51 protein-coding genes, 1 other RNA gene and 1 riboswitch (1 of these 53 only partly in view) are annotated in these 52,238 nt (G+C 47.5%); of the genes, 25 read left to right on the top strand and 27 right to left on the bottom strand.

Going from position 1 to position 52,238, the window contains the following annotated elements:
- The 5 genes from rfaQ to EDC63_RS12005 all read right to left on the bottom strand — a co-directional run.
- Positions 1-1,048, bottom strand: the 5' portion of a protein-coding gene (gene rfaQ, locus EDC63_RS11985; RefSeq protein ID WP_124945469.1) for a putative lipopolysaccharide heptosyltransferase III. It extends 35 nt beyond the left edge of the window; the window shows 1,048 of its 1,083 coding nt (coding positions 1-1,048); the start codon lies at positions 1,046-1,048; its stop codon lies beyond the left edge, outside the window.
- Between the two features lie 69 nt (positions 1,049-1,117).
- Entirely contained in the window at positions 1,118-1,999 is an 882-nt protein-coding gene (locus EDC63_RS11990; RefSeq protein ID WP_124945470.1) for a cobalamin-binding protein, read from the bottom strand.
- Between the two features lie 9 nt (positions 2,000-2,008).
- Positions 2,009-3,826 carry a TonB-dependent receptor domain-containing protein gene (locus tag EDC63_RS11995; protein WP_165922993.1) on the bottom strand — a complete coding sequence of 606 codons (1,818 nt, stop codon included), beginning with the start codon at positions 3,824-3,826 and terminating at the stop codon, positions 2,009-2,011.
- A gap of 115 nt (positions 3,827-3,941) precedes the next feature.
- Positions 3,942-4,156, bottom strand: a riboswitch (cobalamin riboswitch).
- A gap of 20 nt (positions 4,157-4,176) precedes the next feature.
- The gene (locus tag EDC63_RS12000) at positions 4,177-4,722 is read right to left on the bottom strand and encodes a hypothetical protein (RefSeq protein WP_124945472.1); all 546 of its coding nucleotides are present in this window, start codon (positions 4,720-4,722) and stop codon (positions 4,177-4,179) included.
- Between the two features lie 2 nt (positions 4,723-4,724).
- Positions 4,725-5,054 carry a hypothetical protein gene (locus EDC63_RS12005; protein WP_223248184.1) on the bottom strand — a complete coding sequence of 110 codons (330 nt, stop codon included), beginning with the start codon at positions 5,052-5,054 and terminating at the stop codon, positions 4,725-4,727.
- Between the two features lie 100 nt (positions 5,055-5,154).
- Between EDC63_RS12005 and EDC63_RS12010 the strand changes: the two genes are divergently transcribed.
- From EDC63_RS12010 to EDC63_RS12025, 4 genes are all read left to right on the top strand, one after another.
- On the top strand, positions 5,155-5,355 hold the full coding sequence (locus EDC63_RS12010) for a hypothetical protein (RefSeq protein WP_124945473.1): 201 nt from the start codon (positions 5,155-5,157) through the stop codon (positions 5,353-5,355).
- Positions 5,352-5,663 (top strand): cell division protein ZapA, encoded by a 312-nt coding sequence (locus EDC63_RS12015; protein ID WP_124945474.1) that lies wholly within the window; start codon positions 5,352-5,354, stop codon positions 5,661-5,663. The genes EDC63_RS12010 and EDC63_RS12015 overlap by 4 nt, the downstream gene beginning before the upstream one ends.
- 56 nt (positions 5,664-5,719) lie before the next feature.
- Positions 5,720-5,899: non-coding RNA, 6S RNA (gene ssrS / locus EDC63_RS12020), on the top strand.
- A gap of 56 nt (positions 5,900-5,955) precedes the next feature.
- Complete coding sequence (locus EDC63_RS12025; protein ID WP_124945475.1) at positions 5,956-6,558, top strand: 5-formyltetrahydrofolate cyclo-ligase; 603 nt, start codon at positions 5,956-5,958, stop codon at positions 6,556-6,558.
- Here EDC63_RS12025 and EDC63_RS12030 read toward each other — a convergent pair.
- Positions 6,530-6,844, bottom strand: coding sequence for a hypothetical protein (locus EDC63_RS12030; protein ID WP_124945476.1), 315 nt, complete (start codon positions 6,842-6,844; stop codon positions 6,530-6,532). The two genes, EDC63_RS12025 and EDC63_RS12030, sit on opposite strands and share 29 nt — an antisense overlap.
- A 64-nt stretch (positions 6,845-6,908) precedes the next feature.
- Here EDC63_RS12030 and EDC63_RS12035 point away from each other — a divergent pair, with 64 nt between their 5' ends.
- Genes EDC63_RS12035 through EDC63_RS12050 form a run of 4 tightly spaced genes read left to right on the top strand, consistent with a single transcriptional unit; the run spans position 6,909 to position 9,188 of the window.
- Positions 6,909-7,364, top strand: coding sequence for an EVE domain-containing protein (locus tag EDC63_RS12035; RefSeq protein WP_124945477.1), 456 nt, complete (start codon positions 6,909-6,911; stop codon positions 7,362-7,364).
- Positions 7,337-8,041 carry a glutathione S-transferase family protein gene (locus EDC63_RS12040; protein WP_124945478.1) on the top strand — a complete coding sequence of 235 codons (705 nt, stop codon included), beginning with the start codon at positions 7,337-7,339 and terminating at the stop codon, positions 8,039-8,041. Before EDC63_RS12035 ends, EDC63_RS12040 begins: the two co-directional genes overlap by 28 nt.
- Before the next feature lie 9 nt (positions 8,042-8,050).
- Complete coding sequence (locus EDC63_RS12045; RefSeq protein ID WP_124945479.1) at positions 8,051-8,386, top strand: hypothetical protein; 336 nt, start codon at positions 8,051-8,053, stop codon at positions 8,384-8,386.
- Positions 8,387-8,390: 4 nt separating this feature from the next.
- On the top strand, positions 8,391-9,188 hold the full coding sequence (locus tag EDC63_RS12050; RefSeq protein ID WP_124945480.1) for a sulfite exporter TauE/SafE family protein: 798 nt from the start codon (positions 8,391-8,393) through the stop codon (positions 9,186-9,188).
- Between the two features lie 71 nt (positions 9,189-9,259).
- Here the strand turns inward: EDC63_RS12050 and EDC63_RS12055 are convergent, their stop codons facing one another.
- From EDC63_RS12055 to EDC63_RS12065, 3 genes are all read right to left on the bottom strand, one after another.
- Positions 9,260-11,275 (bottom strand): diguanylate cyclase, encoded by a 2,016-nt coding sequence (locus EDC63_RS12055; RefSeq protein WP_124945481.1) that lies wholly within the window; start codon positions 11,273-11,275, stop codon positions 9,260-9,262.
- A gap of 95 nt (positions 11,276-11,370) precedes the next feature.
- Positions 11,371-12,006: a carbonic anhydrase gene (locus EDC63_RS12060; RefSeq protein WP_124945482.1), complete on the bottom strand. Its 636-nt coding sequence runs from the start codon at positions 12,004-12,006 to the stop codon at positions 11,371-11,373.
- Positions 12,007-12,024: 18 nt separating this feature from the next.
- Positions 12,025-12,909 (bottom strand): phosphoribosylaminoimidazolesuccinocarboxamide synthase, encoded by an 885-nt coding sequence (locus tag EDC63_RS12065; protein ID WP_124945483.1) that lies wholly within the window; start codon positions 12,907-12,909, stop codon positions 12,025-12,027.
- 107 nt (positions 12,910-13,016) lie between these two features.
- On the opposite strand from EDC63_RS12065, the gene EDC63_RS12070 reads away from it, so the two are divergent.
- Positions 13,017-13,421 (top strand): hypothetical protein, encoded by a 405-nt coding sequence (locus EDC63_RS12070; protein WP_124945484.1) that lies wholly within the window; start codon positions 13,017-13,019, stop codon positions 13,419-13,421.
- A 35-nt stretch (positions 13,422-13,456) separates the two neighbouring features.
- Here the strand turns inward: EDC63_RS12070 and EDC63_RS12075 are convergent, their stop codons facing one another.
- From EDC63_RS12075 to EDC63_RS12100, 6 genes are all read right to left on the bottom strand, one after another.
- Positions 13,457-13,759 (bottom strand): hypothetical protein, encoded by a 303-nt coding sequence (locus tag EDC63_RS12075; RefSeq protein ID WP_124945485.1) that lies wholly within the window; start codon positions 13,757-13,759, stop codon positions 13,457-13,459.
- Between the two features lie 20 nt (positions 13,760-13,779).
- Positions 13,780-14,187 carry a phosphate-starvation-inducible protein PsiE gene (locus EDC63_RS12080; RefSeq protein WP_124945486.1) on the bottom strand — a complete coding sequence of 136 codons (408 nt, stop codon included), beginning with the start codon at positions 14,185-14,187 and terminating at the stop codon, positions 13,780-13,782.
- 178 nt (positions 14,188-14,365) lie between these two features.
- Positions 14,366-16,693 carry a nitric oxide reductase activation protein NorD gene (locus EDC63_RS12085; protein ID WP_124945487.1) on the bottom strand — a complete coding sequence of 776 codons (2,328 nt, stop codon included), beginning with the start codon at positions 16,691-16,693 and terminating at the stop codon, positions 14,366-14,368.
- A gap of 203 nt (positions 16,694-16,896) precedes the next feature.
- Positions 16,897-17,700 (bottom strand): CbbQ/NirQ/NorQ/GpvN family protein, encoded by an 804-nt coding sequence (locus EDC63_RS12090; protein WP_124945488.1) that lies wholly within the window; start codon positions 17,698-17,700, stop codon positions 16,897-16,899.
- A gap of 163 nt (positions 17,701-17,863) precedes the next feature.
- On the bottom strand, positions 17,864-18,220 hold the full coding sequence (locus tag EDC63_RS12095; RefSeq protein WP_124945489.1) for a ribulose bisphosphate carboxylase small subunit: 357 nt from the start codon (positions 18,218-18,220) through the stop codon (positions 17,864-17,866).
- A 72-nt stretch (positions 18,221-18,292) separates the two neighbouring features.
- On the bottom strand, positions 18,293-19,714 hold the full coding sequence (locus tag EDC63_RS12100; protein WP_124945490.1) for a form I ribulose bisphosphate carboxylase large subunit: 1,422 nt from the start codon (positions 19,712-19,714) through the stop codon (positions 18,293-18,295).
- A gap of 182 nt (positions 19,715-19,896) precedes the next feature.
- Here EDC63_RS12100 and EDC63_RS12105 point away from each other — a divergent pair, with 182 nt between their 5' ends.
- On the top strand, positions 19,897-20,808 hold the full coding sequence (locus EDC63_RS12105; RefSeq protein WP_124945491.1) for a LysR family transcriptional regulator: 912 nt from the start codon (positions 19,897-19,899) through the stop codon (positions 20,806-20,808).
- Between the two features lie 219 nt (positions 20,809-21,027).
- On the top strand, positions 21,028-21,222 hold the full coding sequence (locus EDC63_RS12110; protein ID WP_124945492.1) for a hypothetical protein: 195 nt from the start codon (positions 21,028-21,030) through the stop codon (positions 21,220-21,222).
- 84 nt (positions 21,223-21,306) lie between these two features.
- On the opposite strand, the gene fba is transcribed toward EDC63_RS12110, so the two are convergent.
- The 7 genes from fba to EDC63_RS12145 all read right to left on the bottom strand — a co-directional run bounded on the left by fba (position 21,307) and on the right by EDC63_RS12145 (position 30,268).
- Complete coding sequence (gene fba, locus EDC63_RS12115) at positions 21,307-22,371, bottom strand: class II fructose-bisphosphate aldolase (protein WP_124945493.1); 1,065 nt, start codon at positions 22,369-22,371, stop codon at positions 21,307-21,309.
- 108 nt (positions 22,372-22,479) lie between these two features.
- Positions 22,480-23,913: a pyruvate kinase gene (gene pyk, locus EDC63_RS12120; RefSeq protein ID WP_124945494.1), complete on the bottom strand. Its 1,434-nt coding sequence runs from the start codon at positions 23,911-23,913 to the stop codon at positions 22,480-22,482.
- A gap of 172 nt (positions 23,914-24,085) precedes the next feature.
- Positions 24,086-25,267: a phosphoglycerate kinase gene (locus EDC63_RS12125; RefSeq protein WP_124945495.1), complete on the bottom strand. Its 1,182-nt coding sequence runs from the start codon at positions 25,265-25,267 to the stop codon at positions 24,086-24,088.
- Between the two features lie 165 nt (positions 25,268-25,432).
- Complete coding sequence (gene gap, locus EDC63_RS12130; protein ID WP_124945496.1) at positions 25,433-26,431, bottom strand: type I glyceraldehyde-3-phosphate dehydrogenase; 999 nt, start codon at positions 26,429-26,431, stop codon at positions 25,433-25,435.
- Between the two features lie 123 nt (positions 26,432-26,554).
- Positions 26,555-28,537, bottom strand: a complete 1,983-nt coding sequence (gene tkt, locus EDC63_RS12135; protein WP_124945497.1) for a transketolase — start codon at positions 28,535-28,537, stop codon at positions 26,555-26,557.
- A 370-nt stretch (positions 28,538-28,907) separates the two neighbouring features.
- Positions 28,908-29,726, bottom strand: coding sequence for an inositol monophosphatase family protein (locus EDC63_RS12140; RefSeq protein ID WP_124945498.1), 819 nt, complete (start codon positions 29,724-29,726; stop codon positions 28,908-28,910).
- The gene (locus EDC63_RS12145) at positions 29,708-30,268 is read right to left on the bottom strand and encodes a thioredoxin family protein (protein ID WP_124945499.1); all 561 of its coding nucleotides are present in this window, start codon (positions 30,266-30,268) and stop codon (positions 29,708-29,710) included. Before EDC63_RS12145 ends, EDC63_RS12140 begins: the two co-directional genes overlap by 19 nt.
- Before the next feature lie 98 nt (positions 30,269-30,366).
- Between EDC63_RS12145 and EDC63_RS12150 the strand changes: the two genes are divergently transcribed.
- The 7 genes from EDC63_RS12150 to EDC63_RS12180 all read left to right on the top strand — a co-directional run bounded on the left by EDC63_RS12150 (position 30,367) and on the right by EDC63_RS12180 (position 38,835).
- The gene (locus tag EDC63_RS12150; RefSeq protein WP_124945500.1) at positions 30,367-31,098 is read left to right on the top strand and encodes a 16S rRNA (uracil(1498)-N(3))-methyltransferase; all 732 of its coding nucleotides are present in this window, start codon (positions 30,367-30,369) and stop codon (positions 31,096-31,098) included.
- A gap of 254 nt (positions 31,099-31,352) precedes the next feature.
- Complete coding sequence (argA, locus tag EDC63_RS12155; RefSeq protein ID WP_223248186.1) at positions 31,353-32,681, top strand: amino-acid N-acetyltransferase; 1,329 nt, start codon at positions 31,353-31,355, stop codon at positions 32,679-32,681.
- Positions 32,682-32,707: 26 nt separating this feature from the next.
- Positions 32,708-33,577 carry a phosphate/phosphite/phosphonate ABC transporter substrate-binding protein gene (locus EDC63_RS12160; protein ID WP_124945502.1) on the top strand — a complete coding sequence of 290 codons (870 nt, stop codon included), beginning with the start codon at positions 32,708-32,710 and terminating at the stop codon, positions 33,575-33,577.
- Between the two features lie 112 nt (positions 33,578-33,689).
- Positions 33,690-34,550, top strand: a complete 861-nt coding sequence (locus tag EDC63_RS12165) for a phosphate/phosphite/phosphonate ABC transporter substrate-binding protein (protein ID WP_124945503.1) — start codon at positions 33,690-33,692, stop codon at positions 34,548-34,550.
- Complete coding sequence (locus EDC63_RS12170) at positions 34,547-37,372, top strand: EAL domain-containing protein (RefSeq protein WP_124945504.1); 2,826 nt, start codon at positions 34,547-34,549, stop codon at positions 37,370-37,372. Before EDC63_RS12165 ends, EDC63_RS12170 begins: the two co-directional genes overlap by 4 nt.
- Before the next feature lie 270 nt (positions 37,373-37,642).
- The gene (locus EDC63_RS12175) at positions 37,643-38,482 is read left to right on the top strand and encodes a Tim44 domain-containing protein (RefSeq protein WP_124945505.1); all 840 of its coding nucleotides are present in this window, start codon (positions 37,643-37,645) and stop codon (positions 38,480-38,482) included.
- A gap of 83 nt (positions 38,483-38,565) precedes the next feature.
- Positions 38,566-38,835 carry an oxidative damage protection protein gene (locus EDC63_RS12180; RefSeq protein ID WP_124945506.1) on the top strand — a complete coding sequence of 90 codons (270 nt, stop codon included), beginning with the start codon at positions 38,566-38,568 and terminating at the stop codon, positions 38,833-38,835.
- 79 nt (positions 38,836-38,914) lie between these two features.
- On the opposite strand, the gene phoU is transcribed toward EDC63_RS12180, so the two are convergent.
- Entirely contained in the window at positions 38,915-39,616 is a 702-nt protein-coding gene (phoU, locus tag EDC63_RS12185; protein WP_124945507.1) for a phosphate signaling complex protein PhoU, read from the bottom strand.
- 79 nt (positions 39,617-39,695) lie between these two features.
- Positions 39,696-40,352: a ribose-5-phosphate isomerase RpiA gene (rpiA, locus tag EDC63_RS12190; protein ID WP_124945508.1), complete on the bottom strand. Its 657-nt coding sequence runs from the start codon at positions 40,350-40,352 to the stop codon at positions 39,696-39,698.
- Between the two features lie 282 nt (positions 40,353-40,634).
- Here rpiA and ilvA point away from each other — a divergent pair, with 282 nt between their 5' ends.
- Together ilvA and EDC63_RS12200 are read left to right on the top strand one after the other, a co-directional pair.
- On the top strand, positions 40,635-42,161 hold the full coding sequence (ilvA, locus tag EDC63_RS12195) for a threonine ammonia-lyase, biosynthetic (RefSeq protein ID WP_124945509.1): 1,527 nt from the start codon (positions 40,635-40,637) through the stop codon (positions 42,159-42,161).
- A gap of 30 nt (positions 42,162-42,191) precedes the next feature.
- Positions 42,192-42,491: a PilZ domain-containing protein gene (locus tag EDC63_RS12200; protein WP_165922994.1), complete on the top strand. Its 300-nt coding sequence runs from the start codon at positions 42,192-42,194 to the stop codon at positions 42,489-42,491.
- A 161-nt stretch (positions 42,492-42,652) separates the two neighbouring features.
- On the opposite strand, the gene yjjJ is transcribed toward EDC63_RS12200, so the two are convergent.
- Positions 42,653-44,017, bottom strand: a complete 1,365-nt coding sequence (gene yjjJ, locus EDC63_RS12205; RefSeq protein ID WP_124945511.1) for a type II toxin-antitoxin system HipA family toxin YjjJ — start codon at positions 44,015-44,017, stop codon at positions 42,653-42,655.
- Positions 44,018-44,201: 184 nt separating this feature from the next.
- Here yjjJ and EDC63_RS12210 point away from each other — a divergent pair, with 184 nt between their 5' ends.
- Positions 44,202-44,420 carry a hypothetical protein gene (locus EDC63_RS12210; protein WP_124945512.1) on the top strand — a complete coding sequence of 73 codons (219 nt, stop codon included), beginning with the start codon at positions 44,202-44,204 and terminating at the stop codon, positions 44,418-44,420.
- A 203-nt stretch (positions 44,421-44,623) separates the two neighbouring features.
- Here EDC63_RS12210 and EDC63_RS12215 read toward each other — a convergent pair whose 3' ends face one another.
- Together EDC63_RS12215 and EDC63_RS12220 are read right to left on the bottom strand one after the other, a co-directional pair.
- Positions 44,624-45,187, bottom strand: a complete 564-nt coding sequence (locus EDC63_RS12215) for a hypothetical protein (RefSeq protein WP_124945513.1) — start codon at positions 45,185-45,187, stop codon at positions 44,624-44,626.
- 50 nt (positions 45,188-45,237) lie between these two features.
- Positions 45,238-46,602 carry an NAD-dependent succinate-semialdehyde dehydrogenase gene (locus EDC63_RS12220; protein ID WP_124945514.1) on the bottom strand — a complete coding sequence of 455 codons (1,365 nt, stop codon included), beginning with the start codon at positions 46,600-46,602 and terminating at the stop codon, positions 45,238-45,240.
- 50 nt (positions 46,603-46,652) lie between these two features.
- On the opposite strand from EDC63_RS12220, the gene EDC63_RS12225 reads away from it, so the two are divergent.
- The 4 genes from EDC63_RS12225 to EDC63_RS12240 all read left to right on the top strand — a co-directional run bounded on the left by EDC63_RS12225 (position 46,653) and on the right by EDC63_RS12240 (position 51,832).
- A complete protein-coding gene (locus EDC63_RS12225) occupies positions 46,653-48,677 on the top strand; it encodes a transglycosylase SLT domain-containing protein (RefSeq protein WP_124945515.1) in 2,025 nt (674 codons plus the stop codon).
- Between the two features lie 92 nt (positions 48,678-48,769).
- Complete coding sequence (locus EDC63_RS12230) at positions 48,770-49,807, top strand: complex I NDUFA9 subunit family protein (RefSeq protein ID WP_124945516.1); 1,038 nt, start codon at positions 48,770-48,772, stop codon at positions 49,805-49,807.
- Between the two features lie 185 nt (positions 49,808-49,992).
- Positions 49,993-51,231 (top strand): multifunctional CCA addition/repair protein, encoded by a 1,239-nt coding sequence (locus EDC63_RS12235; RefSeq protein WP_124945517.1) that lies wholly within the window; start codon positions 49,993-49,995, stop codon positions 51,229-51,231.
- Positions 51,224-51,832, top strand: coding sequence for a glutathione S-transferase N-terminal domain-containing protein (locus tag EDC63_RS12240; RefSeq protein ID WP_124945518.1), 609 nt, complete (start codon positions 51,224-51,226; stop codon positions 51,830-51,832). Before EDC63_RS12235 ends, EDC63_RS12240 begins: the two co-directional genes overlap by 8 nt.
- Positions 51,833-52,238 lie beyond the last annotated feature (406 nt).

The raw sequence follows: 52,238 nt of genomic DNA on the forward strand, positions 1-52,238 counted from the left end.
AAACCCGTTCAACAGGTATCGATGTCAGGCATTCACTTACTTTGCTTCCTCCACACCCGTCATTCCCACAGGGGCGGCAGGTGTGGTTTGAGGTGATGATGCGATGAGGTGCCATCCAGGGCCCCCATTCTTTTTCACCGCTAGGGCCAAATAAGGCCACCAAGGGCGTTTGCATGGCGGCAGCAATATGCATAGGGGCTGAATCCACCCCAATGAAACATTTTGCGGCGCCAGTTAAAGCGGCAAGTTGCTTTAAAGAAAGTTGGCCGGACAAATCAACAACAGGTTGCTTCAAGGGATTTAAAATTGCTCGCAGCATATCGCGTTCTCTGGTGTCCGGAGCCGCAGTAACAACAATAGCGTGTCCTTGTATCTGCAATGCCTCAATCAACTGAGACATTTTTTCAACCGGCCAGCACTTAAACAACCAGCGTGAAGTCGGGTGAAGGTGGATGAATTCACCGGCTTTCAGGCTATGCTGGGCAAGCAGATTTGCCATTGACGCGGAAGCTTCATTTCCGGGTGCGAGCACTAACTTACGCTCATCTTCTTCAGGAAAAAGGCCAATACGTCGCAGTGCATCCAGATTAAGTTCGACAGTATGCCGTGGTGTGTTTCTGGGGAACGAATAAAGATGGGAAAAGCTGTCACCCCAGGAACGTCCCTTTTCCGGTAGTTTACGTGCCACACCATAACGTGCACCACATAGCCGTTTGATCCAGGCACCACGTGGGTGTTCTGTGAGATGAATGACGAGATCGTAGTTTCTGTTCCGCAAAGTGGAAAACAGCTTCCATTCTGCAGCGGCCTGTGTGAGCAGGCCCATTTTTTTCCATTTTCGGTCGACGCAGAGTACTTGGCTGATCGCAGGATGAAAAGTTAGCATTTCTGCTGTATCTTGATAAACCAGTGCATCAATTTCCAGATGGGGTGCATGATTTTTTAAGACACTAAAAACCGGTGAAGAAAGCAAGACGTCGCCATGATGACGAAGTTTGATCACCAAAACACGGCGCAGGGAATTTAAGTCGATTGCATCATTAACCATGACGCGGACGATAGCAAAATTAGGCGAAAAAAGAAATGATTACTGCAAGAAATCAGGTGTAGATAGTGGTTATTTTTGTTGCTCTCTTGCCTGTTCAATCATGGTGCACATTTGCTCAATGCCTTTCAGAATGCGTGGGCTGGGGCGATTGATATAGTCAGCAGGAATAAAAAATAAAGTTTTGTGCTGCGTGGCTTGCAGTTTGGGCCAGCGCTGCCATTCATTGAGCCAGTCCGGCCGGGATTCTCCAATTCCACTGGTAATAATGGCTTCTGGGTTTGCTATTAAGACGGCTTCCGTGCTGACATTGGGAGTCAGTGTAGGCAACTTGCCAAATATATTGCGGCCGCCACATAAACTGATGGCATCGCTGATAAAGTGCTGGTCGTTAATGGTAATCAGTGGATGGTCCCAGATTTGGTAAAACACGCTGACGGGTTTTCTGTTCGAGAAATTATTGCGCAACTTATTTAATTGATTGCGGAATGCAGTTGCGGCAGTCCGCGAGAAAGATTCTGTGCCAGCTAATCGGCCAAAATGTTCGATCGTAGACGGAATATCGGAAATTTTTTGAGGTTCGCTGTAAAAAATAGGGATATGTAATTGCCGCAATTTTTCCAGTTGCGCATCGGGATTGCCGCTTTTCCAGGCAATAATCAGATCAGGATGGAGTGCGGCAATTGTTTCCAGGTCCAATGAGTTGGAAGTGCCGATTTTGGGTAGTCTTAGAGCGGCAGCTGGATAATCACTGTAATTTGCTACCCCCACCACACGCTCCCCGGCACCGGCTGCAAATAACAATTCGGTAGCGTGGGGGGCGAGGCTGATGATGCGGGTTGCTAGGCTAGCAAGTCTTACTTCGTTGGAAGTGTCGTCATGCACAATGATATCTGCAATAGCTGTACTCGTGACGAGAAGCAGACATATTGCTGATATCAGCTTAACTAGCATTTATTAATTTCAACGTGGTTGATATTGCAAGCCAACAAATAAGTTGATACCCGGTGTGTTATATCCTTTCACCAGTTCATACCCTTTGTTAAACACGTTGTTGATACGGGCATTGAAGGTTAATTCTTTGCTCGCTTTATAGCTTGTTGTTAAATTGATTAATCCATAACCACCCATCCGGCTACTGGAGGATTCAGTTCGTGAGTCGAAACGTGCATCACTTCCTGTTAATTCGCTCCCAATAGTCCAAGCACCAAATCCTTTGCTGAGGGTTATTGAACCGAATTGGGTGGCTCTATTTTGAAGTCTTTTGCCTGTTATTTCATCAATTGGTTTTTGCAACGTCAAATTTGCATGAAGAAGTACTCCTGCCAACTTCGTCTCAAACATGGCTTCCATCCCTGTAATACGCGCTTTGCTGATGTTGATAGGATAACCAAGCGTACTATCATACTGGATCAAGTCGTCAATTTTGTTTTCAAAATAGGTGGCGTCAAAGCGATTGTGTCCATTCGCATAGTGCATGCCTGCTTCTGTACCTAGAGAGCGTTCTGGCTGAAGGTTCGGGTTGCTGAAGCCAGGGTAATAAAGGTCTTGGAAATTAGGTGCTTTGAACGCGGTTCCAGCTCCAGCAGTCATGCGCCAATTTGGGTTGAAACGATATCCATAGCCCAGGTTCCCCGTATCATGCACGCCGAATTGGCTATTGTTGTCCCGGCGAGCACTAGCCTGGATGCTATGGTCCCCCAAGTCGTTTTGGTAGACTGCAAAGGCAGAGCGCACGTTGCGATCTGTTTTATTATATGTAGTAGTACTGTCAACGTGTTGTTTGAGGTATTCCAGTCCGACTGAAACCTTTCCGATATCCAATGATAAATCATTTTGCCAGGTAATTTGATCTTGATCGCTTCGGGTATGTGAAGGGTAGGCTGTATTTACGAAGGTGTAATCATCTTGTCCTCGGTTTAGTTTCAGTAAACTCTGCCATATCGAGGTAAACTGATTCTGGCTGTAAACAGAATAGGTGCGAAGCTTTTGGATTTTTGTATCGTCCAATTTTGAATTGTAACCATCAAAATGTGCTGTGCCATCAACTAAAAAGATGTTGGCACCGATTTCGTGATCAGCATTTAAAGTATGTGCAATCTTTGCTGAAAGATTGGTGTTGCGATATGGGTCACGGTCAGGATTGTAATAATTGCCGGCACCTGCATTTGTCGTCGAAAAAGTGTTGTTATAAAGATAACCTGTTTGCAGGTAGAAATTTGTGTTGCCAAAAGTGCTTCCAAAACCTGCATTCAGGTTTTGAGTCTGGTTAGAGCCAACGCCAGCGCTAATTGAAACACCTGGAGCATTTTTACCATTTTTGGTGAAAATCTGGATCACCCCGCCGATGGCATCAGAGCCATATAAGCTACTGGCAGGAGCGCGTACAATTTCAATTCGTTCAATCTGACTCAGCGGGATATGTTCCAATGCGGTTGTTCCAGCAGTCACATTATCGAGACGAACGCCGTCTACTAGGATCAGGGTGTGAGTGCTATTTGCGCCTCGCATGAAAATGGCGCTTTGCTGGCCAAGCCCGCCGGTAGTTTTGATCTCCACATTACCTTTGATCTGTAATAGCTCTGGCAAGGATTGTTGTCCTGCTTTAGTAATATCATCCGAGGTGATTACTGTAGTGCTTTGGAGCGAGGTGCTGAGTTTTTGAGGTATGCGGCTGGCCGTGACAATAATGTCCCCGCCTTGAAAAGTGGTGATGTCATCTGCAAAAGCGGTTCCAGTGAGAGCCAAGCTTATTAGAGTAAGTTTAAAAGGGTATTTCATGTTCATTTCCTTGTAACAGCAAGCGACCCCGCGAGCTGTGGGTTTGGGCAAGGAAATGCAGGGAAGGCGATGGCTAGAGCAAAACAGTCTCCTGGCCTGCTGCCTCCCGCAGCATTTCCACATATGTCTCCAGGCCGGTATCCGGGCTCGCAAGTTTTGACACATCGCCTTCCCAAGCTGATTGCTCAGTGGCTTTTTTGATGTGTCCGCACTTGCTGACCGTTGCGGGGGCAGCACAGGCTTTATTCGCCAATTGGCAAATGCACCTGTTTCCCGTTTAACCCAACTTGCCAGATCGGCAAGTCGAGCACCTGAAGGGGGCGTATTCTACTGGAATTGCTTGAAGCTGACTACTTTGCAGGAGAATCGGCTGTAGCCACGCGCACATAAAATCCGCAACGCTGGCCGGGAGTGGGGTTCTCCGGTACGCTATCAAAAGGGTAAATGCCTTTGCCCAGGCCATGGCTATCCTGTTCCACCAATTGGCGAATTGCGTCAATGGGGGTGGGGCTTTCAGAAAAAAGGCGGATGCCGATAGCGCCTTCTTTCTGGCGGGCTGAGTCGATATACATGCGGCGCGTAATTTCGTTAGTCAGTACATTCAGCAGTTGTACCAGCTTTTCCAGATCGGCAACGATTTTACCCTGTTGAATCAACTTTCTAGCGAGATCGCGCGCGCCTGTCTGTATGAAAAACGGGTCGCTTAATGCCTCAAATAGCGTATTGAGTGCTTCGGCATCCTGAGGTAAATGAGGGCTGCCTGCCAAATGCAGCGCGATTAATTCCCGGGTAACGGGAACCTGGTCTGGGCGAGCTTCCGGTGGGACGCCTGCATTGACAACGGGACCTTTGGGCGCCCAGCGCTGTTTTATATAATCAAGTAAGAACATGGCCATAATTAAAAGTTTTCGATTCTTGCAACATAACGGAATACGATGAGCCGGTAGAGATTTTCACCTACCTGAATATGTGAAGACTCTTTGCGATCAAGATTGATCGTTTCACCGCCATTTGCGGACAGAGATTTAAATCCAAACGCGTCATTTTCTATTAGCGCATCCAGAATTTCCTGTAATTCGTTTTGAGGAAGACTATCTCCCGTGTTGTTGATTAGCGAGCATGGCTTCCCTTTTTTTGTGGCGCCTTGTAGATGAATTGCATTCGCTCGCAGCGGATTATTTTCATCAAAATCTGCGTTTGGATCAACAAATTCCGAAATGTTGCTCATGATTAAGTGCCTAAATAATATGTCAAAATGGTAGTAAAATACTTTTAAAAGATTCTGTTACCAGTTGACTTAACAAGATTTTTCCAATTATAGTGTGCGAATGGAATCTGAACTCATAGCGCTTGAAGAGAAAATAAACCAATTTGTCCAATTGTGCCAGCGTTTGCGCACAGAAAATGTGCAACTGCGACAGCAATTGGTGACGGTGGTTAATGAAAACAGGCAGTTATCCGAAAAAGTGAACGGGGCTAAGATTCGCCTTGAAACATTATTGAATCAAATTCCTGAAGGTAACGAATGAGCGCCGAATTTAAGGGTCTGGATGTGACGATCATGGGTCGCGAGTTTCGTGTGGCCTGTCCAGAAAATGAACAACATTCACTGCTGGCTTCTGTCGATTACCTGGACAAAAAAATGCGAGAAATTCGTGATACCGGTAAGGTGATCGGTATTGAACGTATTGCCATTATGGCAGCGCTGAATATTACGAATGATCTCCTGTCTTCACGGGTTCCCAGTGATTTTGACGTAGGGGATTTTAAGCGTAGAATAGATGCATTGCAGGCGCAGATTGATCAAGCAATGTCTGAGCAGGACGAGTTGTTTTAATTATCTGCAAAAGTAAGTGCTAATAAGCGGCTTACATCTCTCAAGATTTTTCGAGTTGTCCCCTGCGGTGTTTGTTAAAGGCTTCAATTCTTTGAACCAATATGCATAGCATAAGGTTACGACCAATTGTAGTGCGGTGTGATCGTCCTATGCGGACGAACCTGAAGCACTCGGGAAGTGACCATCTTGAACCCTAGGTTCAAGAATGAATCCTTGACGGCATTTGCGGGGGCCTTATCCCTTTTTTATTCTTGCGTGGCAAGATCTTCTTTTTTAGCTCTTGGATTTACCAGTGAATAAGCGCCAGTTACGCAGCCACTTACGCAAAACCAGAAATGCGGTGCCAGCGCTTGAACGCAGAGTTGCCGGCCAAAGTATGCTGCGTGTGGCAAAGCAGGAAAAGCTGCTGATTCACCGCCGAAATATCGGGTTTTATCTCCCGTTTGAGGGTGAAATCGATTTATTGCCTCTACTGAACTATGCCTTGTTGCTCGGTAAAGTAGGTTACTTGCCGATTGTCCCGAAAAAATTCCAGAAATTACTCAAATTTAGCCGTTTGACCAACCGGAAAACCTGGTACCTCAACCGATTTGGCATTCATGAACACTGGTCGCCCAGACAAATCCGAGCGCGCCAGCTGGATTTACTGTTTGTGCCTTTGGTCGGGTTTGATGATCATGGTTATCGGCTCGGTATGGGTGGCGGGTTTTATGATTCCAGTCTGGCGTACCTGCGGCGTCGAAAAGTGTGGCGCAAACCCATACTGGTAGGAGTGGGCTATGAATGCCAGAAAGTACCTAATGTTCCGCGGGACCCTTGGGATATGCCGCTGGATGCAGTAATCACCGAAAAGCAGCTGTACCGTTTCAGTCGGCAACATCTTCCCGGCGCGTAAGTAGAGGCAATTCGTGTCGTTTTACGTTAACGGCGATAAAGTCGGCTCTGCCCATGGCAGGCTGGTTGCTACCCGAGCGGGGGCGCTGATTCAGCATATCGAAGCACTCAGATGGTTCGCCAAGCGCTGTAGCAAACAGCACTTCCAGCTCCCAGGGGTCTATTTTCAATTTTCCAAAAGGGTTGGAATCGCTTTCCGGATACCAGAAAAGTGCCGGACTCCAGTTGCGCGCAAGTATACCGGGTCGTTTAAACCATTCCTTCAGTTTTTCGTTTAGGTTTTGCATTTTGTGGTCTCGCGGTAGAATAGTTGACTGCAGTAGTGGGGAATTGTACCAAACAGGAGCGATAATGCGTTATTGGTTAATGAAGTCGGAACCTTCGGATGTGAGTGTGGATGATTTGGCGGCGATGCCAAATCAGTCAGTTGCCTGGTATGGCATACGAAATTATCAGGCACGTAATTTCATGCGTGACCAGATGAAAGTGGGGGATAAAGTCTTTTTTTATCATTCCAGCTGTGATGAGCCGGGAATTGCTGGTTTAGCCGTTGTAGGCAAGCTTGCTTATCCGGATGAAACCCAGTTTGACGTAAACAATAAATATTTTGATCCCAAAGCAACACCGGAAAACCCGCGTTGGATGAATGTTGATGTGCAGCTGGTGAAGAAAACCCGGCTGGTGAGCATTAAAGAGTTACGTAGCTACCCGGAGCTGGAGCATATGCGTATTCTGCAAAAAGGGAACCGCTTGTCCATTACCCCCGTGGACCCTAAAGAATGGGATTTCATCACGAGCATTCTGTGATTCGGCTTTATCATTTCTGGTCGTCAATGCCATCGCAGCGCATTCGTCTGGCATTGGCCTTTAAAGCAGTGGCCCATGAATGTGTGGCTTTGGCACAGGACGATGATGCTACTTTTTTTGAGCTAGGCATCGCCCGCGCACCTTTGGTATTGCAATTGGAAGATGGGTCACTGCAAACAGATTCTTTGGCTATTCTGAAAAATCTGGATGGCTGGATTGGCGGAGAACCGTTGTTTGAAGGAATACTTGATGAAACGGCATGGCAAGCATTATTAAACTGGCGTATGTCGGTTGATAATGTGCTGCAGCGACTGTATGCGCCGGTTCTGCCTGCTTTTCAGGATATCAGTGCCAGTGAATTGACGTTAACAGCATACAAAGAGGCCGTGCAGCAACGTTTTGGAATGAGTGTGGAGGCCATGTCGAATGACCGATATGATGGTTTTCAGCAGTTGTCCGGATTATCCCGCTTGCCGGAATTGGCAAAACATCTGGGGAAAAACAAGTTTTATACGGGTGGCCGGCTTTCTGCGGCAGATTTGGTTATTGCCTGTGATTTATTTCCACTGCAATTGCTGGATGGAGTGACGGTACCAATGGATTTGATGTACTACATTCAACGCGTTGAACAAACCTGTGGCGCAAGCTTGCGCGACGGATTAATCTTACAGCATTAAGGAGAAAAAATGACTTTCGCAGAATTATTAGGCTATTTGGGGTCAAACTGTAAAAATGACATCATGGATGGTGACCCTGCAGAAACCTTATCCAAAGCCCAAAATAAAACCCATAAAAATGAGTTGGCGGGACAAGTGATTGCAGACATGTTTGCAAAAAGTGGTCTGGCAGATATCAATGGGGAAATTACCCGAGCTGTAGCGATTACTTCGATTGGTCCCATTCGCCTGTTTTTTATGAAAGATGATGCGCCGGTAGAGGGCTTTCGTCTGGTGGAAGATATTGTGCACAAGATCGATGGCGCTTTTAATGCAGAAGCCCTGCGCATGAAAGCACAAGGCTAACGCATTGGAATTTTTTTGGGTGCTATATCTGTTGCTGGGACTCTTTGCAGGATTTTTGGCAGGCTTGCTGGGAGTGGGTGGCGGACTGATTATTGTACCTGTGCTGGTATTTATTTTTACAGCGCAGCATTTTCCTGAAGCTTCAATGCTACACCTGGCGTTGGGTACTTCTCTTGGCAGCATCATGTTCACTTCTGTGGCCAGTTTACGTGCCCACCATGCCCATGCTGCAGTCAATTGGCAAGTTGTGCGAACCATTACGCCCGGGATTGTGACCGGCACTTTGTTAGGGAGTGTGTTAGCGGCACACCTCTCTACCCATTTTCTGAAAGTGTTTTTTGTGATTTTTCTGTTTTATGTGGGCACGCAGATGCTGCTCAATATCAAGCCAAAACCAACGCATCAATTGCCGGGTTTGGGAGGGATGTTTGCAGCTGGTAATGTAATTGGCGGTGTTTCCAGTCTGGTAGGAATCGGTGGTGGGACATTGTCGGTGCCCTTCATGACATGGTGCAACGTGAAAATGCATCAGGCTATAGGGACCTCTGCTGCCATTGGTTTTCCCATAGCGGTTGCGGGGGCCGTAGGGTATGTCGCGAATGGTCTGGCAGTAAAAGATTTGCCGCAATACAGTCTGGGGTTTGTGTATTTGCCCGCACTGGCAGGCGTCGTGCTAGCCAGTATGATGACAGCACCTTGGGGTGCCAGATTGGCGCATAAGTTACCGGTTACAAAACTGAAAAAGATTTTTGCTGTTTTGTTGTATACGCTTGGCGTGAAAATGGCGTGGAGCTTATTCTAACAGTATAAATAATGCTGCCTTATTTGTTACCTGATAAGTTTTAACTTATTGTGGATGTTCTCATGGGCAGCCTACTCAACTTCTACGCGATTACGACCCATCTGCTTTGCTCTGTACAAACTATGATCAGCACGTTTAACAAGCGTAGACTGATCGTCATTTTCACGATATTCGGTTACACCAAAACTGCAAGTTACCTTACTCACATCCGTGAATTCGTAAGTTTCAATGGTCATACGTAATTTTTCAGCAAATCTACGGCCGCATTGGAGGTCGCAGTTTGGCGCTAAAATGGTAAACTCTTCTCCTCCCCAACGTGCCAGGACGTCTGCCTCTCTAAGGGTATTTGATATGAGTGCTGAAAGCTGGATTAATACCTGATCCCCGATGGGATGGCCAAATTGATCATTAATCTGTTTAAAGTGGTCGATGTCGAAAATAATGAGTGATAGCGGTGTAGCGTAGCGCTTTGCCCGGGCAAGCTCGGCATACAAGACTTCATTGAAGCGTCGTCTGTTAAAGAGACCTGTCAAGGGGTCTGTTGTGGCCAATTGTTTAAGCTGTTCTTCAGCTAACTTTCTAGCGGTTATATCTCGGACGATAGCGACTGCATGCCAATTATTTTTCAGGTTTACGCTGGATACGGAAATTTCAATGGGAAATTCTGAACAATCCCGTCTAAGCGCATGCAATTCGGTTGTAGCACCACTTAAAGCTTGAGCCTCATTTTTGGGCATAGTGGTAAAAGCAGCCTTATATGCATCAAGGTATTTGGGCGGGGTAATCAAATTATATAAATTGCTGCCCGTTGCTTCTTCAGGTGTGTAGCCAAACATGATTACGGCGGCTGGATTCCAGAAAGTAATGTTTTGCTGATTGTCGATCATGATGACCGCATCCTGCGCTGCATTGGTAATGCTCTGCAATACTTCATCTCGTTCCTCCAGTTCAAGGGTTCGAGCATGGACCATATTTTCAAGATCATTTTTACTGCGTAAAAGTACCTGTTGCGCCTCTTTAATGCTTGAAATGTCGGTGCGAACTGAAATGTATTGGTACGGGAGACCAGAGTTATCCAACATAGGCAAAATGGTGGTTGCCACCCAGTAAAGCCCCCCGTGTTTTTTTCGGTTGCAGATTTCCCCTTGCCAAATTTTGCCTGTGGAAATAGTTTGCCAGAGTTCTTCAAAAATTGCGTCGGGCTGCATTCCAGATTTTAGGAGGCGATGGTTATTGCCAATCAGTTCCTGCTTTGAGTATTGGCTGATCTGGCAAAACAGATCGTTTACAAATGTAATGTTACCGTTTACGTCTGCAATACTGACGATGTTGTGGTGATCCACTGCCTGTTGCATAAACTCGAGGTGCTTATTGGTTTCATTCAGCTCTTGCGCCGTATCGGAGAGGTTGGATATCAGCATGTGTACGCGGCTATTGACGAAATAGGCGATAAATCCTACGAATAGGGCAGCCAGAATACCACCTGTGATCATAAAAATACGGGTCTTTCCCTGTTGTTTTTGGAGCAATAGCGTATTCTTGTGTGATTTCTTGATCTCAAAATCAAGCAGATTATTGATGGAATCCAGAATTTTGTTTTGTGCCGGAATGGCCTGCATGCTTAATAAGTTTTGAGCAGCCTGAATCTGGCCATCCGTGACCATTTCTATGGCTTGTTTCTGGATTTTTTGTGTGGCTAGAGCATATTCCCATTGCTGGTTGAGTAAAGCCTTCTCAGATTCATTGAACTGCAGCTCTTTTAATTTACGATGAGCTTCCCCGAACTGTGCCCCCAAATTTCTATAATTGAGAATTTGTTCGTCGCGTTCAAATGCATCTTGAGTGGAGGCAATACGGTACAACAATAGGGATCGGTCGCGGGAAGCCTGTTGCATGCGAAAAAGCATTTCAATGGCAACTTGCTCATTGTTTACAATTTCTGCCAGGGATTCATGAACCTTAGTTAGTCTGTTGAGACCAAAAATAACGATGAACGCTATAATCAGCAACACCAGCGAAAAACCAGCCCGGAGTACCTGTCTTGATCTGACTTCAGCCAAATTTGCAGCAAACTGGGAGAGTTTCATCTAGGCAGTTTTTTATCCTGTATAAAACAGTTGGTTGTAATCAAGTATCAGGTGATTAAAGTATAACTGGTTGTCTCCCTATTCGTCACGCCCACTCAGGAAAATGTTTCAAAGTTGTTGGTATTTGAATTGTAATGTAAAAGCTCTCCTTGTTCGATATCGAAGTACCAGCCATGCAGGGTGAGCTTTTTTTGCGCAACCCGTTCTAATATCCACGGAAAAGTTAACAAGTTATCGAGAGAAACCAGTATGGCTTCTTTTTCGCATGCTTGTACCTGCTTGTAAACAGGTTCTCCTGGCAAACGTGAGAGTACCCGGTTACGAGCATGGCTGGCTACTTTCATCCACCCAGCCACAAAACTGCTCTGATCTTCTGATGGTGCGGCATTTTCCATCAATGTGCGGATGCCGCCGCATTTGGCATGTCCCAGGATAATGATATTTTCTACACCGAGATTGCGCACGCCAAATTCCAGTGCTGCGCTGGTTCCATGAAAATTGCCTGTGGTTTCGTATGGTGGGACAAGGTTGGCCACGTTGCGAATGATAAATAAATCGCCAGGGTCGCAATCAGTGATAATGGCTGGATCGACCCTTGAATCGCAACAACCAACGATCATGGTTTTCGGTTGTTGGCCTTGAGCTAGCTGATCAAAAAGAGCCCGGTTTTCAGTAAAGCGACTTTCCTTGAAGCGTTTGAAGCCATCGACAAGCTTATCAATGTGATTCATAAATTCTTCTTTCCCTGTTTAATTGGCGGTGAGCCTGGTCAGGGCTTCGCGATATTTTTTGGTGGTTTTTGCAATGACTTCAGCAGGTAAAACTGGGGCAGGAGGCTGTTTGTTCCATTTGATGCTTTCCAGATAGTCACGTACATACTGTTTGTCGTAACTGGGCGGATTAGAGCCGGGAGCATATTGGTCTGCTGGCCAGAAGCGGGATGAATCCGGTGTCAATGCCTCGTCGATCAAATACAGGGTGCCAGCATTATCCAATCCGAATTCAAACTTGGTGTCGGCAATTATAATACCTTTGGTGGCAGCAAAGTCGGCTGCCTCTTTGTAAAGGGCAATAGCTATCTCGCTGACTTTCATCGCCAGTTCCTTACCCATGAGTTTTTCTGCTTCGGCCAGGCTGATGTTCTCATCGTGAGCGCCCATTTCAGCTTTTGTGGAAGGGGTAAATAGCGGTTGCGGCAATTTGTCGGCTTCTTTCAGGCCAGCAGGCAGCGGGATGCTGCATACACTGCTGGATTTTTGGTATTCCTTCCATCCTGAACCAACCAGGTAGCCCCGTACAATCGCTTCAATAGGGAGCGGCTTGAGCTTCTTCACGACGGTAGCGCGGCCTTTTACCTGATCACGTTCTTCCGGTGAAACCACTGATTCTGGATCGATTCCAGTCAATTGGTTGGGCACAATATGTTTGAGTCTTTCAAACCAGAAATTGGCCACTGAAGTGAGCACTTCGCCTTTCCCGGGAATGGGGTCAGGCAGAATGACATCAAAAGCGGAAAGCCGATCAGTGGTGACGATCAGGAGATGATCTGCGTCAACATCATAAATGTCGCGCACTTTGCCGCGATTAAGCAAAGGCAGGCTCATGATGCTTGATTGGTACATGGGTTTACTCATGTTACAACTCCGTTGGATGTCCAAATGTTAAAAATTTCATGCCTGGCTATTTTCCGTGCCAAACAGGCGTTATAATAAAATACGCGTTTCAACAACACAGAATTACTATGGATATTACCTGCTACCGCGATACTGAGTTGCTGCGGGAAAGTAATCAAATCCCTGCAGCTTCGTATAATCTGGCAAAAACCCTGGTAGCCAGAAGCTCCACAGGTGTTGTGTTTCTACCCATTCGCTCCATGCAATATCTGGCTATTCTGGATGCCACAGAATTTGTGTTCATTGACGGGGAACGCAAAAGCCTGATCGATATTGCCTGGCAGCATTTCTCACCACAGGATCGTGCATCTTTGGATGACCCCGTTGCGTATGAAGCGGTCTACTATTACTCGCACAGCAAATCTCTGATGCCTCGCTTGCAGAGCGAATTTCATAAAGTACTGGTTGCTGCAGCATCAAAAGAAAAAGCTGCAACGCCAGCCAAAGTGCTTAAATTCGAGATAAAACGGTAACTGCAAAAATCACACTGTGCGGCCCATCTAAATTGTTAGTCGTCATCACCTAGTTCAGGGTTCCAGCCATGCTGGCGACCGCGTTCTATCGCTTCACCCTGAATTTTGGTGTAGCGCTCACGTAGCTCATCTGGCATGCGGCTGGGAAGGTGGCCATAGGGTTCCCATGCTGCATAAACTTTTTCATACAATACCTGAATCTGGGCAGGTAACCATCCTTCGCAAGTTTCTGTTTCAGGTAGCAAGCCAAATACCCAGGCATCCTTGATCACTTTCCCAATATGGGTCATGCCACCTTGTACATCTTTGTGAATTCCGACATAGACAGTTTTGTTCATTTCAATTCTCCAGTTGCCTATTAGCCGTGACCTTCGTCTTCGTTATAGGGGAAGCGTGTATGTCCATAGCGAATGACCAGAACAGCCACCGCCAGTAATAAAATTGCACCGGTCACCGCCAGCATGCGCCATTCATCCATTTCCTTCATGTCCAGTACCATATATCTAGCCAGTGCCACCATGCCGATATACAGCGGGAAACGCACTGGCAATTTACCTGAACGGTAATAAAGGCCAACCATGGACAATACTTCCAGAAACAGGAAAAGCATCAACAGGTCTACCAGTTTGACTTCACCCGCTCTGAACATCGTGCCAATTTCAGTGATTGTGGCTATCACGGTGGCAATGACGATGACGAGCAAACCAAGGTGTTCGACCAGCGCCAGCGACTTGCGATTGAAATCACGAAAATTATTAATGGCCATGCGAGCTCCTGTTTCAATTTGGCTGAGGTCGCTGCTTCTAAATGCGGCTCTGCGAAGATGTGATTTTACTGGAATGCCCTGATCAACGCCATAAAACAGTTTAGCTGTATTTGGTGTTGATCGGGCTTGAATCAAAGGCTGTTTTTCTTGTCATCAATCTTGCACAGGGAGTGCTGACTTAACGTGTTAGTCCAGCATAAAGCAACGGAAGTTTTTCCGGTAACCGTTCCACGTGATCCACCACCATAAAATTCTTGGCTCCGAAAATACGTGATACATACTGGTCTGCACGTGGGTCGAGGCTCATACAGTACGTCACAATTCCGGATCGCCCCGCTTCTTCAACGGCCTTTTTGGTGTCGTGGCGCAGGTATTGTGGATCACGCACATCCACGTCAGCAGGTTCTCCATCAGTGATCACCAGCATCAATTTCTTGGTTGAACGCTGCATTTTGAGATAATGACTCGCATGGCGAATTGCGCTACCCATACGGGTAGAGAGTTGGCCGGTCATGCCTGCCAGTTTGGCTTTAGGTTCGTCATTGTATGGCTGATCGAAATCTTTGAAGCGGAAGTATTCGACATTGTGCCTGCCATCTGAACAGAAACCATGAATAGCAAAGGGGTCGCCGATCTTGCTAATCGCATCGGAAAGCAATACACAAGCCTGGCGGGTTAGTTCAAGCACGGAAAATTCCTGGCCTGCTACTTTGTCGTTAGTGGATTCTGAGAGATCCAGCAATACCATCACTGAAATATCCCTTACTTTGCGTACAGAGCGCATCATGATACGTGGGTCTGGTTGTTGTCCCATACGGATGTCGATCATGGAGCGGATAGCGGCATTGATATCCACCTCATCACCGTCTTCCAGCTTGCGTATGCGTTGCACGCCCTGGGGCTGCATTGCATCCAGCAAAAATTTCATGCGCGAAATAACGCGCTTGTGTTGCGCAGTAATGTCGTTAATGATTTGCAAGTCACCTGACTTGGCCCGCTTTTCCAGCACGGTAGCCCAACTTGGGCGCTCCAGCTGAATCTGGTAATCCCACTCAGAGTAGTGGAAAGGCTCAGAAACGGGTTCCTTGCCTTCCATCTGATTATAAGACAATCCCATATCCTCATAAGGAAACAGCTCGGTACCGAGTGTCCAGATTTCCTGTGCATCATCTCCTGCAAGCTCGGTGTCGATCTCGTTGACCATTTCCATCAAGGTGACGCGTTTGCGCAACTGCTTGGGCGAATCAAATCCGGCAGCGAGGGATTTATTGAAATCGAACTCCTCAAACTCCCAGAAGTAACGGTTGTCGTCAAGGTAAGGTGCAGTCAAAATATCAGTGCGAGGGTTAAACGGGATACGTTTTTCCATAAAAGCATGGGCAAGTGTGACGCCAATATCCCATGAAATCTGATTGCTTTGAAATTGGTCCGCGCCTTCCTTGAACAGCGTACGACCTTGCGCTATCCAGGGGTCATTGTCTTCGTACTTGTCGTCGAGTAATGCCCGGGAAAGACGGTTAAGGTAGTCGCCAGCGGAGGCTGACTGGGCAGGGTTTGCAGAGTGAAACTGCGACCAGATTTGCTTAAGACCCGGGAAACCTTGAATTGATAAAGCTTGAACCCGCGCATCTTCAATCACGGAGATCACTGCCATTTGCCATGGGTTGATAGATTCAGCTGAGATAGGATCGCGTGTGTAAACCAGATGCGCTGCACAATGGGCGCTGGCTGCCCGATAAAGCTCAAGACCTGGGATACCTTCATAATCGTCAAAGGCATCCGGTACGTGAATGAAATATCCCTCGATGAATGGTTTGTAGCCATCGCGTTTCTCAAAGTCGCCGGAAGTAGGGCGCATGAAGAAGTCGCGGGCCCAAAGTGCACGCAGGTACATGTTAATCCGACGCTGAACGTCTATGAACAACGTGCCTTTGCGCTCATTTTGCAAAACAGCCAGAGACTCTTTGCTCTGGAGGCCAAAGTATAGGACTTGTTCAGGATAGTCTGTGCGGTGTGCCTGGGCACCCCACAGTGCCCAACGACGCAGTCCACCGAGGGTGAGCTGGTTAAATAATACTTCCAGATTGTCCAGCATGGGACGGACACCACGGGGAGCCTGGGCTACCAGCAGGCTAAGAAACTGCAGGTATTTGACAAATAATTGACCATCGCCCAAGCGTTTAGCCGCCGTAGGCGCGGTAGCCAGCATCAACTCAATTACAGCACCGGAGGTCTTGGAAGACAAGTTCATGGCTGTTTGTATCAAGTCGGCGACGACATCTTCACCCACTTCTTTGGCGACCTGAGGCGCTTCGTCCAGCCAGGTTGCAACCAGTTCGCAGCCGCGACCAAGTCGCCGCAATGCAAGCGCACCTTTCAGATAATGGTCGAGCCCTTGTGGCGAGAATATCTTGGCGGCCTCTACCCAGGCTGAACGCAGTGTTTCCTGCGATTCCGGTGTGAGTTCGTCGAGAATTTCTTTGTAATCGTCGAGATTAATGCTCATGGATCATTCCAATTCCAAATATAAACGATAACTGCTGTGGCTTCGTCTTCGGCTCTTAGCCGGGCTATTTGTACTGTTTTCGTTGCCTCAGCTTGGCAGACCTTTCTATTTCCCCGGGAAATAGAATCAAGTCATTAAGGAAGAGGCATGGAGGCGCAGAGAGTTTTACAGTGAAGCCTCCCCGCGCCTTTGCGGTTAATCACTTAGAAAAAGGTTGTGACTGCGGCATCCAGTGCATCACGCATATCAGGATCATCCGTAATCGGGCGAACCAGTGTTACGCGGCAGGCATCCTTGGGGTCTACGCCCTTTGCGATCAGACTTGCGCCATACACCAGCATCCGGGTAGAAATCCCTTCGTCCAGACCGTGCCCTTTCAAATTGCGGGCGCGTTCGGCAATTGAAACCAGTTTGTCAGCAATATCCGCACTGACTCCGCCTTCGTGCGTGACGATTTCGGTCTCAATGTCATGTGAGGGATAATTGAAGTCCAAGGCACCAAAACGTTGTTTGGTGGATTGCTTCAGATCTTTCATCAGGGACTGATACCCAGGGTTGTATGAAATAACCAGCTGAAAGTCAGGGTGTGCATTGATCAATTCACCTTTCTTTTCAAGCGGCAGAACGCGACGGTTATCAGTCAAAGGGTGGATAACCACGGTGGTGTCCTGACGTGCTTCCACTACTTCATCCAGATAGCAGATTGCGCCATAACGAGCTGCAAGCGCTAATGGACCATCCTGCCAACGGGTACCATTGGCATCTAGCAGAAAACGACCAACCAGATCAGAGGCAGTCATGTCTTCGTTACAAGCAACGGTGATCAGCGGCTTTTGCAGTTTCCACGCCATATATTCAACAAAACGGGTTTTACCGCAACCAGTCGGGCCTTTCAACATCATGGGCATACGTACTGAATAAGCAGCTTCGTAAAGCGCCACCTCGTCTGTGACAGAGTGATAGTAGGGTTCTTTCTCAACAATGTACTGCTTGATAACGTCGTTCATGTCAGTTCCTTGTGGTTCAGCGATCAGCTATCAGTTTTCAGCAATTGTGCATTTCGCATTTCTTACTAACAACAGATAGCTGATGACTGATATTTAAATAAAAAGCCCCCGCCACCTCGCGGCAACGGGGGCTTATATCAGGTTTTTAACCTGCCGCTTGGGTTTAAACCGTTTTACCGCGGTAAATCACCATGGATGCACCTTGGGATTGGTTGAAGTTGTTATAACCAATCAGGCGAACATGGTTGTCTGGGTTGGCTTTGTGACAAGCCAATGCTTCAGCCAGCACCACACTAACGTCGGTTTCACCGAACATAGGCAGTTTCCACATGTACCAGTATGAGTCCATCAAATGCTCTGGTTCTGTGTGTTCAATAGCTGGGTTCCAGCCTTTTGAAATCAGATATTCCACTTGTTTCTTGATGTCTTCATCAGACATTGCAGGCAAGTAGGAGAAAGTTTCAAACTTGCGGCTGGCTGGATCGCTTACGCGCGATTTATAATCCATCACTTCATTCATGATTCATCCTTTTCATATTGATTCGTTTGTTAAATCCTGCATCGGCCTGGGCCGATGCAGGATAGACCATTCTTACTTGTGAGCAACGTCCAGCTTGTCAACAGTGTCAAACTCGAACTTGATTTCTTTCCATGTTTCCATAGCGATTTTCAGTTCAGGGCTGTTTGCTGCTGCCTTGGTCAGGATGTCTTTACCTTCTTTCTCGATGGCTACACCCTTGTTACGTGCTTCTACGCAAGCTTCCAGCGCAACACGGTTAGCTGCTGCACCTGCAGCGTTACCCCATGGGTGACCCAATGTACCGCCACCGAATTGCAACACGGAATCATCACCGAAGATGTTTACCAAAGCTGGCATGTGCCATACGTGAATACCACCAGAAGCTACTGGCAATACGCCTGGCATGGACCCCCAGTCTTGATCGAAAAACAGACCACGACTACGATCTTCTTTGATGAATTCGTCACGCATGGTGTCGATCCAGCCTAAAGTAGCTTCACGATCGCCTTCCAGTTTACCTACAACGGTACCGGAGTGCAGGTGATCACCACCAGACAGACGCAGTACCTTGGTCAATACGCGGAAGTGAATACCGTGGTGCGGGTTGCGGTCAAGCACAGCGTGCATAGCACGGTGAATGTGCAACAGCATGCCGTTGTTACGACACCAATTAGCCAAACCTGTGTTAGCAGTCAAACCGCCGGTCAGGTAGTCATGCATAATGATCGGTGCGCCGATTTCTTTAGCAAATTCTGCGCGCTTGTACATTTCTTCTGGTGTAGGAGCGGTAACGTTCAGGTAGTGACCTTTACGCTCACCGGTTTCACGCTCAGCTTTTAATGTGGCTTCTTGTACGAATTCGAAACGATCGCGCCAGCGCATGAAAGGCTGACTGTTAACGTTTTCATCGTCTTTGGTGAAGTCCAAACCGCCGCGCAGACATTCGTATACAGCGCGACCGTAGTTCTTTGCAGACAGACCCAGCTTAGGCTTGATGGTACAGCCCAGCATTGGACGGCCATACTTGTTCATCTTGTCGCGTTCTACTTGAATACCTTGAGGAGGCCCACCGCAGGTCTTTACGTAAGCGATTGGGAAACGGATGTCTTCCAGACGCAGTGCGCGCAGTGCCTTGAAACCAAATACGTTACCAACCAAAGAGGTCAATACGTTAACAACAGATCCTTCCTCGAACAGGTCGATTGGGTAAGCAACGAAAGCATAGAAGCAGGTGTCATCACCAGGTACGTCTTCAATGCGATATGCGCGACCTTTGTAGTAATCCAGATCGGTCAACAGATCGGTCCACACTGTGGTCCATGTACCGGTTGAGGATTCAGCAGCAACAGCAGCGGCAACTTCTTCGCGATCCACACCGGCTTGAGGGGTGATTTTGAAACACGCAAGAATATCGGTATCCAGTGGTGTGTATTCCGGCGTCCAGTAGGTTGCGCGGTACTCTTTTACACCGGCGTTGTATGATTTTACAGCCATAACAATCTCCTAGTTAATAACAAAGTCAGTTTCACGCCAGCCATATTGCAGTTAGCGGCTGATTGGTAATGCACTATACAGATAGTGCGCTATAAGTAACATTCAGTATTTATGATAATTATGATAAGCTATTACTTATGGTTATTTTCCTGCTTGGAATTCATTATTATAGTTCAACTTAAATGTTACATCTGACTTTTCGGCAATTGAGCGTGTTTGAAGCTGTAGCGCGCCATTTGAATTATTCGCGTGCTGCGGAAGAAATGCATTTATCGCAACCCGCTGTTTCTATGCAGATCAAGCAGCTCGAAGAAAATGTGGGACTTTCTCTGTTTGAGCAACTGGGGAAAAAGATTTTTCTAACTGAGGCTGGCCATGAGTTATATCATTACAGCCGAACCATCGCTCAGCAACTAACAGAAGCAGAAGCCGTTATTAATGAGTTGAAAGGGGTTAAGCGCGGTAAGTTGAAGATTTCAGTAGCTAGCACAGCTAATTATTTTGCACCTCAGTTACTGGCGACTTTTATTCAACGGTTTCCTGATGTGACTGTCAGTTTGAACGTGACTAACCGCGAAACTTTGCTCAATCAACTTGCTCATAATGAAATGGATATGGCCATCATGGGTCAGCCGCCAGATGGTTTGGATCTCGTGGCAGAATCTTTTATGGATAACCCTCTGGTGATTATTGCCCCTGTTAATCACCCTCTTGTCGTTGAAAAAAGTATTCCTTTGGAACGTCTGCAAAATGAGACCTTTCTTGTGCGTGAACAAGGCTCAGGCACACGAATATCAATGGAACGTTTTTTCTCTCTGCACGGTATCAGGTTGACAACCGGTATGGAAATGAGCAGTAATGAGGCGATCAAACAAGCAGTACAAGCAGGTTTGGGATTAGGGATTGTTTCTATCCATACTTTAGCACTGGAGTTGGAATTGAACCGGCTTGCGGTGTTAGATGTAGAGTCATTTCCCATCATGCGGCACTGGTTTGTTGTCCATCGAGCGAACAAAAGGCTTTCTGTTGTCTCTTTGGCATTCAAAAAGTTTTTATTGGACGAGGCAGCAGAATTAATGGCGCAAGCAAGCTAAAGTAGTTTTCAAGTTGTAATGCGAGTAAAAATGCACCGCCAAGATTTTTTTACGATAAGCATAACGCACATTATTTCGTAATGGAATTATGCTAGTTAGTTACAGTTGTATATTGTAAATTGACACTTTGGTATATGTGTGCAAGCATATAACAATATGGGTATCATATGACCCAATATAATAATAAATACTTAACTTGGCTCACTATAGGAGTAGATCATGTCCAGACATGATGCACTGCCAGTTTATGAAGTAGAATATCTGCCAGCGGAACGTAGGGTATCAGATAGATGTGAGCCGATTCAGCGGCTCATGGAGCTTCTCCCGTCCAGTGAGAGAAGGAAATCGCCAGGGCGCCGAGAAGACGATTGGAATGCTTATTATGCTGCAGGCCTTCCTTTGTCATCCTTGTAATAAATTCGAATCTCTTTTCGTTCGCTTTGTATGCATAAAAAAAGGGCGACCAACTGGTCGCCCTTTTTAATGATACTTTAAAACTTACTTCACAACTGCTTTCAGTGTGCCTTTGGCGTACATGGAAGCAATGGTGTCCAGATCAATCGGCTTGATCTTGCTAGCTTGACCAGCAGAACCGAAGGCAGTGAAACGTGCCTTGCAGATTTCTTTCATTGCTAACATCGCTACTGCGTAGTATTTGCGTGGATCAAAGTTCTTTGGGTTTTCAGCCAGATGCTTGCGAATTGCACCAGTAGAAGCCATACGCAAATCTGTATCGATATTCACTTTACGTACACCGTGCTTGATACCTTCCACGATTTCTGCAACTGGCACGCCGTAGGTCTGACCCATGTCGCCACCGTGGCTGTTGATGATTTCCAGCCAATCCTGAGGAACGGAAGAAGAACCATGCATAACCAGGTGAGTGTTAGGAATACGTGCATGAATTTCCTTAACACGATTAATAGCCAGAATGTCCCCGGTAGGAGGGCGTGTGAACTTGTAAGCGCCGTGTGAGGTGCCGATAGCGATAGCCAGTGCATCAACGCCGGTTGCTTTTACAAATTCTGCTGCTTCGTTAGGATCGGTCAAAAGCTGATCGTGACTGAGAACGCCTTCAGCGCCCTGACCGTCTTCTTTTTCACCCATTCCGGTTTCCAGTGAACCCAGACAACCCAGCTCGCCTTCAACGGATACGCCCACTGCATGGGACATTTCAACTACTTTACGGGTAACTTCAACGTTGTATTCAAAACTTGAAGGGGTTTTTGCATCTTCCAGCAAGGAACCGTCCATCATCACGCTGGAGAAACCAGAGCGAATAGCGTTGATACATACAGCTGGAGAAGCACCGTGATCCTGGTGCATCACAACAGGAATGTGTGGATAGGCTTCAATTGCCGCAGCAATAAGGTGGCGCAGGAAGGCTTCACCAGCGTACTTGCGAGCACCTGCCGAACCTTGCATGATAACCGGGCTGTTGCACTCGTCAGCAGCTTGCATGATTGCCTGAACTTGTTCCAGGTTGTTCACGTTGAAAGCAGGTAGGCCGTAACCATTTTCTGCAGCGTGATCCAGTAGTTGACGCAATGAAACTAGAGCCATTTTAAGATCTCCTTAAATTAAAAATTAACGTATAGCCTGTTGGCCGGTTTTTGCAAAAAATCAAAATTCAGGGGGTATTGGGACCAGAGCAGCCAAGTCCTTATTTAGTTAGGACTTATTGCGTTCCCCAACTTTAACCAGTTTCATGGTATTGGTTCCACCTGCCATGCCGATGGGTTCGCCGATGGTGAGTACGATAAGGTCACCATCACGCACAGCGCCACGGCGGCGTAATTCGTCTTCAGCCTCCATCAATAGCTGCTCACGATCTTTTGATGCAGTTTTGAAGTTGACTGGGTAAACACCGCGGAACAAGGTTACCTTTCTACGTGTTTCAACTTCGGGTGTCAAGGCGTATATTGGCACGCCCAAGTTCATCCGTGACATCCACAAGCAGGTAGAACCAGACTCGGTCAGAGCAGCAATTGCCTTAACATTCAAGTTGTTCGCTGTAAAGATTGCGGCCATGGCGATTGATTCATCCACACGGGTAAACCCCTTGTCCAAACGGTACTGGCCTAGAATTGGCTCGTTTTCCTTTTCTGCTTCAATGCATATGCGGTTCATAGCAGCAATCGTTTCTACCGGGTAGCTTCCTGCGGCTGTTTCGGCTGAAAGCATGACGGCATCTGTTCCATCAATAACAGCATTGGCCACGTCTGAAACTTCAGCCCGGGTGGGAATTGGGCTGTTGATCATGGATTCCATCATTTGCGTGGCGGTAATCACCAGCTTGTTCCGTTCCCGTGCGATCCGGATCATGCGTTTTTGTAGTGCAGGTACGGCGGCATCGCCCACTTCAACGCCGAGATCGCCTCGGGCCACCATGATGGCATCAGATGCATCTACAATTTCTTCTAATGCAGTAATGGCCTCAGCGCGTTCAATCTTGGCGAGAAGCATGCCTTTTCCACCGGCTGCGCGCAGCAATTCCCGTGCGAGCTGCATGTCGGCACCACAACGAGGAAATGATACTGCGACATAATCCGCTTTAAGTTGAGCAGCAGTTTTGATGTCTTCGATGTCTTTTTCTGTCAGTGCTGCAGCTGAAAGTCCACCACCTTGACGGTTGATACCCTTGTTATTTGATAGCGGGCCACCTTGGATTACCTTGCAGATTATTTCTGCGCCTTCAACCCGCTCTACCCACATGACAATTCGACCGTCGTCCAATAACAAGGTCGTGCCGCGGCTGACATCGTTGGTCAGTTCCTTGTAATCCAGTCCCACACGTTCCTGGTTACCCAGTTCGCAATTGGCATCAAGAATAAAGGTGTCATCGTTTTTTAGTGTGATGGATTTGTCTGCGAATTTACCGATACGAATTTTTGGTCCCTGAAGGTCCACTAAAACACCAACGGTTTTGCCACGGGCCCGAGCCAGGGATCGCACGGCTTCAGCTCTCTGGATATGTTGTTCCGAGGTGCCATGAGAAAAATTCAAACGGACGAGGTCGACACCAGCTTCAATCATTCGGTCAAGAATTTTAGGATCGTCAGAAGCAGGGCCTAGTGTTGCAACAATTTTTGTTCTACGTAACATGTATTCTTTCGCCACAGAGTCGCGGGTATATAGCGTTACCTATATTTGTTGCTTCCGGCTCAAAATATTATAAGGAGTGAAGTAAACTCACTCCGCCATTATAAATTATAAAATTGGGGTGCAGAAATTTAATAAATATTGATTTTCTCATGCACCCTGATATTCAATGAGATTACTTGGCGGCACGCTGCTCAAGAATCTCAACTGCGGGTAGTTTTTTGCCTTCAAGGAATTCCAGGAAAGCGCCACCGGCTGTAGAAATATAAGATACCTTGTCAAAGATATCGTATTTCTGAATAGCGGCTATGGTATCGCCGCCGCCCGCAAGGGTGAATGCTTTGGTGTTGGCAATTGCCATTGCGATTTGCTTGGTGCCTTCACCGAACTGGTCAAATTCAAACACGCCAACCGGACCATTCCATACTACTGTGCCAGCTTTCATGATGATATCCACGATTTCCTGAGCGCTTTTTGGACCAATGTCGAAAATCATTTCGTCGTCTGTTACTGCCCCTGCATCTTTTAGTACCGCAGGTTCATTGGCATCAAATTTTTTGCCTACTACAACGTCTACAGCAATAGGAATGGTTGCACCACGTGCTGTCATTTTTTTCATCAATGCTTGAGCGGTAGGAACCAGATCATCTTCGCATAGTGATTTGCCAACAGGTTTGCCGGATGCTTTCAGGAAGGTATTGGCAATACCGCCACCCACTACCATCTGATCAACTTTTTCTGACAGGGATTCCAGTACGGTCAGTTTGGTGGATACTTTGGATCCGCCAACGATAGCTACCATAGGGCGAGCTGGGCTCAGCAGGGCTTTGGTCAGAGCTTCCAGTTCTTCTGTCAGCAAAATGCCAGCACAGGCAACGGGTGCAAATTTGGCGATGCCGTGGGTGGAAGCTTCAGCGCGGTGAGCGGTGCCAAATGCGTCCATCACAAATACATCGCATAGTGCGGCATATTTTTTGGCAGTCTCATCGACGTTTTTCTTTTCGCCTTTGTTGATTCGGCAGTTTTCCAGAACGACCAGTTCGCCTTCGGCAACATCAAATCCGCCATCTATCCAGTCTTTGATGAGTCGAACCGATTTGCCCAGCTTTTGTGAAATGGTGTCAGCAACAGGTTTGAGTGAGTTCTCTTCTGACCATACGCCTTCTTCAGGACGGCCCAGGTGAGAAGTGACCATGACTTTTGCACCTGCATTGATGCAATAGTTGATGGTGGACATGGATGCGGTGATACGTGCATCTGAGGTTACTTTGCCATCTTTAACAGGCACATTCAGGTCGGCTCGGATAAAAACGCGTTTGCCTTTGAGGTCTAGATCGGTCAATTTGATGACGGACATGTTGCTACTCCTTAACTATTAAAATCTACCACAAAGGGGCACATTTTTTATGTGAATGCAGCGTGCATCTTTGTGGTAAATCTTGTGTTACATATAAATACACAGAAGCACAGTGCTACAAAGAAATGATTTCCATGTAACGCTGTGCTTCTGTGTCAGAGCATATTACTTGGCGATGTGCTTAACCAAACGCAGCATGTTGCAAGTATAGCCATACTCGTTGTCGTACCAGGCCACGACTTTAACGAAGGTGGAATCCAGTGCGATACCGGCTTCAGCGTCAAAGGTGGAAGGTGCGGTATTGCCAACGAAGTCTGTTGATACCACTTTCTCTGTAGTGTAACCCAATACACCTTTCATCTCGCCTTCAGAAGCAGCCTTCATGGCTTTGCAGATATCGTCGTAGGACGCTTCTTTGTTCAACTCAACGGTCAGATCAACTACGGACACGTCTGAGGTAGGAACGCGGAAAGCCATACCAGTCAACTTGCCTTTCAATGCTGGAAGCACTACACCCACTGCTTTGGCAGCGCCGGTGGAAGAAGGAATGATGTTTTCCAGAATACCACGTCCACCGCGCCAGTCTTTGCTGGAAGGACCGTCAACGGTTTTCTGTGTTGCGGTGGCAGCATGTACTGTGGTCATCAAACCGCGCTTGATGCCGAAGTTGTCGTTCAATACTTTGGCTACCGGCGCCAGGCAGTTGGTGGTGCAGGAAGCTGCAGAAACAATCGCTTCGCCAGCATAAGTGGTGTGGTTCACACCGTATACAAACATTGGGGTGTCGTCTTTGCAAGGAGCGGATTGAACTACTTTCTTTGCGCCAGCTTTAATGTGAGCATCGCAGGATTCTTTGGTCAGGAAAAAACCGGTGCAATCAATCACGATGTCTGCGCCTGCTTCGTTCCATTTCAGGTTGGCTGGGTCGCGCTCAGCGGTCAGGCGAATTTTTTTGCCGTTCACCACCATATTGGCGCCGTCAACTGAGATTTCGCCATTGAAACGACCATGTACAGAGTCGAATTTCAACATGTAGGCCAGGTAATCAGGCTCAAGCAAGTCATTGATAGCAACAACTTCGATTTCAGGAAAATCTTTTGCAATTGCGCGGAACGCCATACGGCCAATACGGCCAAAGCCATTGATACCGACTTTAATAGTCATTGTTGTTACTCCTCAAGTGTTAAAACAAAAAAATTGTTGCCACAGCAATCGCCAAACCAATCTTAAGGGTGAGTAAGTTTAGTCTCACCCAAGAGGTGTCTTAGCGTGCTGTGATCAATATATTTACGCGATGCTCTTAACAGTGTTGACGACGTTCTCAACAGTGAAGCCAAAGTGCTTGAACAATTCTGGTGCAGGCGCGGATTCACCGAAGGTGTCTATACCAACAACAGCACCATCCAGACCTACGTATTTGTACCAGAACCCAGTTACACCAGCTTCAATGGCAACACGTTTAACGCCCTTAGGTAGTACGCTGTCCTTGTAAGCTTGATCTTGACGGTCGAAAACATTGGTAGATGGCATAGAAACTACGCAGGTAGGAATACCTTGCTCGTCCAGCACTTTTTTGGCATCCATAGCCAGGGCTACTTCGGAGCCGGTAGCGATCAGCACCATTTTGGCGTTGGCTGCATCAGCCAGGACATAACCGCCTTTGCGAACCGCTGCGATTTGTGCATCATCGCGCTTCTGGAATGCCAGATTTTGACGGCTGAAAATCAGGCTGCTTGGGCCAGTTTTTCGCTCAATGGCACTTACCCAGCTGATAGCGGATTCAACGGTATCACATGGGCGCCATACGTCCATGTTAGGAATCATGCGCAAAGTAGCTGTTTGTTCCACTGGCTGATGGGTTGGACCGTCTTCACCCAGGCCGATTGAGTCATGGGTGAATACCTGAATGTTGCGAATTTTCATCAATGCTGACATGCGCAGCGCATTGCGAGCATATTCAGAGAACATCAGGAATGTCGCGCCGTAAGGCATTATGCCACCGTGCAGCGTCATGCCGTTGATCATTGCGGTCATGCCGAATTCACGCACACCGTAGTTGACGTAGTTTCCGCCTGCCTTGCGAATAGGGTGGGAACCAGACCACAGGGTCAGGTTTGAGCCAGCCAGGTCGGCAGAGCCGCCCACCATTTCTGGCAGTGCTGGAGCTAGACCTTCAATACTGTTTTGTGAGGCTTTACGCGTTGCAATGGTCTCGGCTTTTTCATTTACCTTGGCAATGAAAGCGTCTACATGTGCATTCCAGTTGGCAGGCAAATCGCCATTCATGCGGCGCGTAAATTCTGCGGCTTCTTTTGGAAAGGCTTTGGTGTATTCAGTGAACTTGTTGTTCCACAAAGACTCGAGGCCTTCGCCCTTGGTGCGGCAATCCCAACCTTCATAGATATCTTGCGGGATTTCAAAAGGAGGGTGATTCCAGCCAATGTGCGCGCGGGTAGCTGCAATTTCAGCATCGCCCAATGCTGCGCCGTGTACATCGTGGGTGCCTTCTTTGTTAGGGGAACCCTTGCCGATGACAGTTTTGCAGCAGATCAAGGTTGGCTTGTCGGTTACTTTCTTGGCTGCTTGTACTGCGGCGTCTACGGCAACTGCGTCGTGACCGTTTACATTGGCAATCACATGCCAGCCATAAGCATCAAAGCGCTTTGGTGTGTCGTCGGTGAACCAGCCTTCAACGTGACCGTCAATGGAAATGCCGTTATCGTCCCAGAAGGCAATCAGCTTGCCCAGACCCAAAGTGCCGGCCAGTGAACAGGCTTCGTGGGAGATGCCTTCCATCAGGCAACCATCGCCCATGAATACATAGGTGTGGTGGTTAACGATTTCATGATCTGGCTTGTTGAATTCATTGGCCAGAATTTTTTCAGCTAGCGCCATACCTACTGCGTTGGTAATCCCTTGTCCCAATGGGCCAGTAGTGGTTTCTACGCCGGCGGTATAGCCGTACTCTGGGTGGCCTGGTGTCTTGGAGTGCATTTGACGGAAACGCTTGAGTTCATCAATTGGCAAGTCGTAGCCAGTTAAATGAAGCAGTGCGTAAATCAGCATGGAGCCGTGACCATTGGACAGAACGAAACGATCACGGTCGAACCATTTTGGATTGGCCGGGTTATGGCGCAGGTGATGATTCCATAATACTTCGGCAATTTCTGCCATGCCCATAGGTGCTCCAGGGTGACCGGAGTTTGCTTTTTGAACTGCATCCATGGCGAGTGCACGGATGGCGTTTGCTAAATCATTGCGAGTTGCCATAATTTCTCTCATTCCCGTTGTATAAATATGTTTTCCTCACGCCAGTTATAGTGGCGGGAGGGTGAAATTTCTGCGAGCAGCGCTCGTCTTTAAAATATTGATTAACTGGCTACCAAGAAATACTGGATTTTGTAGAAGCCAAATGAATCATTATTCCGTGGTTTTTAGGGGTGACCTCACCTGGCTCAGCCTAAACCAAAGAAAAGTTCTGATTATCGCCTATGCAGGCTTTTTGGGCAATAGCGCATAAGTGATTGCTTTGTTTGGGGATTGATGGTCGTTCATAGTGGGAAAGGCTTGAAATCAGGGGGTTTAAATGCTGCAGGCAAAGCAGAATTGAGGGCATAAAAATATTTTTATGCCCTCAACACTAACATTTATTAGCTGTCAGAATCCAAGCTTTCCAGGCCTGAAACAGGTCGGGATTTAAAGCGGCAATCACAGAACGTTGCCATACATCATCATCCCAAAATGATTCCATGGTGAGTGTGCACATATTTCCGCCAGCTTCTTCCAGGATAAGCGAGCCAGCTGCATAGTCCCATAATTTTTGGCCACCGTGAAGATATAGGTCGAAGCGACCTGCTGCAGCGTAACACCAGTCCAGTGTGCTTGCCCCATAGTTGCGCTGAGAGCTGTAAGGAGGCGCACTTGCCAGTTGCACAGCTAATTTATTGTCCAGGCGCTTAAGATCAACGCCTGCCATACACTGATGAAAATAGGGAGCATATTCCTTGATCGGTAAGCTTTCTCCATTGAGAAAGGCACCATGCCCTTTTTCTGCATAGAAAATTTCGTCTGATACGGGGTCGTAAATGACGCCCAGTACGCTGCGTCCTTGACGCATCAGGGCAACGGAAACAGCAAAATAAGGTAATCCATTGACAAAATTGGAGGTGCCGTCAATGGGATCAATGCACCACAAGCCTTCTGTTCCAGCGAGCCACTGTGCTTTTTGTTTTTCAAAGGGCATTTCTTCGCCCAATACCGGATAAGGCAGTATTTTCTGCAAACCTTGTGTGAGGGCGGCCTGAGACGCAATATCTGCTTCTGTGCACAGGCTGCCATCCGCTTTGTGCTGGCGCGCAACTTTCAGGTAGCGCGGCATGATCTCCGTTTGTGCAACAGCTTTGACCACGTCAATGACGCGTTGTAATGTATTCGATCCTGTCACGCGTTGTTTTTCCATTTGATTGAACAACCCATGCTGGGAATCTGTTCAATTGGCCCTTTGCCAGTTCGGGCGACTTGCACCATGGCTTCGAAAAGATCGCGGTGAGCGCTGGTTGCCGCGCTTTCCTTGCGAGATTCATCCAGGCGTCCCCGGTATTGCAGTTCCAGATTGGCGTTAAAGCCAAAAAAATCCGGGGTGCAGACGGCATCATACGCTTTCGCAACTTGCTGGGTTTCGTCCCAGACATAGGGAAAAGGAAATTGATACGCTTCGGCCACCCGTTTCATATTTTCGAAAGAGTCTTCGTCATATTCGGCAGGGTCATTTGACATGATGGCAATGCTGTTGATGCCGTGTTGTTGCAGTTCCAGCGTGTCGCGGACAATGCGGTCACGAATTGCTTTGACGTAGGGGCAATGATTGCAAATGAACATGACCAGCAGTCCGTTTTCACCTTTGATATCGGCTAACCGGTAGCGCTTGCCATCAACACCAGGCAAATCAAAGTCAATTGCTTTTCTGCCAAAATCACAAATGGGTGTTTGCAGGCTTACCATATTTCGTGATCTCCAATTAATAAAGTGGGCATATCTTCGCCCAATGCGATTGAGAATATATTAACATGAGCAGGTATATTCTATGGAGCAATTCGAGCATGGGTTTTTCGCGGTTTTATCATTCAGGGGATTTAGGGGCAGATCGTCAAATTACCTTGTCAGAGCAGGCGGCACACCATGCTACACGGGTTTTACGGTTAAAAACCGATGACCGGGTTACCTTGTTTAATGGGCAGGGGGGTGAATATGAAGCCACCATTGTTCAAGCCGGAAAAAAAGATGTGACTGTTAAAACGGGTGCCTGGCTTGACCGTGAGTGCGAGTCGCCGTTAAATATGACACTGGTCCAGGCCATTTCCAGCGGTGAGAAAATGGATTTTACTTTGCAAAAAGCGGTTGAGCTGGGTGTGGCAGCGATCCAACCGGTAATCAGCAGCCGAAGTGTGGTGCGCCTGGAGGGTGAGCGAGCGCTTAAACGCGTGCAGCATTGGCAAAGTGTGGTGATCTCGGCGTGTGAGCAGTGTGGGCGCAATCGTGTACCGCTAGTTGCACCGATTATGTCGCTTAATCATTGGTTGGAAGAAAAGGTGACTTCAACGCTCAAACTGACGTTATCGCCGTATGCGAAAGAGGGATTGAAAGAGATTGCTGCACCACAGGGACCGATTGTTTTTCTGGTGGGGCCTGAAGGGGGGTTTTCAGAGTCAGAAGAGGTGTCTGCTGCGGTGTCTGGTTTTATTCCAGTCAAACTGGGACAGCGGGTTTTGAGAACTGAAACCGCTGCTCTGGCGGCGATTTCGGCGATGCAAATGCTTTGGGGTGATTTTTGAATTCTTTTGCGTTTTGAAGAATAGTGTTAACTTGTTGCTTATAAGAAAATTTTTCTGGGTAAATCTCAAGCCTTAGTTGATTTCACCTGAGAGAATAAGAGGCGCAGAGTTGGTAAGGCAGCAGGATGTAAAGCCAACTGTTAAGCTAAGATCAAGGTTGCATTTGTGCTTTGTCACATACGCCTTATATCTTTTTGCCTCATTGATGTGCGTTTATTAATGGATAAAGCGTCGTGAGGCGCATGAGAAAAATAATGTCCCTTTCTATCTATACCAATACTGAAACGTTTGTGCAGTGGTTCCGTTCTGCTGCTCCCTATATCTATGCTTTTCGCGGCAAGACTTTTGTGGTCGCGTTTGGTGGTGAGGTGGTGAGTGACGGAAAATTTGTGGAACTGGTACATGATCTGAATCTGCTAAACAGCCTGGGCGTTCGTTTGGTGCTGGTACATGGCGCCCGTCCGCAGATTGAAGCACGCCTTAGCGAAAGTGATGTTACTGCACATTACGTCAATGGCCTGCGGGTGACAGATGAAGCCGCGCTGGTTTGCGTTAAAGAGGCTGTCGGCAAAGTGCGGGTGGAGATTGAATCACTTCTTTCCATGGGTTTGGCTAATTCACCCATGGCGGGTTCCAGTATCCGCGTGGCGAGTGGGAATTTTGTTATCGCAATGCCAATGGGCGTGAGAGAAGGGGTGGATCTCAAGCATACAGGTGAAGTGAGGAAGGTTGATGCTGAGGGGATTCGCCGCAGGCTTGATCAGGGAGAAATCGTTTTGCTCTCTCCCTTGGGTTATTCTCCAACAGGTGAAATATTTAACCTGTCGCTTGAAAACGTTGCGACTGCCACCGCTGTTGCGTTGGGTGCTGAAAAAATGATGTTTTTAATGGATACAGCCGGGGTGGTCGATGAAGCCGGTACTTTACTCAAAGAGTTGACCGCACAGCAGGCTGAAAAATTGTTGCTTAAATCCAAAGCGCTCCCGGAAGACGTGGGGCTGTATCTGCCTTGTGCGATACGTGCCTGCCGTAAAGGGGTTGCCCGTGCTCACCTGATCAGCCGTCATGCTGATGGAGCGGTGTTGCTGGAAATGTTTACCCATGAAGGCATAGGCACGATGGTGTCCAAAGACCCGGTTGAAAATCTCAGGCAGGCAACAATCGATGATGTAGGCGGGGTGCTTCAGGTAATCGAGCCTTTAGAGGCCGAGGGGGTGCTGGTGCGTCGGAGCCGTGAGTTACTGGAAATGGAAATTGAGCGGTTTACGGTGCTGGAACATGACGGTATGATCATCGGTTGCGCGGCGCTATACCCGTTTGCAGAGGAAAATGCAGCTGAGCTGGCTTGTTTGGCTATTCATAAAGATTATCTGGGTTCGGGGCGTGGTGGCAGGTTGCTACAGGGCGTACAGGATGAAGCAAAAAGCAAAGGCATAGAAAAATTGTTTGTGCTGACTACCCGGACAGCCCACTGGTTTATAGAGCATGGTTTTAAAGAAAGTGATGTGGATCAGTTACCAAAGCAAAAGCGAGATCTTTATAATTTCCAACGGCGTTCCAAGGTTTTTGTAAAGTCCATCTAAACTTTTTGGCAGGTCCCGGAGAGGGTATGTTTAAATCGATCCTGATCAGGATGTTCACGTTGGTGATCGTGTTGGGTAGTGCCTGTCCAGCATGGAGCGCTGATAAAAAGCCCAGTATCGAAATAGGCATTGCTCCGTTCCTTCCTGTGAAAACCTTGGCGCAAAATTACGCGCCGATGCGTGCTTATCTGGAACAACGTTTGAAAATGCCTGTTACTTTTGTGACGGCACCTGATTATAAAAGTTTTAATGAACGGACAGGCAAGCACGAATACCCCCTGATTATTACAGTGGCTAATTCAGCTTATCTGGCTTGGTCAGAGTATGGGTATATTCCCCTGTTGCGCCCTGTAATTTATACGCGACCAGTGCTGGTTGTCAGTAAAAATCAAAATATCGCTAGCTTGAAAGAGCTGCGTGGCAAAACGATTGGCATGTCAGATGCGTTGGCGGTAGTTTCGATGCAAGGCATGCAAATGTTGCGTGAGGCGGGTTTGGAATCAGGGCAAGATGTGACCATTAAAAACATGCAGAACCACGGCGCGGCAATTAATCTGGTTATTGCCGGTGATGTGGCTGCAGCTATTGTGTCTGACCGTGCTTTAATTCAGTTACCGGCAGCGACTCAAGATAGTGTGAAAATTATCCAGACTTGGGAACGCGGTGCAGTACCTGGCATTATTTATCTTGGAAGCCCGGATTTGCCGCGCGAAAAGATTGAAGCATTGAGTCAGGCGATTCTTGAATATGCGCGAGATGTTCCCGAGGGTATAGCGTTAATGAAACGCCTTGGTTATGGGGGGCTGGCACCAATAGATCTGGCAGAGCTACGAACCTATGAGCCTTATGGCGTATTGTTAAAAGAGGCTATGGCTAAGGCGTCTTCAAAACAATAGCGGCATGCTAGGTTATCGCAAAAAAGAAAAATTGGAGTGGATTACAGTTTTATGTGATTTCATGTGGTACTGAATATTTGCATAGCTCAGTGAACCAAATTAAAGGGGATAAATGAAAAATAGCGGTTTGTGGAAATGTTTTTCTGTGCATCGGCTTTTGGTGTTGTTTGCCCTGCTCGTACCAAGCCTGGCTTTGGCTGAAACCCATGTGTTGAGAATCGGTTTGCTTCCGGTGTTAAGCGCGCGGGTGCTGCTTACCAATTACCAACCCTTGCGCGCTTATCTTGAACGCGAACTGCAACAGCCAGTAGAATTGGTAACAGCGACAGATTTTCGTACATTTCATTTGAGTACGGTAGCCGGTGAATACGATGCTGTGGTGACAGCCCCTCATTTTGCGAGACTGGCACAAATTGATGCGAAATATATTCCCTTGGCAGCCTATCGTTCTGCAAACCGTGCAATTTTGATTACTTCAAAAGATCGCCCCTTGAAGTCGATCAATGATTTACGTGGCCAATCGCTTGCAATTCCAGACAGACATGCCATGGTAGTGAGTCAGGCGCTGTATTGGCTGGGTGAGCAAGGCATGCATGCGGGTAGCGATTTTAAATTGGTGGAAACTCCTAGTTTGAATAGTGCTGCGTATTCAGTTCAAAACCATCAGAGTGTGCTGGCAGTGATGGCACCAACGGGTATGAAGCAAATGCCCGACAGTATCAAGGATAGTATTCAGGTCTTTGCCAATCTACCCGAGTTACCGAGTAGTTTGATTTGGATGGCCAATCCCAGAATTGCTGCTCAGGTGCCACAATTCAAGGCTGCATTGCTAAAATTGACGAATGCAATACCTGAAGGCGCTCTGTTTCTTGAATCAACGGGCTATATTGGTTTGCGCGAAATTACTTTGGATGAGATGAAAACCCTTGACCCCTACGCTAAAGAGTTAAGCGGGATGTTTAAACGCCCATGAGTGTAAAACGGTCGTTCTCCCTCAGGACCAAACTGCTACTGGCGAGTATTGTTGTTGAGGCGGTCATGTTGACATTGCTGGTGACAAACAGCTTACGTCTTACTCAGGAAAGCCTGGTTAATCAAACTCGTCAACGTTCTGAAGAACTGAATATTCTTTTTAACGGGGCCTTGGGGGCGCCCTTGGCGCAGCGTGATTATGCAACACTTAATGAATTCCTTGAAGATGTACGGCGGGATCAAGGGGTTGTTTACATGGTATTAAAGGATCGATCCGGTCAAATTGTGGCTTCTGCCGGGTGGGAAGCAAATCGTGTTCTCCCTGTCCCGAGTCATAGTCTTGAAGTGAACAAGGAAAGGGATGATCGTTTTGATCTTGCAGTCCCCATCAAACTTGCTGGACAGACTTATGGAACGCTTTCTTATGGTTTGTCCAGCAAGTTTCTTCATGATGCACAATCACACTTGCTGCAGCAAAGTCTGTTGATCGCAGCGATAGAGATTTTTCTGTCTTTTGTGCTGCTTGCCGGGCTTGGTTTTTGGTTGACACGTCATTTGGGCATTCTGACAAGAGCAACAGAGGCTGTGGCCATGGGCGATTTTAATATGGTTTTGCCCGTGAAGTCGGCTGATGAAATTGGTCAGCTCACCCAAACGTTTAATCTGATGTCTGAGACCATCCGTGGTCGAATTGCAGCATTAACTGAAAATGAGGCTAAATTTCATGCTATCGCTGATTTTACTTACGGTTGGGAAAGCTGGATCGACCCAAATGGTCAGCTGATCTGGTCGAATCCTTCTGTTGAGCGCATCACAGGCTATACGCCACAGGAATGCATGGAGATGACGAATTTCCCCGTCAACCTTGTTGCAGAATCCGATGCTGAGAATGTTTTGCATTCATTCAAGATGGCGCTGCAAGGTGGGGAAGGGAAAAATTTTGAATTCCAGTTGCGCTGTAAAGACGGAAGCATTATATGGGTGGTAGTGTTTTGGCAGTCAATTTATGGTGCTAACCGCGAAAACAAGGGTATTCGTGCCAGCATGCTGGATATCTCTGGTCGCAAGCAAGCTGAACTTGCCTTGGTCGATGCCTTGGCTGATCTCAGGCGGGCAGATGAAGGTCGACGTCTTTACCTGCTGAGTACGGAGGAGGAGCGAGCCAGGCTGGTTGCGCTTCTTGGTGCTATGAATATGGGTATCCTGTTTGTAAACGCAGATAGCAAGGTTAAGTATTACAACCCTGCATTTATGCGTATATGGATGATTTCAGAGGAAACTACTCTTGCGGGCAAGTCGGCAGAAGATGTGCTGAAGCATTCCGGGAATATACTGGCCCGTCCCGATAATTTTTCCAAGCACGTTTTGAGCGCTCTGGAAGCCCATGAAGTGTCCGATAGCTTCGAAATTGTCATGGCTGATGGCCGTGTCATCACGCAATTATCTTATCCGGTGCGTGACAACGAAGGGCGGTTTATCGGACGTTTGTGGATTTATGAAGATGTCACCCGTGAGCGCCAAACTGCTGAACAATTAATTTATCTCGCAGAACGGGATTCTCTCACCGGATTATTTAATCGACGTCGATTCCAGGATGAGTTGTCACGGTTGCTTGCAGATTCTGATCGTCATGAAAGCCATGGGGCACTGCTGTTTTTTGATCTGGATGAGTTCAAATACGTTAACGATACCTTTGGTCATCGGGCTGGCGATGCCATGTTGATACGTGTAGCCGGCGAAGTGGGGGCGTTGGTTCGTCGTAACGAAATATTGAGCCGTCTGGGTGGAGATGAGTTTGCTCTGCTCATGCCAGACGCTACTGAAAAAGAAGCTGAAACATTGGCAGAGCGGATTGTCCGTGCTATCTCGCAAATTCCGTTCCGGTTTGAAGGGCAGAATTTACGGTTAACCACCAGCTTGGGGATTGCGCATTATCCTAAACATGCTGTGGCAGCAGAGGAATTGGTCGCTCATGCCGATGCTGCCATGTATCAGGCCAAAGAATCAGGGAAAAATGCCTGGCGTAGCTATCGTCCAGACCTGGATGATTCCCGCGAGATGGTGAGTCGGCTTTCCTGGAATGATCGCATTGGTCGCGCTTTCGAAAACAATCTGCTGAGGCTGCATTTTCAGGGGGTGTATTTAACCGATACAGGTGAACTCTCGCATTTGGAGGTACTGGTGCGGATGGTGGATGAGCAAGATGAATCCAGGCTGGTCATGCCAGGGCATTTTATTCCCTTTGCGGAAAAGAGCGGAAAAATACTGGACATTGATCGCTGGGTCTTGCGTGAAAGTATCAAGTTACTTTCAAAGTCAGCATCCATTCCTTCTCTCGCGGTCAATATTTCAGGCCGTTCCTTTGATGAGCCAACCCTTCCTCATTACATTGCTGAGCAACTCAGTATATTTAATGTAAGGTCGAGCCGGTTGTGGGTGGAATTGACCGAAACATCTGCCATTTCGGATCTGCAGGATGCAGAACGATTTATTGAGGCGTTGCGGCAGACAGGCTGCCATACCTGCCTTGATGACTTTGGCACAGGATTTTCCTCGTTTGCTTACCTGAAGCATCTGAAAGCAGACGTATTGAAAATTGATGGCCTGTTCATTCGCGATTTGCCCAATGATCGGGATAATCAGGTGTTTGTGAAATCTATCGTGGATGTGGCGCGAGGTTTAGGCAAGAAGACAGTAGCGGAATTTGTTGAGAATGCAGAAACACTCGAAATGTTGAAGCGGTTAGGCGTAGATATGGTGCAAGGGTATCACCTGGATAAACCCCGTGGAGATCATCCGGCTATCCTTGCGGGCATGCCTTGATGCGGGTTTTTCACCTTAACCCGCAGAGGCGCTGAGAAATCAAGAACATGGTCGTTCGCCGATTTACTGTTATAGTGAAAAATAAATTTACGTAACATCTTGAAACCTCTTTTTCTCCTTTGCGACTCAGCGGTTAAATCTGTTTTATCCAGGGAAGCCGCTAAACAGGAACTTTTTCAGCCAATATTTTACTAATGAATGTCTGATGGGACATTGTGCAGGGTTGATGTTAAAATCGACCGATTATTCTGGTTTATTAGAGAGGTTTACATGCAAAAAGTTTTAGCGCTGGCGCTAACTTTATTTCTAGGTTTGGTTCTTGTGGTTGGTGAGGCGAATGCAAAACGTTTTGGTGGTGGGGGAAGTATCGGCAAGCAACGTAGCGGAATTTCCCAGCAAGCCGCGCCTCGTCCTGCGCCAACTCCAGCTACTGCACCAGCTGCCGCGCCTGGCGGCATCCGCTGGTTAGGTCCTTTGGCCGGCCTCGCAGCAGGTGGTTTGCTGGCCTCTCTGTTTATGGGGCATGGTTTTGATGGCATCAAGCCAATGGATATTCTGTTGTTTTTAGGGATTGCAGCAGCGATCTTCTTTATTTTCAGCGCTATGCGGAAAAAACAGGCGGCTTCTCAGCCGATGCAATATGCGGGTGCAGGGAATGCAGGGCAGGTAATGATGCCAGCCAATACCTATGAAACAGGTAGCTCAGCTGGTCAGATGGCTGCTGTTGCCCCGGCTTTTCCATCATGGTTTGAAGCAGAGCCTTTTGTGAGAAGCGCGAAGTCTCATTTTATCAGGTTGCAAGCAGCCTATGATGACAGGGATTTAAAAGATATCCGCAATTACACCACTCCAGAAATGTTTGCCGAGATCAGCCTGCAAGTACAGGAAATGGGTGAAGCCAAGCAACGCACTGAAGTGGTGACTTTGAATGCGGAAGTATTGGACGTGGTCACTGAGGGTGATTCAGCTATCGCTAGTGTTCGTTTCTCCGGATTGATCAGGGAAGATGCTGATGGTAAAGCAAATCCGTTCGACGAGATCTGGCATGTACAGAGAACGCCGGCGCAATCAAATGAAGGATGGCTCGTAGCAGGTATCCAACAGGTTTAATTGGTAAAAATAACAGTGGTGTATTCAAAGTATTACTGGTGTTTTGAAATTGTTCAAGTGTTTAAGATTGACGGAGTATAGATATGACTAGAATGGTAAATTGCATCAAGCTTGGCAGAGAGGCGGAAGGACTGGGATTTCAGCCGGTTCCTGGTGAGTTGGGGAAACGTATTTTTGATAATGTGTCTAAAGAAGCCTGGGGACAGTGGATCAAGCATCAGACCATGCTGATCAATGAAAATCGTTTGAATCTGGCTGATATCAAGGCGCGTAAATATCTGGCTGAACAACTTGAAGCTTATTTCTTCGGTCAAGGCGCGGATTCAGTAGCTGGATTTGTACCGACTAAGTAGACTGTAGAGGGCTAACCTCTGTAGTTGTAAAAGTTGGCCTCGTTGATGTGCTTAATGGCATTCAAGGAGGCCAACTGTTTTAACCCAGCACTTCGCGTTCGATTTCTTCGGGCGTGGTATGACGGACATCCTTCCCTTTCACCATATAGACAACATATTCTGACATATTCTTGGCATGGTCACCCATACGCTCAATGGCTTTGGCAGCAAACAGAATATCAATGGCAACAGAGATAGTACGGGGGTCTTCCATCATAAATGTAATGAGGTGGCGTAAAACCAGCCTGAATTCCTCATCGACCTGTATGTCTTGGCGCGCAATTTGACCTGCACTTGAAACTTCAAGACGTGCGAAAGCATCCAGCGATTTTCGCAGCATTTCCAGTACCAGATTCCCCATGTGTTTAATTTCCAGGAATCTTGGTGCAGAAACGGCATCTTTTGAATAAATCAGCTTGGTCATCCGGGCAATTTTTGCCGCTTCATCGCCAATCCGTTCCAGATCTGTGATGGTTTTTACAATCATCATGACGATACGGAGATCACCGGCAGTCGGTTGACGGCGGGCAATAATGTGGCTGCAATCTTCGTCGATCGCAACTTCAAGCGCATTCACCCGATGGTCGTTAGCGATCACCTGATCAGCAAGCTCGGTATTGCCAGTGGCTAAGGCATCAATCGCATGAATGATCTGCTCTTCTACCAAGCCACCCATTTTCAATACCTGGGAGCGTACCGCCTCGAGATCTGCGTCAAATTGTTTAAATATATGTTCTTGCATGACGTTGTCTCCTTACAACTCATAACCGTAACAAAAAACGGCCATTTTCTATAGTTTACCCCTTTTTTATGACAATTTGCTACGCAGTGAAAGTTTTTACACCGTCTGAAGAGCCTAGCAGCAATACATCTGCGCCGCGCATGGCAAAAAGGCCATTGGTAACAACACCGACAATCTGGTTGATCTTGGCCTCAAGTTCTACAGGATTGAGAATCGTGAGATTATGCACGTCCAGAATGATATTGCCGTTATCTGTAGTAAAGCCTTCTCTTAGTGTAGGTTGTCCACCCAGTTTTACCAGTTCGCGTGCAACATGGCCGCGTGCCATCGGGATTACTTCTACAGGCAAAGGAAATTTACCCAGCACGTCAACCAGTTTGGTGGAGTCGGCGATACAGACAAATTTTTTGCTGCAAGCGGCCACGATTTTCTCACGGGTTAATGCACCCCCGCCGCCTTTGATCATGTGCAAGTGCTGGGTAATTTCGTCTGCACCATCTACGTAGACTTCCAATTCACCTGCACTGTTCAGGTCGATGACCTGTATCCCATGGCTTTTCAGGCGTTGGGCGGTGGCTTCTGAACTGGCAACTGCACCATCAATCTTGTGTTTGATTTTTGCGAGTTCATCAATAAAAAAATTAGCGGTTGAGCCAGTGCCCACACCAATAATACCAGCCGGTATATGTTCGATTGCGGCACGTGCCACAGCTTGTTTTAATTCATCTTGCGTCATCTTGTTATTTGTCCTGAAATGCATTGTTAAAACAGTAAAGAATAGCGCCAACTGGAATTTTTAACAAATTCCTATGAAATCCTGATAGTCTTGTTATCCAATTAAAAGGAAAAAATTGCTTGCCACGAAAGCGGGAGTAACTGACAAAACAACTGCTTATCTGTAAATTTATCATTACAGGGAAAAGCGGATATGTTTCGTTTTTTGTATTTTTAATGCAATGGCCAGTAGTGCAAAGATTTTCCTTAATCAGATTATATTTAAGTTATTGAACCTAAACAAATGAACTCCAAGCAATTCAAAAACGATTATCTCGAAAAAATACTGACTGCCCAGGTCTATGACGTAGCTGTTGAGAGTCCTCTGGAATTGGCACCGAATTTGTCCCGAAGAATCAATAACCGTTTGTTGTTGAAACGAGAAGACATGCAGCCGGTTTTTTCATTCAAACTGCGTGGCGCATATAACAAAATGGCGCAACTTTCGCGCGCTGCCTTAAAACGGGGGGTGATTACCGCTTCTGCTGGCAATCATGCCCAGGGCGTGGCGCTTGCAGCGCAGCGCTTGGGATGCGAAGCGACTATCGTGATGCCTGCCACCACGCCTCAAATTAAAGTGGATGCAGTAAAAAATCGGGGGGCCAACGTAGTGTTGTGTGGTGACTCCTACACGGACGCCTATGCTCATGCACTAGAGCTGGAACGCAAAACAAAAGCGACCTTTGTGCATCCCTATGATGACCCGGCAGTGATTGCTGGCCAAGGCACGGTCGGAATGGAAATTCTGCGCCAACATTCTAAACCGATCCACGCAATTTTTGTTCCGGTGGGCGGAGGGGGCTTGATCGCTGGTATTGCCGCTTATGTTAAAAGATTGCGCCCTGAGATTAAAATTATCGGTGTGGAACCGTGCGATGCGGATGCCATGTACCGCTCCCTGAAAAAGAAAGAGCGGGTTGTTTTGCCGCAAGTGGGGATTTTTGCGGATGGCGTGGCAGTCAAACAGGTAGGGGAAGAAACCTTCCGTCTGTGCCGTGAATTTGTAGACGAAATCATCCTGGTGGACACCGATGCGATATGTGCCGCGATTAAGGACGTATTCGAAGATACGCGCTCTATTCTGGAACCTGCAGGAGCGCTCAGCATTGCAGGTGCGAAGGCCTATGCCAAGCGTGAAAAGTTAAAAGATAAAACGCTGGTGACGATCGCTTCAGGTGCGAACATGAATTTTGACCGGCTGCGCCATGTGGCTGAGCGGTCTGAACTGGGCGAGCAGCGTGAAGGCGTGTTTGCCGTTACCATTCCTGAAACGCCGGGCAGTTTTAAAAAGTTCTGCGCCATGCTTGGGCCGCGTAATATCACTGAATTTAATTATCGCTATTCGGATGCAAAACAGGCGCATGTATTTGTTGGCGTGCAAGTACAAAACCGCAATGAAGTAGATAAGCTGGTTGCGGCACTTAAGCAAAAAGGATTAGGCGCGATAGATCTCTCTGAAAATGAAATGGCGAAGTTGCATATTCGGCATCTGGTTGGTGGTCATGCGCCATTGGCTAAGAACGAAATACTTTATCGATTCGAATTCCCGGAGCGTCCCGGTGCGTTGATGAAATTTCTGGATAGCATGAGCCACAACTGGAATATCAGCTTGTTCCATTATCGCAATCACGGAACGGATTATGGCCGAGTGCTGGTGGGCGTGCAGGTGCTGCCGAAAGAAAAACCTAAATTTAAGGCATTTCTGGACGAGCTTGGATACCATTACTGGGATGAAAGCAACAACCCCGCGTATAAATTGTTTTTGGGTTAGTAAGTTGATAGATTGTGCGAGGGTTTTTGCTTGAGAAACCATGAAAATCGGGCAGCCTTGCGTGTACCGTTGAATTGCAAAGTCAAGATCAAGGTTTTAGGGGCGCGTGAATCCCATTATGGGATTTGTAAGGATCTGAGTGTGGATGGCATTCTGATTGAATCTGATTATGTGCCTCGTTATGGTCAAGTGCTTGAGGTGCAAGTGCTGCCTCCACAAAAAGGACCGGTGGTGCCGCTGCATGCCATTATTCAGGTACGACGCTGTTCTGAAATCATTGGTAGCAAATTGTATGAAATTGGTGCCAAGATTAAAGAAATCAAAAAGTAATCTGTATTGAATCAAAAAATGAAAGAGACCGTTTCTTAAGGGCTGAATGGCCTACACTCAACCGGGAAAGATGGCTCTGGATGTGCACCGAAACGGTGTATGGTCGATTCTGTGGCACCTGCGGGTGGATTTTAATGTAATGCAAGCTGGGTACTGCGTTGTTATCGTGCGAGAAAATGAGCTAAAATTTTGCTGTTATCTTCGCAAATCCTGCGGAAGTTCGGGCTAATGCGCCTATCCTCGGAACAAGTATCCCAGAATTGAACGGCTGCTCTGGCAGATTGTCTCCATATGCTTGACTCTGCCGGCAAAGGAAGCGCTGGTGAGTAGAGTTTTACTGGCACTTCACCACCGCTAGCAGGGGCATACATCATTGGCAACATGTCATAGGTCGGCGCTAGCGTCAAACCCGGGCGAAAGGCGATGTTGCCTTCGTGCATATCGGTGTTGCCGATCAATCTGCCGAACCACCAGATAAGCGTGACGCGTGTGACGTCCTCGCCGGATAGCCAGCCTTTGTCCATAAAGGCTTGCACGGTTTTTGGCCAATCCACGCTCCCGCCCACCAGAGCTGCATTGAGGCTGCCAATGGTACATACAGGCGACCGCCCGAAATCACCGTGGCGGTCAAACCGCACAACCTCCAGGAATGTTCGGCCGGCGTATTGGCAAATAGTGGACTCTGAAATAGACACCTGAAGCGCATTGGCCATGATCGATGCCGCCAAGTGTTCGCAAATAAGCAGATCTGACCAGCGTCGAACTGCGGCAGAGTTGTCTGCCCCCGAAAATTTTACGATGACATCAACCTTCCGCTGGTTTAAGAGTCGGCTGGAAGTGAACTTTGGAAACTCGCCGCCGGCTGACGAACCGGCATCACCATGTGTCATAGCGATATCCGCTAACCGGGGATAGTTTTCTTCCGCCTGAGCGTTGGAAAGAAAGCGTGCATCGCCTCTGCGAACGTGCTCAAGAAAGCGTCTGTAGGCTGCTTCTCCGAGAATAAGGTCACCGGGTTGGTCGTGGCCCATCAACGACAGGGTGTGAATAACATCATCATCTGACCAATTGTCCGGGCTGTCCGGAACGCTAAGATCGACAGCGTGGATTTTAGCGAAATTTCTCCCAAGAAAGCCTTGCGGGCGCATGTCCAATACAGGGTACGGTAATCCTTCAAACCAGCCATCCCTCATATCCTTGTCCAGCGGCCAAGGGAGGCTTTCTTGATTTGTCAGGCAGGAACCTTCCGGATAAGTAAGGGACAAGAGTCCGATCTCATGCCCTTGCCCGTTTTCGTCAATACGATAAAGCGGAATGGGAGCAGTATTACCGCGGAGCGGCCGACGCAGGGCGTACCGTGTGCGACGAGACCCTCCACCGCTAATGACCGAAGGGCCGAGCCCCTTTAAGGCGCGGGTCAAGGTGGCCCGGCTAATGCCGCCAAGCTTCGCGCACAACTCAGCGCTTCCTGTGCGCGGGTTAGTACGAAGGGTTTTAGTCAGGGTGTCAGTATTGATCTTTGTCATGGAAGCTAAAATATGAAACGAAATATGCAACGAATATTATATATTATATTGTTATAAATCATATATTAATTTAACTTATATTTTATTTTATGCAATGAATTGTTATTCAATAGTTTAAAAAACATAATAGGCTTTTCCAGCTTGTGTAATATGCTGTGGTTTTCAATATTTAAGAGCGCATTGCATGGATATTTTGCGAGTTGGGTTGAGTCTGGTTTGTTTGACACGTCTTCACACTGGAGTGTCACGATGGCACGGTAAACCAAATGGCGGCGAAAATGATCGCTATGAATACTATTGCAACAATTGGGCTATGCCGCTCATCAGTTGGGTGATTGCCTTCAAAGTGGAATATAGCATTGATAGTGTCGCCGAATATGTCAGACACGCGTTCTCGAAATAAGAACACGAAAACTATACCCCCCCGGTTACCCAATGGCGTAATACGGGACCCATTCCCGGGCCTGAGTAGTTTAAAGAGTGAGCAAGTCCATAGAGCCACCAACAAGCAACGCCAATGAGGGACCCGAACAGGGAGCCCAAAAGTGCATAGGTGATTCGATCAGCAATTGCCAGTTTCACTCAAGTGTCTGTAAAGGAAATTTTTCAACGAACGAAATATAAAAGGCATGTGAGAGCCATCATCAAGCCTGTGAAGTATAGCGGCCAGACGATTAACCGAAGATTTTTAAGATATTGCTCGGGCAATAATTCAAAAGTAATTTTTTCTGTGCCTTTTGTAGGTAGCGGTGGCTTGTGCTTTTGTATTCCTATTGCGAGTAAGATGCATGAGATGCTTGCACTTAGTCCAACGGAAGGAAATATATTCGCATTTTCGGGCAATATCCAAATGGAAATTTGCGCAAAGAAAGGTCCGATAACAAGGAAAATTAAACTGGATTTGAAAATGAATGGAAGCTTGCCCCACCGTTCCCTCTTTTCTTTATTACCTAATTTTAGTGTGTGATCAGTTTTAAGTGCTAACAGGAGCAATGCGCCAAGGAGTGAAAGAAAGAGGGAGAGCAATGACATGCTAATCCAGATATTACCATTCACTGCTGTTACGGCGCCGGCAATGCCAGAAGAAACCAAGCAAAGTGCAATGGCTCCCCCCGCCAAGGTAAGCCCATTGTCAAATTGCTTGGCGAACCAAATACCTATTTGTTCCATTTTTGCGATTTTACAATAAATTCTCGAAACTGCCTCCGACAGCAATCTTGTTATTTAATCCACACCGTCTTCGCATTCACAAATTCCCGTATCCCGTGGTATGACAATTCCCGCCCAAATCCCGAGGCTTTGATGCCGCCAAATGGCAGACGTGGATCTGACTTAACCATGCCGTTTATAAAAGTACAGCCAGCATGTAGCTCTCTGGAGAGTTTTTCAGCCCTTGTGGTGTCCTTGCTCCATAAACTGCTGCCTAATCCGAATTTGGTGTCGTTGGCGATGTGTAGTGCATCCATTTCATCTTGTGCGCGGATGATAATGGCGGCGGGGCCGAATAGTTCTTCATGGTAGGCGCGGGTTTTGGCTGTGACATGGTCCAGAATGGATGGGGCATAGAAAGCGCCATCGCCTTCAAGTGGTTTGCAACCAATGACAGGTTCAGCACCTTGTGCGATGGAATCGGTTATCTGGCGATGCATTTCATCGCGTAAATCCAGTCTGGCCATGGGGCCAACCTGGGTTGATTCGTCCATTGGGTCGCCAGTTTTCAATGCGGATACTTTTTGTTTGAACAGAGCAACAAATTCATCCGCAATTTCAGGCACCAGAATAAAGCGTTTGGCAGCAATGCAGGATTGCCCACAATTCAGGAAGCGTGAGGCGGCAGCAACCTGGCTGGCGTATTCGATATCTGCGTCATGCAATACAACGAACGCATCAGAGCCCCCTAATTCCAGAACACATTTTTTCAGGTGCAAGCCTGCTGCGGCAGCGACTTTACGGCCGGCGGGTTCTGACCCGGTGAGAGTAACCGCGTGTACCGAGTGGCTGGCGATCACGTCATTTACCAGATCAACGTCGATCATGAGTGTAGTGAACAAGCCATCGGGGAAGCCGCTTTCACGGAAAATATTTTCAATAGCCAGTGCGCACTGCGGCACATTGGATGCGTGTTTGAGTACACCTGCATTGCCCGCCATGAGGGCTGGGGCGGCAAAGCGGAAAACCTGCCATAAAGGAAAATTCCACGGCATGATAGCCAGCACGGTACCCAAGGGAGGGTAAGAGACATAACTCTCTCCCGCATCGGATTCAATGGGTTCGTCTTGCAGAAAGTGAGCTGCATGTATCGCATAGTATTCGCAACCGACTGCGCATTTTTCAACTTCACTGCGTGCTTCCTTGATGGGTTTTCCCATTTCCTGGGTAATCAACAGGGCTAATTCATCACGCTTTTCCAGCAGCAGATTTGCAGCACGATGCATCAGCGTTGCACGCTGTTCAAAGCTGCTTTGGCGCCATACTTCCTGGGTGAGTCGTGATTTTTCCAGCGACTCGGCTAAACGGTGAGTGTCCCAGCTGGTATAAGTTTTTAATATTTTGTTGGTGGCCGGATTCAGACTGATATAGGGCATAGTGTGCTATCCTTTTATTATCATGGAAAAGCAATTTAATAGTAGCAGCAATGACTAAAAAGTATCAGATTATCCAAAGCGAGTCGAGAGTGAATCGGAAAACGAGTGTGCAATTGCTGCACGCTGATGTGTGGAATGGTATAAGTTTCGTTGTTTTATTAATGGGACTGATATTGTCACAGGCGGGAAATGCATTTGCCGCATCTCAGGAAGAGACGTTTATCGCAGCGCGTGATGCGTATCGTTCCGGTAAAATTGACCGTTTCAATGAATATGCTCAGCAGCTGGATGGCTACGTATTGCAGCCTTATATTGCCTATTGGCAATTGCAGTCGCACATGGCAGAAGCCACGCCAGCCGAGATCAGAAATTTTACGACACGCTATGAAGATTCGCCATTGGCTGACCGTTTACGTAAAGACTGGTTAGTGCGATTAGGGAAAGCTCAGCAATGGAATTTTTTTCTCAGTGAATTCCCGGCATTGCTGAATGCAGACAAAGATGTGACATGCTATGCCTATCAAGCGCGGCTAAGTCTGGGCAATAAAGTCGTTTTGCAGGAAGCAAAACCGATCTGGTTTGATGGTTCGGATTTACCCACAAGTTGTTCGCCAGTTTTTGATGCTTTGATGGCAGAAGGGTTGCTGACAAGTGAGGATGTGTGGATACGTATTCGTCTGGCACTTGAGGCGGGTAACGTGGGTGTGGCGAAGGCGGTTATTCAATATTTACCAGCGGGACAAGCGCCAGATGCGCGAACGCTGGATCGAATCGTCGATAACCCCCATCAATTTCTTGAGAAAAACACGCTGAATTACAAGTCGCGGACTGATCGTGAATTGGCAATGTTTGCCATATATCGCATTGCCCGTACTCAACTTGTCCAGGCGCAAACTGACTGGGAAAAAATTCGCGAACATTTTAGCGCAGCTGAACAGGCTTACGTTTGGGGGAAAATGGCTTTTTACGCGGCACGCGTTCATGACCCCGTTGCTTTAAACTGGTTCAAGCAGGTTGATAATGCCTCTTTAAATGATAGTCAGCTGGGCTGGAAAGTACGGGCTGCCCTGCGTGCACAGAATTGGCCGGAAGTGCTGGAGAGTATTCAGGCAATGTCGGTAGTGGAGCAGCGCAATGCGGTATGGCGCTACTGGAAAGCCAGGGCGCTGAGCGCGCAAGGGAAGGTTGTGCAAGCCAATGCCATTTATGCTCCTCTTTCCAAAGAAACGCATTTTTACGGACAGCTTGCCAATGAAGAGTTAGGTGTGGTGGTCGGTAATCCTACTGAAAGTTATAAAGCCAGTGAAGACGAGCTCAAGGCAATAAAGAACGTGCCGGGATTACGTCGTGCGTTGGTGCTTTATCAGCTGGATTTGCGTACAGACGCAAACCGCGAATGGGCATGGGCAATACGCAATTTTGATGATAAGCAATTACTGGCTGCTGCAGAGTTGGCAAGACGCAATGAATGGTATGACCGTGCAATCAATACGGCCGACAAAACGGTGCAGCTCCATGATTTCAGTTTACGCTATCTGGCCCCTCATCGTGATGTGATGCAGGTGTACGCGAACCAATGGGGGCTGGATGAAGCATGGGTGTATGGATTGATTCGTCAGGAAAGCCGGTTTGTGCGCCTGGCTCAGTCCAGCGTAGGTGCTTCAGGGATGATGCAAATTATGCCGGCAACGGCCAAATGGATTGCAAACCGGTTGGGTATTAAAGATTTTAGAGGCCATTTGGTCAATGAACTCGATACAAATATTTCGTTTGGTACTTACTACCTCAAATATGTGATGGATAGCCTGGATGGATCACCTGTGCTCGCAACGGCTGGTTACAATGCCGGCCCGAGCCGGGCAAAGCGCTGGCGTGATAACAAGGCGATGGAAGGGGCAATTTATGCGGAATCCATCCCGTTTAACGAAACCCGCGATTATGTGAAAAAAGTCATGAGTAATGCCATGTACTATTCAAATCGATTTGGCCAGAAGCTGATTACTTTAAAGCAACGGATGGGGACTATTCCGGGTAAATCCAATGGCAGCGACCCAGAACAAGGTGAAGGGGATTAAGCAGAATGCTTCTTATTTGCATAAGCCTCTGGTAATAGGCGGCAGTCACCGTTAGAATCTGAGGTTTTGCCTCGTACCTTGTAGGGAATCTCATGAATATCAAGAATATATGCGTTTTGGGTGGCAGTGGTTTCGTAGGAAGCCACGTAGTTCATCAGTTGGCTGAAAAAGGGTTCAATGTCCGTGTGTTGACCCGCCGCCGTGAGCGCGCTAAACACTTGATTGTGCTGCCCACTGTAGACGTGGTTGAAGCCAATATTTTTGATCCGATCGAATTGAGTCAGTATTTTGAAGGCATGGATGCGGTTATCAATCTGGTGGGGATTTTGCATGAGGAAACCCCAGGCCGAAATGATAAACCTAGCGCACGTCGTGGCAGTTTCCATGAAACGCACATTGAACTGCCTCGCAAGGTCGTGCATGCCTGCGCCGAAAAAGGCGTAAAGCGTATGCTGCATATGAGCGCATTAGGTGCCGACCCTGTTTCCCGTAGCGCTTATCAGCGCTCCAAGGGAATTGGTCAGGTCATTGTGCAAGAGTCAAGCGTGGTAAATCAAGAGAACGAAAACTGGTATCTCAATGGGCCAAAGTTTGTACATGGCGCAGGACTGGCAACGACCATTTTCAGACCATCGGTTATTTTTGGTCGTGGCGATAGCTTCTTGAATCTGTTTGCGGGTCTGGTGAAAAGCTTCCCTGTATTGCCTCTTGCAAATCCGGATGCAAAATTTCAGCCTGTATTCGTTGAAGATGTTGCGCAGGCTTTCGTCAATAGTCTGAATAATTCCGCCACCTTTGGCCAGACCTATGATCTATGCGGGACAAAAGAATATACCTTGCAACAGTTAGTGGAATTTGTTGCAAAAACATTGGGTATTCAACGAAAAATTATTCGACTTGGCGAGCAGTTTTCTTATCTGCAGGCATGGGCTCTTGAGTTAATGCCGGGCAAAAAACTAATGACGCGTGATGACTACTACGCTATGCAAGTGGAAAATGTGTGCAAGTCGGAAGCCTTGGTGTCACTGGGAGTAAAACCGACAGCGCTAGAGGCGGTTGTGCCTGGTTATCTGGCTGATGTAACACCGCGAGGCCGCTATATGGCATTCCGGAATAAAGCTGGCCGCTGATTTTTGATGCACTAACTAGTTCTCGTCCAGAAATGCTGCAACTCCCTCTCCCCTTGTGGGAGAGGGTTGGGGAGAGGGGTTAAATTTCAAGGCATTACCACCCTCTCCCTAGCCCTCCCCCATCAAGGTGGAGGGGAAAAACAGATGTTTCCGGATGCCCCCTAACTATGCCCTGGTGAATATCGATGCAAATTTATACCGTAGGTGGTGCCGTACGTGATGAATTGTTGGGGCTGCAAGTAAAAGATCGTGACTTTGTAGTCGTTGGCAGCACACCGGAAGAAATGGTCAAGCTGGGGTTTCGTCCTGTTGGTAAGGATTTCCCGGTTTTTCTGCATCCTGAGACGCAAGAAGAATATGCGTTAGCTCGTACTGAGCGTAAAACTGCTCGCGGCTACAAAGGTTTTCAGATTCACGCTTCTGCTGATGTCACGTTAGAAGAAGATCTGGCTCGGCGCGACCTCACCATCAATGCTATCGCAAAAGATGATCAAGGAAAGCTGTATGACTTCTTTGGCGGACTTGCCGATATACAAGCCAAAAAATTACGCCATGTAAGTGAAGCATTCGCAGAAGATCCCGTCAGAATATTGAGAATAGCGCGATTTTCGGCGAGGTTCGCAGATTTTACAGTAGCAGAAGAAACCACTGAGCTGATGCGGCAGATGGTGCAAAACGGGGAAGTGGATGCGTTGGTACCGGAACGGGTATGGCAGGAACTAGCCCGCGGCATGATGGAAAAAACCCCTTCGCGCATGTTTGAAACGTTGCGCAGTTGCGGTGCACTGGCAAGACTCATGCCAGAAATAGACCGCCTGTTTGGCGTACCCCAACCCGAAAAATATCATCCAGAAATAGATACCGGCGTGCATGTCATGCTGGTACTGGATTATGCAGCATCCAAAAATTACTCACTGCCGGTGCGCTTTGCGGCGCTGACCCATGATTTAGGCAAGGGCACCACGCCACAGGAAGAATGGCCAAGGCACATCGGTCACGAAGCACGAAGTGTCGGGCTGGTCAGTGAACTATCTCAGCGTTTGCGTGTGCCCAATGATTGTCGCGAACTGGCACTGACCACGGCACAGTTTCATGGGGACGCGCATCATGCTCTGGAATTGCGCGCTTCAACTTTGTTAAAGTTGCTTCAATCAGCTGATGCTCTGCGTCAGCGGGAGCGCTTTGAATCCTTTTTACTGGCTTGTGAATGTGATTACTGCGGCAGGCTGGGTTATGCTGAAAAAACCTATGAGCAAGCTGGGCATTTACGCCAAGCACTGGAAGCGGCATCAAGCGTAGATGCCGGTGCCGTGGCTAAGCAGTGCAGCGAACCGAGGCTGATCAAAGAACGAGTCTATGTTGCACGCCTCGATGCTATTAAAGCCTGGTTAGGTGGCGAGAACGAGGAGGAAGCAAATGATTGATCTCTATACCTGGGGCACCCCCAATGGCCGCAAAATTTCCATCATGCTGGAAGAAGTGGGATTGCCTTATCGGGTGCACCCTATCGATATCACCAAAGATGAACAGTTTGCACCAGATTTGGTAGCGATTAGCCCGAACAGCAAAATTCCAGCCATTATTGATTCCGAGGGACCGGACGGTAACGCTATTTCGTTATTTGAATCAGGCGCAATCCTGGTCTATCTGGCGGAAAAAGCAGGGCGCTTCCTGCCAGTACAGTCACGTGCGCGTTATGAAGTGTTGCAATGGCTGATGTTCCAGATGGGTGGAATCGGCCCGATGTGCGGTCAATTGCATCATTTTCGCCGTTTTGCACCTGACTACGCGATTGAGCGTTATTCCAAAGAGGTGAAACGGTTGTATGGCACGCTGGACAGGCATTTAAGTGAACATGCTTATCTGGCGGATGATTATTCTATAGCCGATATGGCGACTTACCCCTGGATATCCCGATACGAGTGGCAAGGGATGGATTTGGCTGATTATCCAGCAGTGAAAAGGTGGTTTGATGAAATTTCAGCGCGGCCAGCAGTAATGCGGGGAATGAATGTGCCAGCTTAGGCGGTTAATTTCATGCTATTTGAAAAAGAAAACATTCGGATTTCAAATTGACGATATGGTATCTAAAGTTTTTCAAATATCCATAAGCAAACAGTGCGTGAAGTATCAATATAGCAGATTGATATGACTGGATTGGCTATTCGTTTCTTTAAAAAATATACTGGCCTAAGGGGCCGCTTATTAACTGTAAGAGTTTACCAAAATGCAGAAAGCACTTAAATTTATAACTAACGGAATCGTGATTTCAGAAGTGTTATTTTTGCTTGTGCCACTTACGCTGGGGTTACTTATATTGCTTTTTATAGGTGGCGGATTCAAGGATGAAGTGCAATTTTGAGTAATGTTGGTTAAGAGGGCGAGATGCGGTAGCATCCGAGCCTTTTTGACCAGCCAGTCGAAATTGCAA

This window comes from Sulfurirhabdus autotrophica (assembly GCF_004346685.1).
Taxonomy (GTDB): domain Bacteria; phylum Pseudomonadota; class Gammaproteobacteria; order Burkholderiales; family SMCO01; genus Sulfurirhabdus; species Sulfurirhabdus autotrophica.

Coding starts and splice junctions, on each gene's coding strand:
- EDC63_RS11990 (WP_124945470.1), bottom strand. CDS start 1,999: ATGCTAGTTAAGCTGATATCAGCAATATGTCTGCTTCTCGTCACGAGT.
- EDC63_RS11995 (WP_165922993.1), bottom strand. CDS start 3,826: ATGAAATACCCTTTTAAACTTACTCTAATAAGCTTGGCTCTCACTGGA.
- EDC63_RS12000 (WP_124945472.1), bottom strand. CDS start 4,722: ATGGCCATGTTCTTACTTGATTATATAAAACAGCGCTGGGCGCCCAAA.
- EDC63_RS12005 (WP_223248184.1), bottom strand. CDS start 5,054: ATGAGCAACATTTCGGAATTTGTTGATCCAAACGCAGATTTTGATGAA.
- EDC63_RS12010 (WP_124945473.1), top strand. CDS start 5,155: ATGGAATCTGAACTCATAGCGCTTGAAGAGAAAATAAACCAATTTGTC.
- EDC63_RS12015 (WP_124945474.1), top strand. CDS start 5,352: ATGAGCGCCGAATTTAAGGGTCTGGATGTGACGATCATGGGTCGCGAG.
- EDC63_RS12030 (WP_124945476.1), bottom strand. CDS start 6,844: ATGCAAAACCTAAACGAAAAACTGAAGGAATGGTTTAAACGACCCGGT.
- EDC63_RS12035 (WP_124945477.1), top strand. CDS start 6,909: ATGCGTTATTGGTTAATGAAGTCGGAACCTTCGGATGTGAGTGTGGAT.
- EDC63_RS12040 (WP_124945478.1), top strand. CDS start 7,337: ATGGGATTTCATCACGAGCATTCTGTGATTCGGCTTTATCATTTCTGG.
- EDC63_RS12045 (WP_124945479.1), top strand. CDS start 8,051: ATGACTTTCGCAGAATTATTAGGCTATTTGGGGTCAAACTGTAAAAAT.
- EDC63_RS12055 (WP_124945481.1), bottom strand. CDS start 11,275: ATGAAACTCTCCCAGTTTGCTGCAAATTTGGCTGAAGTCAGATCAAGA.
- EDC63_RS12060 (WP_124945482.1), bottom strand. CDS start 12,006: ATGAATCACATTGATAAGCTTGTCGATGGCTTCAAACGCTTCAAGGAA.
- EDC63_RS12065 (WP_124945483.1), bottom strand. CDS start 12,909: ATGAGTAAACCCATGTACCAATCAAGCATCATGAGCCTGCCTTTGCTT.
- EDC63_RS12070 (WP_124945484.1), top strand. CDS start 13,017: ATGGATATTACCTGCTACCGCGATACTGAGTTGCTGCGGGAAAGTAAT.
- EDC63_RS12075 (WP_124945485.1), bottom strand. CDS start 13,759: ATGAACAAAACTGTCTATGTCGGAATTCACAAAGATGTACAAGGTGGC.
- EDC63_RS12080 (WP_124945486.1), bottom strand. CDS start 14,187: ATGGCCATTAATAATTTTCGTGATTTCAATCGCAAGTCGCTGGCGCTG.
- EDC63_RS12085 (WP_124945487.1), bottom strand. CDS start 16,693: ATGAGCATTAATCTCGACGATTACAAAGAAATTCTCGACGAACTCACA.
- EDC63_RS12090 (WP_124945488.1), bottom strand. CDS start 17,700: ATGAACGACGTTATCAAGCAGTACATTGTTGAGAAAGAACCCTACTAT.
- EDC63_RS12095 (WP_124945489.1), bottom strand. CDS start 18,220: ATGAATGAAGTGATGGATTATAAATCGCGCGTAAGCGATCCAGCCAGC.
- EDC63_RS12100 (WP_124945490.1), bottom strand. CDS start 19,714: ATGGCTGTAAAATCATACAACGCCGGTGTAAAAGAGTACCGCGCAACC.
- EDC63_RS12105 (WP_124945491.1), top strand. CDS start 19,897: ATGTTACATCTGACTTTTCGGCAATTGAGCGTGTTTGAAGCTGTAGCG.
- EDC63_RS12110 (WP_124945492.1), top strand. CDS start 21,028: ATGTCCAGACATGATGCACTGCCAGTTTATGAAGTAGAATATCTGCCA.
- fba (WP_124945493.1), bottom strand. CDS start 22,371: ATGGCTCTAGTTTCATTGCGTCAACTACTGGATCACGCTGCAGAAAAT.
- pyk (WP_124945494.1), bottom strand. CDS start 23,913: ATGTTACGTAGAACAAAAATTGTTGCAACACTAGGCCCTGCTTCTGAC.
- EDC63_RS12125 (WP_124945495.1), bottom strand. CDS start 25,267: ATGTCCGTCATCAAATTGACCGATCTAGACCTCAAAGGCAAACGCGTT.
- gap (WP_124945496.1), bottom strand. CDS start 26,431: ATGACTATTAAAGTCGGTATCAATGGCTTTGGCCGTATTGGCCGTATG.
- tkt (WP_124945497.1), bottom strand. CDS start 28,537: ATGGCAACTCGCAATGATTTAGCAAACGCCATCCGTGCACTCGCCATG.
- EDC63_RS12140 (WP_124945498.1), bottom strand. CDS start 29,726: ATGGAAAAACAACGCGTGACAGGATCGAATACATTACAACGCGTCATT.
- EDC63_RS12145 (WP_124945499.1), bottom strand. CDS start 30,268: ATGGTAAGCCTGCAAACACCCATTTGTGATTTTGGCAGAAAAGCAATT.
- EDC63_RS12150 (WP_124945500.1), top strand. CDS start 30,367: ATGGGTTTTTCGCGGTTTTATCATTCAGGGGATTTAGGGGCAGATCGT.
- argA (WP_223248186.1), top strand. CDS start 31,353: ATGTCCCTTTCTATCTATACCAATACTGAAACGTTTGTGCAGTGGTTC.
- EDC63_RS12160 (WP_124945502.1), top strand. CDS start 32,708: ATGTTTAAATCGATCCTGATCAGGATGTTCACGTTGGTGATCGTGTTG.
- EDC63_RS12165 (WP_124945503.1), top strand. CDS start 33,690: ATGAAAAATAGCGGTTTGTGGAAATGTTTTTCTGTGCATCGGCTTTTG.
- EDC63_RS12170 (WP_124945504.1), top strand. CDS start 34,547: ATGAGTGTAAAACGGTCGTTCTCCCTCAGGACCAAACTGCTACTGGCG.
- EDC63_RS12175 (WP_124945505.1), top strand. CDS start 37,643: ATGCAAAAAGTTTTAGCGCTGGCGCTAACTTTATTTCTAGGTTTGGTT.
- EDC63_RS12180 (WP_124945506.1), top strand. CDS start 38,566: ATGACTAGAATGGTAAATTGCATCAAGCTTGGCAGAGAGGCGGAAGGA.
- phoU (WP_124945507.1), bottom strand. CDS start 39,616: ATGCAAGAACATATATTTAAACAATTTGACGCAGATCTCGAGGCGGTA.
- rpiA (WP_124945508.1), bottom strand. CDS start 40,352: ATGACGCAAGATGAATTAAAACAAGCTGTGGCACGTGCCGCAATCGAA.
- ilvA (WP_124945509.1), top strand. CDS start 40,635: ATGAACTCCAAGCAATTCAAAAACGATTATCTCGAAAAAATACTGACT.
- yjjJ (WP_124945511.1), bottom strand. CDS start 44,017: ATGACAAAGATCAATACTGACACCCTGACTAAAACCCTTCGTACTAAC.
- EDC63_RS12210 (WP_124945512.1), top strand. CDS start 44,202: ATGGATATTTTGCGAGTTGGGTTGAGTCTGGTTTGTTTGACACGTCTT.
- EDC63_RS12215 (WP_124945513.1), bottom strand. CDS start 45,187: ATGGAACAAATAGGTATTTGGTTCGCCAAGCAATTTGACAATGGGCTT.
- EDC63_RS12220 (WP_124945514.1), bottom strand. CDS start 46,602: ATGCCCTATATCAGTCTGAATCCGGCCACCAACAAAATATTAAAAACT.
- EDC63_RS12225 (WP_124945515.1), top strand. CDS start 46,653: ATGACTAAAAAGTATCAGATTATCCAAAGCGAGTCGAGAGTGAATCGG.
- EDC63_RS12230 (WP_124945516.1), top strand. CDS start 48,770: ATGAATATCAAGAATATATGCGTTTTGGGTGGCAGTGGTTTCGTAGGA.
- EDC63_RS12235 (WP_124945517.1), top strand. CDS start 49,993: ATGCAAATTTATACCGTAGGTGGTGCCGTACGTGATGAATTGTTGGGG.
- EDC63_RS12240 (WP_124945518.1), top strand. CDS start 51,224: ATGATTGATCTCTATACCTGGGGCACCCCCAATGGCCGCAAAATTTCC.